Origin of the sequence: Acinetobacter parvus DSM 16617 = CIP 108168, assembly GCF_000368025.1 — a bacterium.
Lineage (GTDB): Bacteria > Pseudomonadota > Gammaproteobacteria > Pseudomonadales > Moraxellaceae > Acinetobacter > Acinetobacter parvus.
The window spans coordinates 246,331-304,001 of the sequence record NZ_KB849212.1 but is presented as its reverse complement, the minus strand read 5'-3'; the positions used below and the strand labels follow the sequence as shown (position 1 = coordinate 304,001).

The window sequence follows — 57,671 nt, the reverse complement described above, 5'->3', positions numbered from 1 at the left end:
CAGCTTCATCCATATAATAGATATCTGATGGATCAACTCGTTTGAGTATTTCTAAAAAATGACAAGTTTGCGATTTATGGTGAGTATCATGATAATGTTTCATGACTTTTTCACGTAAATTTACAGAATATATTTTAGGTATGGGTAAAATCTCAAATAAATCCAAGTGTAGCTTATATTTTGCTAATTGCTATATATTGTACTCAGTTTAAAGATAAGAAAATGCAAAAGTACCCATATGCATCAATTGGATATTGCATGTTTTTGAAAAGAACCAAATGTGGTCACTTTGCATAGCAACACTTTAAGGCGTAAAATAGCCGATTAGTTTATTTTCTAGGAAAGCTGTTCAGTGCAGATTCATTTAAATGTAGATCAATGGGTTATGGCACGTGACCGTCACCGTTTAAATCGACTGCGCAAAGATAAAAAAACACAACCAGCAGAAATCGAAAAACTGTTTGAACAGTCTAACCACAAAGTCAAGCAACGTCTTGCTCGTCTTCCCAAGATCAAGCTCAATCAAGATTTACCTGTTACTCAGTATGCAGATCGTTTGATTGACGCAATACAAAAGCATCAAGTGATTATTGTGGCTGGTGAAACTGGTTCGGGTAAAACCACGCAGCTACCGCAGATTGCCATGCTTGCAGGTCGTGGTCTTACGGGAATGATTGGGCATACTCAGCCGCGACGTTTAGCTGCTCGCAGTGTCTCACAACGTATTGCAGAAGAAGTTGGGCAGAAACTGGGCGAGGCGATTGGCTTTAAAATCCGTTTTAATGAGCAGGGATCGCAGGACTCTATCGTGCGTTTAATGACTGATGGTATCTTGTTGGCTGAGCTGACCAATGACCGATTTCTTTCAAAATACGACACCATCATTATTGATGAGGCACATGAACGCTCCCTCAATATCGACTTTATCATGGGTTATCTCAAGCAACTTTTACCCAAGCGCCCAGATTTAAAAGTTATCGTCACCTCAGCAACGTTAGATGTAAATCGTTTTAGCCAATACTTCAATGATGCACCGATTTTTGAAGTAGAAGGGCGCAGCTTCCCTGTAGAAGTGCGTTATCGTCCGATCTCTGAGCTGAGTATTGTTGGCAGTGATGATGATGAGTTTGATGATTTTGAAGAGAACTTACCACGTGCTGTTGTACAAGCGGTCGAAGAGTGTTTTGCTGACGCTGAGGGTAAAGGGCATCCAGAACATGCTGATATCTTGATTTTTGCCAGCACTGAGCAAGAAATCCGAGAATTACAAGAAACGCTGCAAAAATATGGTCCTCGTCATACTGAAGTGTTGCCTTTGTATGCACGTTTGGCACTCGCCGAGCAGCAAAAGATTTTCAGTCCAAGCGGTAAAGGTCGCCGTATCATTATTGCAACCAACGTTGCTGAAACAGCATTAACCGTTCCTAATATCCGTTATGTGATCGATAGCGGTTTTGCTCGTATTTCACGTTATAACTACCGTTCACGTGTGCAACGCTTACCGATTGAAGCGATTTCACAGGCAGCAGCCAATCAGCGTAAAGGTCGTTGTGGTCGTATTGCTGCGGGTGTGTGTATTCGTCTATACAGTGAAGAAGATTTTTTAAGTCGTCCTGAGTTTACCGAACCAGAGATCAAACGGACGAACTTGGCTTCTGTAATTTTACAAATGCAAAGTCTTGGTTTAGGTGGTTTAGAAGATTTTGACTTTATTGAGCCACCTGATTTCCGTTTGGTGAATGATGGGCGCAAGCTTTTGATTGAGTTGGGTGCATTAAGCGAACGTAAGAATGATTTAACTAAAGTCGGTCAAATGATGGCACGCATGCCGATTGATCCACGATTAGCTCGTATGCTGATTGGTGGCGCTCATTTTGGTGTGCTGAAAGAAACATTGATTATTGTCAGTGCCTTGGCGATTCAAGATCCACGAGAACGACCTGCCGATAAGCAAATGCAGGCTGATCAGAAGCATGCTTTATTCAAAGAAGCAGATTCAGACTTTTTATTCTATTTAAAACTCTGGAATACGCTGCAAACCAGTCCTGATACGCAGTCTGAAAACAAGCGCCGTCAATTTGCGCGTCAACATTTTTTGAGTTGGTTGCGTTTACGGGAATGGAAGCAAACCCATCAGCAATTAGTTGAGTTGGCTGAAGGATTAAAGTTGAGCTTTAATGAAAAGGCAGCCAATTATGAAAATTTACATCGTGCTTTGTTAACGGGTTTACTGTCATTTATCGCCAATAAAACCGATGAACGTAACACCTTTATGGCGGTACGCCAGCAAAAAGCCAAAGTATTTCCTGCCAGTACGCTGCATAAGACCAATACCGCCTGGGTGATGGCTTTTGAGATGGTGGAAACCTCTCAAGTGTATTTGAGAACCTTAGCCAAAATTGATCCAGAATGGATTTTGTTGGCGGCACGTGATTTATTGAAGTATCACTATTTTGAACCGCATTGGTCGAAAAAAGCGGGTATTGTGAATGCCTATGCGCAAATTTCATTGTTTGGTTTAATTATTGAACCAAAACGTATGGTGAATTTTGAGAAAGTTGATCAAGCCGCGGCACATGAAATCTTTTTACGGGATGCCTTAACGACTGGTAATTTGGGTATTACGCCACCGTTTTTAAAGCATAATTTATTGAAGCTTGAAGAAGTTGAACGTGTTGAAGATAAATTGCGTCGTCGTGATTTGGTGGTCGATGAAGAAACTATTTATCAATTTTATGCTGAAAAAGTGCCAGAGGAAATTGCTAGCCGCCGTAGTTTTGAGGATTGGCGAGCAACAGTAGAAACAGAAAATCCGCGTTATCTGTTTGTTGAAGATGATGCGTTGTGGATGAATGATCGGCCAACCACGCAGCAATTCCCAGATTATTTACATAATGGACAATTGCGTTTAGTTGCGAGTTATCGTTTTGATCCAAGCCATGATGAAGATGGTGCAACAGTTAAAATTCCTGTGCAGGCTTTGCCACAGGTCGATGAAAAGCAATGGTCATGGGGGATTCCTGGGTGGCGTCAGGATTTAATAGAGGCTTTGCTCAAGGCGTTGCCTAAAGACAAACGTCGTAATTTAGTCCCGATTCCAGATACTGCGAAAAAACTGATGCAAGGTGTTGATGCAGTACATTTACGTGAGCACTTATTTAGTTATTTAGCTTTTGCTCTGCGTGGTGAGCAGATTACTGAAAAAGATTTTTCTTTTGAACGAATTGATCAATATCTTGTACCTTTTATTAAAGTTGTGGATGAAAAAGGCAAACTCATTGCGCAAGGACGTGATTTAGATGAACTCAAAGCGCGTTGTCGTGTTGAAACGCATCGCCCTGTGAAACAGCAAAAGGGTGAGTTCCAGACTTTTCCTGAAAATTTTGTGTTTGAGGCTTCCCAAAAAGTCACAGGTGTTATTGTCAAGCAATATCAGGCACTTGTTCCTACAAAAGCCTTTGCTGAATTGGATGCCAAAGATGAATCGGGTGTGGTGATTCAAACTTTTAATGATCAAGATGAAGCCATCAAGCAACATCGTGAGGGGATTATTCGTCTTGTGCATATGCAGTTGGGTGATTTAATCCGTCAGTTGAAAAAACAGATTTCCAAACCATTAGCTTTGGCATATTCGCCTTTAGGTGATCGGGCGAAGTTGGAACAAATGCTGGTTTATGCAACCTTACAAGTTTCAATAAAAACTTTGCCTAAAAATACAGCGGAATTTAATCAGCTAATCGTTGATGTGAAAAAGCAATTTTTGGCAGATGGTCAAAAAGTTTTAATTGATATTACTGATATTTTTACTCAATGGCAGCAAATTCGTTGCGAGTTATTGGTTTTAGATCAGGATATCTTTGGTCGAAGTGTGGATGACATTGAAGACCAACTTGATTTAATGTCATTGGCAGACTTTGTTTATAGCCGATCTGCCGAGATTTGGCAGGAATACCCACGTTATTTGAAAGCGTTGCTATTGCGTTTAGACCGATTGCCCAATAATCTACAACGTGACCTCGCTGCAATTGATGATGTCGATCCATGGATGGACAAAGTATTTAAATTTAAAAATGATCCTAAAATCAAAGAATTGTATTTGATGTTGGAAGAACTTAGAATTTCCTTGTTTTCTCAACCGATGAAAACAAAGCTGCCTATTTCACCAACTAGATTGCAAAAACTATGGGATCGATTAGCAATCGGTTAAACTGAGCGATGATGAAAGCTAGAACCATTCTTTACAGGAGTTTTACATGGGCATCCGTATAACAGGTACAGGTTTATTCCACCCGACCGAATCTATTTCCAATGAAGAGTTGGTTGAAAGTTTAAATGCTTATGTAGAACAATATAATCAAGATCATGCCGCTCAGATTGAAGCAGGCGAAATTGAAGCCTTACGTGGCTCAAGCCCTGAATTTATTGAAAAAGCATCGGGTATCAAAAGCCGTTATGTAGTTGAGAAATCAGGGATACTTGATCCAGCACGTTTACGCCCACGTTTACAAGAGCGTAGCAATGATGAACTTTCACTTCAAGCGGAGTGGGGCGTGATTGCTGCTAAACAGGCAATGGAAAATGCAGGCGTGACCGCAGAAGACATTGATGTTGTCATCTTGGCTTGTTCAAATATGCAACGTGCCTACCCAGCTGTGGCAATTGAAATTCAATCAGCTTTGGGTATCCAAGGTTATGCTTATGACATGAATGTAGCTTGTTCCGCTGCAACTTTTGGCTTAAAGCAAGCCTATGATGCCGTGAAATGTGGTGCGCGTCGTGTATTATTATTGAATGTAGAAATCACGTCAGGTCATTTAGACTACCGTACCCGTGATGCACATTTCATTTTCGGTGATGTTGCAACGGCTTCAATTATCGAAGAAACTGAAACTAAATCTGGTTATGAAATCCTGGATATTCATTTGTTTACTCAGTTCTCAAATAATATTCGTAATAACTTTGGTTTCTTAAACCGCAGTGAAGATGCTGTGGTTGATGACAAATTGTTCCGTCAAGATGGACGTAAAGTGTTTAAAGAAGTTTGCCCATTGGTTGCAAAAATCATTACTGCACAGTTAGAAAAACTTGAATTAACACCTGAACAAGTTAAACGCTTTTGGTTACATCAAGCGAATGCCAATATGAATGAGTTAATTTTAAAACTCGTTGTTGGTAAAGATGCTGATTTAGATCGTGCACCAATTATTTTGGATGAGTTTGCTAATACATCTTCGGCAGGTGTGATTATTGCGATGCATCGTACTGGCGAGCAGGTCGATGACGGTGAGTATGCTGTGATCTCATCATTCGGTGCGGGTTATTCTGTAGGTTCAATTATTGTACAAAAACATATTGCTTAAAATTTATAGGCAAAAATAAAAAACCGCATCAATGATGCGGTTTTTTTGATTTTAGCTTATTTAAGTAAGATCGCTAGGTCGATGACTTGTGGAGTTGTGTTAGCACCAATAGTTGAAGCTGCTAAATTTGGTGTTCCATCTACACTGATAGCTAAACGTGCTCTAGGTGTTGTAATTGTTGTATCGCTATTTAAGTCGACTCGATAAAGTACAGATGGTCCAGTTTCACCTGCCACAGTCGCTAAAGCTAAGCCATTGTCACCACCAGCAATATCAAAGCCATTGTCTATACCTAAGTTGATTCCTAAATTACCGATAAGATTTAATGTGCCCGCGTTTGGTGGATTCTGTTTAGTGAGAGTTTTGCCTGTTTGATCAAGATCAAATAGTTCTGTAGCTAACATCGCGATAGGTGTAGCGAAACTATTGGTATATGCTGCTGCAGTGACTTTAGCCTCAGAAATTCCGTTAATATCGCCATCTTTTATAGTATCGCCAGTATCGACGTTAATTCTTAAGTTCTGTCCAGTATTGCTGATTACGCGGAGTCGATCTGCTGTAGGGTTGAAATCAACTGCGAAACTTGTACCATCTAGGTTTGTGAAAGTGCTGCCAGTAGCTGGTTTGAGTGCAGTGATGAGGCTTGCTAAACCAGTGTCTGTATTGATTGTATACAAATTCCCTTTATTGGTTAATCCATATAGCTTGCCAGAATTATCAGTTGAGGTTCTAAAACGATAGTCGATACCGATAAATTTCTCATCTACAAGCAGTCCAGTGAGGCTCTTTTCAGTTACAGCATTTGGATTGGTAATAGCGAAGCTAAGCAATTTATTGTTTGCTGTTAAACCATAGCCTTGAGCTGTGGCATCAGTTGAACGTTTTAATGCAATGCCACGAATCCCCATGCTATTAAAACTATTATTCAAGTCATGTGATTCAAAAACAGCATCGCTTGAGGTGCCGACATTAGCTAGATTAAGTCTAAAAAATTTATAATTGCCTGATGCGAGTTTGAGTGCGGCAAAACCGACATTGTTGACAGGGTCTATATCAAAACCGCCACCGCCGTTTGTATTAATGTCTGCACCCAAAGCCGTAGAATTACCTAATGTACCTGCGTTCGCATTTTGAAGATAAATGCGATCAGAATTTTGGTCAATGCTATATAGTTTGGTTGAACCTGTGCCAGCAAAGGCATTGGTATAAGCACCTGCAACAACTGCTGCACTACCTGTGGCTAAATTAATCGTGCCATCTGTAATGGTTGCACCAGTATCAACATTGATACGCAAGTTTTGTCCTGTGTTAGAAATTACACGTAGGCGATCTGCAGCAGGGTTAAAATTAACAGTGATAAGGTTGGCATCACCCATAATTTGTGTGAAAGATGCATTTCCATCTGTAGTATCGCTCGGGTCGGCGATTAGTTTTCTCAGGAAAGTTGCTTCGCCATTGTTTGGATTTAAAGTGTATATGTTCGCCTGTAGACCAACAGCATAAAGTTTGCCGTCTTTAGGGCGGTAATCAATACCTACCAGTTCATCTCCAGACATTAATCCTTTAATCTTGCGGTTAGACACAACCTTGTCAGGCATTGATCTATCGACTGAACTAATCATTCCATTGGCAGTTAGAATTAAAGTATCGCCAGTATTCACATTTGACGACTCGGTATCGTTGTCTGAATCACTATTACAACCTAACAATGCAAAGCTTGCTAATGCAGTAACAGTCAAAGCTGTAATTTTCTTATTCATGTGTCTATCCTGATCTCAAAGTTATTTATAATAAGAAGTCGTCTTCCAATGAACGGTTTAAATTGACAATGCTTCTTGATATTCATTTTTGTTTGGAGGAAATTCCAAAAAAGAGGGATGTATTAAGTTAAAAAATACAAATCACAATTTTTTGAAATTCACTTCTACTTTAATCAGGTTATGCGGACTAGGGTATAAAGTAAATTAATGTTTTTAAGTGATTTTTTGGTAGTAGCGTGTCGATTGGTAATTATTCACGAGGAATTCACGCTCGTTAAGAAACGTTAATTAGTGCACAGAAATTATTTTTTAAAATTGGATTATCTCATATCAAAAAATAAAAAAGAGAACATGATTGTTCTCTTTTTTACTTCATAGAAACTTGATTAAGCTTCTACAGTTTGTACAGCAATTTTCTTAGCAGGATCTACTTTGCGACGAACCGCAGGAACAGGTTCACCATGATACTGACGATCTGCAAAGTAGCTTGAACGAACCATGGGTGCAGACCAAATATTTCTGAAGCCTAATTTACGACCATGTTCTGCGTAACGTTCAAATTCTTCTGGCGTTACAAAGCGATCTATTGGCGCGTGTTGCTTAGATGGTTGTAAATATTGCCCAATTGTTACGTAGTCCACATCATGAGCACGAAGATCATCAAGTAAAGAAATCACTTCTTCTTCAGTTTCACCAATACCCACCATCAAACCACATTTGGTGGGAACGTCTGGGCAGTATTCTTTAAACATTTTTAAAAGATTCAAAGAATGTTGATAGTCTGAGCCTGGACGCATTGCTTTATATAAGCGAGGTACTGTCTCGATATTGTGGTTAAAAACGTCAGGTGGACATTCAGTCATAATGCGTAAAGCAATATCCATGCGACCACGGAAATCAGGAACTAAGATTTCAAGTAGCGTTTTGGGACTCAAAGCACGAGCTTCTTTAATACAATCCACAAAATGTTGAGCGCCGCCATCTAAAAGATCATCACGATCTACAGAGGTGATAACCGCATATTTCAAACCCAAGTTTGAAATAGTTTCCGCCATATGACGAGGTTCATCAGGATCAAGTGCATTTGGTCGACCATGAGCAACGTCACAGAAAGGACAGCGACGAGTACAAATATCGCCCATAATCATAAAAGTCGCAGTACCACCACCAAAACACTCTGGAAGGTTAGGGCAGGCAGCTTCTTCACAAACAGTATGGAGTTTTTGCGAACGTAGAGTTGTTTTTATACGCTGAACCTCTTCAGGTGCAGTCATTTTGACGCGAATCCAGTCTGGTTTACGAGGTACTTCAACCGTAGGTATAACTTTTACAGGAATTCTAGCGACTTTTTCAGCGCCACGAAGTTTTATGCCCTGTTCAGGTTTACGGTGTTCAGACATCTTATTTTCTACAACCTATTGCTTGAGATATTCGATTATTATAGTCAAATTTATAGGTTTATAGGATGAAATAGGTATTCATTTTGAAAATGTGAATATATAAAAATATATGGTTGAGAAATACATCAACCCATAGCATATTAGTTATCATATATATAGAAGTAAACAGCTAAGAGATAAAGGAGCTTTGAATGCCACGTAAGAAAGAGGTCGTTGGTGGGAATGTTGTAAAATTTGATGCAGTCATTCTCGGTTCTGGCCCAGCTGGTGAAGGCGCGGCAATGAAGCTAGCTAAAGCAGGTAGAAAAGTAGCAATCGTCGATGTACGTGATCAACTCGGTGGGAACTGTGCACATGTAGGTACAATTCCAAGTAAAGCCTTACGTCAAACAGTTTCAAGTATCATCCGTTATCAGCGTGATCCAATGTTTCAAAAAGTAGGTGAATGGAAACAATTCACCATGAAACAAGTGTTACGCAACGCGCATAAAGTGATTCAACAGCAAGTTGATACTCATACACGTTTTTATGATCGCAATAAGATTGATGTTTTTCATGGACGTGCATATATCCAAGATAAAAATACCGTACTCATTTTTGGTCAAGATGGCATAAAAGATACCATTATCTGTAAACAAATTGTGATTGCAACGGGTAGCCGTCCTTATCAGCCACAAGGTTTGGACTTTAACCATCCTCGTGTTTTTGATTCTGACAAAATTCTTGATTTGGATTATTCAATTCAAAAAATCATTATTTACGGTGCTGGTGTTATTGGTTGCGAATACGCATCGATTTTTATTGGTCTAGATCATAAAGTTGATTTGATCAACACTCAGCAAAAGCTTTTAAGCTACCTTGATGATGAAATCGCTGATGCATTGTCATATCACTTGCGTGAGCAAGGAGTATTGATTCGTCACAATGAACAAATCGATCGCCTAGAAACCTTTGATGATCATGTGGTTTTACATTTGCTTAGCGGCAAGAAAATCAAAGCTGATGCCATCTTATGGTGTAATGGTCGCTCAGGTAATACTGACGGTTTAGGACTCGAGAATGTAGGTCTTGTACCAAACAATCGTGGTCAGTTGATGGTAAATGATCAATATCAAACTGAAGTTGATAATATTTATGCTGCGGGTGATGTCATTGGCTGGCCATCGTTGGCATCGGCTGCATACGACCAGGGACGCTGTGCTGGGGCGAATATGGTGGGCGAGAAGAACGTTAAACCGATCAAGGATGTCCCAACAGGAATTTATACCATTCCAGAAATTTCATCGATTGGTAAGACTGAACAACAGCTTACCGATGAGAAAGTCCCTTATGAAGTAGGGCAGGCATCTTTCCGTCACTTGGCCCGTGCACAGATTACGGGTGATACGGTAGGTGAATTAAAGATTCTATTCCACCGCGATACTTTGGAAGTCTTGGGTATTCACTGCTTTGGTAATAATGCAGCAGAGATTATCCACATTGGGCAGGTGGTTATGCATAGTCCAGACAATACCCTGAAGTATTTTGTTGAAACAACATTTAACTATCCAACGATGGCGGAAGCCTATCGTGTGGCTGCGTTAAATGGTATGAATCGTCTATTCTAAGCGACATAGACATTGTATGATCAAAATGCCAATCAATATGATTGGCATTTTGCTATGGTGTGTTTGATAAAAAGGTGGATATGAAAACTCAAAAAAATAATTTAATTGTCATCGTGATGGTTTTTCTTATTGCTGCTTATTTGGGATTGGATTTCAAGCAAAAACAAAATACAACCAATGGCTCAGCTCTGCCACCTTCTACCAATTTAGTCATAGATGATCAACAGAAGATCATGCAGGCATATCAACAGCAACGAAGTAATATTCAGGTTCAAGCCCAGGGAACAATAAAAGCAATTTTGCCAGATGACGATCAAGGTTCAAAACATCAAAAAATGATTTTACAACTTGAGAACGGATTGACTGTGTTGATTGCCCACAACATTGATTTGGCACCAAAAATTGAGGGACTTAAAAAAGGCGATAAAGTTGAGTTTTATGGTGAATATGAGTACAACCAAAAAGGTGGTGTGATTCACTGGACTCACCATGATCCTCAAGGAAAACACATTGATGGATGGCTAAAATATCAAGGAAGAATGTATCAATGACATCTTCCTTGAATCCTGATGAACCTAACATGCGCTAAATCAGCTTGTAAGCGCCAATTTTTGACGAGATTTCCATTTAGGTAGGACTTTAGCCAGATAAGCGTCCATGCACCATACTGGGCCAATCAGAAGGAATTGCAGGTCCTTGAAGAATGATGGCTTTTTGCCCTCTACTTTGTGCCCATAAAACTGTCCAATCCAGGCAACCACAAAAACGCCAATATAAAAACCTACCCCTACAGGCAGAATTACAATCAGCCATGCCATGACTGCCAATAGCGCGGCCATTGCCACTGCCAGTACAATATCCAGACGGGCATAAAAGACCAGGGTCAGTACAAGCAGCAGGGCGGTGAGTAGCGTGCTAAAGTGAGCAAGAATCCCAATGATTGAAAAAAGAATGGCTGGAACGCAGACCCAGTGAATTTTTTTATTGGTTTGGTCTTGATGGCTGTCACTATATTCATCAAACCATTCAGTAATTGATTTCACAGCGCTCTCCTTGCTATGCGACTATGTTTTTTTGAATATACCGAAGAAAAGCGAGAGGGTCAAAATGATTCTTGGGAATGATAAGGAAATGATGTCTCTAATTAAAGAAAATAAAAATTTTGGAAACCTAAAACATAAAAAGCCACACAAGGTGGCTTTTTATCGAATTGATGAACCTGAATTAAGAATTTGGACCATCAACGCGTTCTATACTTACTTTCGCAGTGCCGGCATTGGTAACACCGAGTTGCTTAGCTGCGCCATAAGATAAATCTAATACACGGTTACCATGGAATGGACCACGATCGTTAACCTTAACTACAACGCTTTTACCGTTGTCTTTATTGGTCACACGAATGTAACAGTTCAATGGCAGGCTACGATGAGCAGCAGTTAAACCATTCATGTCGAATGTTTCACCGCTTGCAGTCTTACTACCATGAAATTGACGACCATACCATGATGCTACGCCAGTTTGGCTAAACTTACGTACGGTATTAGACGCAACAGTGTTAAGTTTTTCAATCACTGAAGGCTCTTCTTCAGGGATATCAATTTTAGCAGCAATTGTTTGGCGACGTACTTTGTCACCATAACTCTCAGTGATTGAAAGACTATTGACGTTAGAAAAACGAGAATTAAAATTTTGAGAATCTTTGCTCAAAACGCGGGCTGCTAAATTAGAACCTTCAACATCATTTGTTAATGATGATGATTGTACCATTTCAGCATGTAACGGGCTTAAACTTAAGCCTGCCGTCAGCGCTAGAATATATTTCAGCGAAAACTGCATTGTATAAACTCCTAGAGAACATGCTTTTCTATCTCAACAAAACAGCATTGAAATACAGTGCACATGTCTAATTATTCACTTTTGCAATTACTTTTCTTGGGTGGATAATATTCAGCGCTTACGAAGTGTGTCTAGTCTTTAACGATAAATAGTTACAAAAAGGGTAAAAACTTACAGTTTTAGATTAAAAAATAATCAATATTGTAACAAAATATGAAATTTGATTATTTAACACCCTTTTTGAACCATAAATTTATTGACTTTCAGATTTTGTTTAAAAAATCGGGTTATCTTCCTGCGACTTCAGTGCCTAATAACCACACCGCTGTGGCATACATTCGACTCTTATTATAAGTCGTGATTACTTGGAAATTTGGATAGGTGATGTAATAAATAGGTCCAAATTGGTCTTGTAATTGAATAACATTTACTAAATCAAGATCATCTATTTTTACCAACGGGTCAATAGGCGCAATACCCAGTCTTTTCAGCTCTCCATACGGAGTTGGCAGGGTTAAATCCTTGGCAATAATGCTGTCTGGATTGTTGCCAAGATAGCGGGCGGGGAAGCCAATTGGACGATCCCGTTGCCAGCCATGTTGGGCCAAATAGTTCGCAATTGAACCGATTGCATCAACGGCTGAATTCCTTAGATCAATATGGCCATTTCCATCATAGTCAACGCCTAACTTTTGAATGTTGCTTGGCATGAATTGTGGATAGCCGATTGCACCCGCATACGAACCGACGATGCTATTAGTTGGGTAGCTTTCCTTATATGTCCATGCAATCAGTGCTGCCAATTCATCACCAAAATAGTCTGCCCGACGTGGGTATCCAAAGGCCAGTGTTGCAAGCGCATCCCGTGTGATGAAAGAGCCTTTATTGGCGCCATAACCTGTTTCTACGCCTAAGATTCCCAGAATGACCGACTTAGGCACACCAAACTGCTGTTCTGCGCGATTCAGGGCATCTTCATACTGGCTTTTAAAGCGAGCGCCACGTTGAATAGTGCCCTCAACCAGAAACATTGAGCGATATTCATACCAGGGCTTGCTTTCACCAGGACGGGTCATGATATTCAGGATATTGGGCAGGTTGCGTGCCCCACTCATGGCGGCATCTACCTGCTCACTGCTCAGGCCATAAGTGTTCATGGCCTTTTGTTTAAATGCAAAATAATTGGGATGAGTGAAAAATTCATTTGCCTGCGCCCAGTTACTACTCAAAAATAGGCTGGCACTCAAGGTAACAAGTTTAAAAGTTTTATTTAAAGTTTGATGAAACATAATGTTTATATCGTTCCTCATTATCGATGTGTATGAATAGACATCACCAGTCCAAATGTTGACATAAGGGTAATAATTGCAGTGCCACCATAGCTCATAAACGGCAAAGGCACACCCACTACAGGTAAAATACCACTGACCATGCCAGCGTTTACAAATACATAAACAAAAAAGGACAAACCAAATGCGCCCGCGACCAGACGACCATAGTTATGGAAGCTTTGCAGGCCTATCTGGAACGTTCTGAAAATAATGGCGCAATAGAGCAGAATCAGTAGGCTGACCCCAATCAGGCCAAATTCTTCGGAATAGGCCGCAATAATAAAGTCGGTATGCCCTTCTGGCAGAAAGTGCAGATGGGATTGTGTTCCCTCCAGAAAGCCCTTGCCTGAGAACCCGCCTGATCCAATCGCTGTTTTTGACTGGATGATGTTCCAGCCTGTCCCTAAAGCGTCCGCTTCAGGGTTAAAAAGGGTTAAGACGCGCTGACGCTGATAGTCATGCAGTAAAAACTCCCATGCAATTGGGATGATCACGGCCACAGCACCCGCTGCCGCCGCAATCAATCGCCATGACAGGCCACTTAGAAACAGAACAAAAATTCCGCTGGCAAGAACCAGTAATGAAGTTCCCAAGTCGGGCTGCTCAGCAATCAGCAAAAATGGAATGACAATCAAAACCAGAGACAGAATTACCTGAGAAAAGCTGGGTGGTAGTACCTTGCGCGACAGGAACCATGCAATCATCATCGGCATGCCAATTTTCATAAATTCGCTGGGCTGGACGCTACCGAAACCAGGAATATCAATCCAGCGTTGTGCCCCCATACGCACTTCACCAAAAATCACCACTGCAAGCAGCGACAGCACAGCAAAGATATAAAAGTAGGGTGAGAATGCCTGATAAACCTTGGGAGGAATCTGTGCCAGACTGAACATGACCACAAAGCCAATGCCAAAACTCATGGCCTGCTTGCTAACCAAGCCGACATCCTGAGCAGAAGCACTATATAAAACGGTCAATCCCAGCAGGGCATTCAGCACAAGAAACAGGCAAAGCCAGGGGTCGATATGCAGTTGTTGCCAACGGGATAACTGGGTTGCTGTGCTCAAGCCGTCACGCGGCGCTTGACGTAGAAATTTATACTGGGAACTAGGTGCCATGCGAGTGTAGATCGGGAAATCAATGCTTGGCGAATGCTAACATAAATGCGGATTTAGAGCGTGCAAATTTAGAAAATGTGACATTTATAAGCATTCAATCTATAGAATGAAATGGCAATACATTTGTTCATAGGATTTATACCATAAAATGCTATAAATCAACCTAATAGATGAGTAGGGCTGTAGTGCATACGCCCAATAAAAAGCGATGGTTTCATGACCATCGCTTTTGCATCATTTGCTGAATTACTTTTGAACCAATAACTGATCAAAATGTTTTGCAAATACTTCAAGTTCACCTTGGCTTAAACCTGGGATGAGCTTGTTGATCACAATGTGAACGGCTGTTTCGACACCACTGGTTGCAACGCTCGCAACACCGCGTTTCATCATGCCCAGACCCAGCGTTTTGTTAAATTCGGTCATGAAGTGGTGAGTCAATGCATCAGCAAAAGTTTTAAATTGCTGGGTTAATGCATCACGTTGTGCCTTGCCATTTCCAGCAGCGACTTCTGCAAAGCTTTTTTTCATGTCAGCGACCAGCGTATCAGGTAGAACCGTACCAATACGTTGTTGACCATCATTGTCAGTAAACAGGCTTTTTTCCATAAACGACAACGATTCAAGAACCTGCTCGTTCGATGCCTTGCCTAATAATTGCTTAAGTAAAGTCTCAACAATGCCACGGATTTTGATTGCAAGTTTCTCGGTGGTGTCACGCTTATCACTTGGCGGAAACTTTTGAACCAGCTTAATCAGCATGTTATCTAATAATTCATCAGTCAACTGTAGAGAAATTTTGTCACGCAACGGATATTGTGGTTCTTTACTGTCACGGTTGGCTTGTGCAAGTTTAATATCCTGACTCAAACCTGCTGATGGAAGAATACCGAAATAACTGGTCATTGAAGAACGTCCTCTATATCAAATTTATCCGAATAGCCGTAAAACCTCGGGGTTTAGCCCGAGGATATAAGGCTGCAATCCGCTAGTCCCCCTTGTGGGGATTAGCTAGGATTGCTAAAAACATTTGAATCTAGTAATCCATGTGCTATGATAATTACGTTGTATATTTTTAGTCAGCAGACTGATACAACACGAAAAAAACAGTTTTCCCCATTGTAATCCGTGCACTCTTTGCAATCCGAAAGGTAGGACTACATTGGAATAAGAAGCAGAGAACTATAGTATCTGTTTCGTGGCAGGACATTGCCATCTAGCAGTAGGAATCCCCGTCCTTTAGGTCGGGGAGGATGTCAATCGTTTTATTGTCGTGCCAGACGAATTGGCTCGGGCATCCATGACAAATCCGATACACGGCATGGGTTAATATCCAGCCCCCCGCGGCGTGTATAGGTTGCATAAACCATCAGCTTTTCTGGTTGAAGCAGTTGCCAAATATCCGCAAATATTTGCTCAACACATTGCTCATGGAAACCATTATGCTGACGGTAAGAGATAATATAGGCTAACATACTGCGATAACAAGGTCTTTTGCCTTGCAGACGAATAAAAACCGTGCCCCAGTCAGGTTGGCCTGTCACAGGGCAGTTGCTTCTTAAAAGATGTGAATACAGTTCAATTTCAACATGATCCTGACTGCTTGAGTCGAGTTGCAGCAAGCTTGAGTCTGGGTGTTCAGACAGGCGTTCAGGAATCAGCTCATCAATACAGATGCCTGTCGGTTTGGAAATGGCCAAGTCATCGACCTGAAACAGTTGTAGCTCAATCTTTGCACCAGCAGCCTGAGACAAGTCACGTTCCACTGTTTCAATAAATGTTTCTCTTGACTGAAATTGGGTAAAGTTCAGGCTGTTGAAATATAGCTTGAGCGACTTTGATTCAATCAGGTTGAGGGAACTGGCTGGCAGGGTGATGCGGCCAATCGCCACCTGTGGCAAACCGAGCTGGTTTAACCATGAAATTTCAAAGACATGCCACCAATCCTTACCCTGACTAATGCCGTCAATATGTGCATATTGTTGACGGGAATCAGCGCGGGCAATTGGAAACAAAACCTCTGGCTGATATTGAGTTGGGTATTGGGTGTCTTTGCCCAACAAGGAAAGTTCAACACTCATTCACGCATTCCTGAACCACGAGCTAATAAATGATAGGCAATTGCATAGAGGGCAACGCAGCATAGTGTCACGATGCTCAATGAAAAGGATACATTGACATCACTGTGTCCTAAAATACCGTAACGGAACGCATTGACCATATAGACAATTGGATTGATTAAAGACAGGTTTTGCCAAAATGGGCTTAACGCGCTAATCGCATAAAAGACACCACCCAGATAGGTGAGCGGGGTCAATACAAAAGTCGGGATAATCGAAATATCATCAAATGACTTGGCATAAACGGCATTGATAAAACCACCAAGTGAAAATAACAACGAAGTAATGATGACGGTGTAGACCGTCACAAATAAATTGTAAATTTCCAGATGGGTAAAGAACAGGCTCATTAGGGTTACAATCAAGCCAACCAGCACACCACGGCTTACACCGCCAATCACATAACCCCAAAGAATCAGGTGTAAGGGCACAGGGCTCATGATCAGTTCTTCAATACTTTTTTGAAATTTTGCACTAAAGAAACTTGATGAGACGTTGGCATAGCTGTTGGTAATCACAGCCATCATAATCAGGCCTGGCACAATGAACTGCATATAGCTAAAGCCACCCATTTCACCAATACGTGAGCCGACCAGGTTGCCGAAAATCACAAAGTATAAACTCATGGTGATGGCAGGTGGCAGCAAGGTTTGTGGCCAAATCCGCATAAAACGGCGAATTTCTTTAACAACCAAAGTCCAGAGTGCGGTTTTAAGCTGATTGAAGTTCATTGATTCGCTCCCGCAAGATTCTTCTCGACCATTTTCACGAACAATTCTTCCAGACGATTGGATTTATTCCGCATACTGTTGACCTGAATATTCTGTGATTGCAGGATCAGGAACAGGTCATTCATGTTATGCGCCTTGTCCATGGTCACTTCCAAAGTCACAGGATCGACCAGATTAAACTTGAACCCGATAATATCGAGTTGTAAATGCTCAATCGGTCGTGCTAGATCGAAAATAAAGGATTCTTCGTTCAACTGATTAAGGAAACCTTTCATACTGGTATCTTCCTTAATCACACCACGGTCAATGATGGCAATACGACGGCACAGCATTTCTGCTTCTTCCAGATAGTGTGTCGTCAGGATGATTGAAGTGCCTTTCTCATTCATTTCAGTGAGGAAATCCCACATGGAACGGCGTAGCTCAATATCCACACCCGCAGTTGGTTCGTCCAAAATCAAGAGTTTGGGTTCATGCATCATGGCACGGGCGATCATTAGGCGGCGTTTCATCCCGCCAGACAGCATGCGTGACTGGATATTACGTTTTTCCCATAACCCCAGTTTTTCTAAATAATGTTCGGCACGTTGTTCAGCCAGTTTTTTCGGAATACCGTAATAACCCGCCTGGGTCACCAGAATATCAAAGGTTTTTTCAAACTGACCAAAGTTAAACTCTTGTGGGACGACACCAAGACATTGTTTGGCATGTGAGGGGTGGGTATCAAGGTTATGCCCAAAGATTTCAACCGAACCCGATGTCTTTTTGGTTAAGGAACTGATGATACTGATTGTGGTTGATTTACCTGCACCATTTGGACCCAGTAGTGCATAAAATTCACCCTCAGGCACAGTTAAATCAATACCTTTTAATGCCTGAAAACCATTACGATAAGTTTTGGACAAATCGCTCAACACCAAAGCATCAGTCATGAACGTCTCACGTTATTTAATAGAATGCGTATTTTGAGCGATATAAAAGAATAAACCAAGTGGAAAAACAGGTTTATGGCGTGTTAAAAACAGAACGATCACAGAAAGGGAAGTATCTTAAGAAGATGGTGCGCTCAGCGGGACTCGAACCCACGCCACAGGCTTCGGAGACCTGTACTCTATCCAGTTGAGCTATGAGCGCGTGCGAGCCACATCATAGGCAAAAAAAGCACATAGGTAAAGTATATAACTTCGCTTAAGGCTGTTATTGTTTATTAAAACAACGATTTCTGCTTTTATTCAGCCATTTTTACAAAATCAGCATGATAAATGCTGAACTGAATAATTAATCAGTTTTAGCGTTTGATTCAGTTGGGTTGGTGGAATACGGGATTCCTGTAATGAGGTAATCCATTGCATTTGACACGCTTTCAATTGTTGTAGCGTTTTAATGGACTGAACTTTTTGTACCAGTGGACGAGCCATCAAGCCGCAATAGGTGGTTAAGGTCTGAATCATCACTTGCTGAATTTCAACAAAAGCGAGTTTTTCCAGTGAAATATTTTCTGGTTGAATCTGCTGGACAGGAACAGTATTGATTTCAGATACTTCTTTTATAGCGGATGTTTCTGAACTGTTCACTTCGTTGACTTGAACACTTAAATCTTCTTTTATTTCATTTTTTACTGGGGGTTGCGTAGCTTGCTGCGCCAATAAACCCATATCAATCAGTTGTTGCACCAGTTCTGTCGGGGCAATTTTTTGTTTATAGTCATGGTTTAGGTCCTGAAAGTCTTCGTGATCAATCAGTAACAATAAACGGCGTTGACGTGCGGTCAGCTCAATATTGCGTTGCTGCAACGCATTTTGCCCAAGTTCCGTTTTAAAAAAATGTGACATTTCTGGATCTCCCCCAGCCAAGAACTAGATGGAGATTAAGATACGGTGAATAGATGACAATAATGTTAACAATTTATTAAATATCATTGTCTTGTTTGGAGTAAGTGGAAAATAATCTAACAGTGCGACACGTTATGGAGTATTTGGCTCACTGAGTTTCCAGTGCCTTGCGTAAATAAGGGTCAAGATCATCCTGACGTAGTAACCATTGAATATAGTCGGTAGGCAGGTCCTGAATGGCAGTACCCTTATGTTTGCCGAAAGTGATGCTCTTTGGAATACGAGCTTCTTCTGAAGCAATATAAAGTTGTTCAATATCCTGAATATTGAGGCGGTGAATGATGTGCATCAGGATATTGGCTGTCAGGATAATATCGGCATCGGCTCGGTGCGCACCCTTAAGCATTTCCCGCGCCTTGTCACTGCCTTTTGAAATTAAATAAATCAGGGCTGAAATATTGTGTGCTTCCGCATCTTCCCAAACATGGCGGGCCAGGGCAAGGGTGCAGATTGGTTTCAGTTTGGATGTATCAACCCCGCAGCGTGCGATTGCGGCAATATCATAATCCACATTATGTCCAATAATATAGCTCGTCTGTTCTGGTAGCTGGAATTCACGGTAATTGGGCTGATCGACCAAATCTGATTCCAGAATATGGTGTACGGCCATTGCCGCATAGGAAATGGGTTGATTGACCTGATAAAGCTGATCAAAGATTTGGCTCTTATCCAGACTTAATTTTCCACTTTCAATTTTAATCGGCGCATAGGCGATTTCGATTGGCAAACCATTCAGTGTATGTGTCTCAGTATCCAGAATAATGGCTTGCATGAAGTGGTCCTATATGAAGTCTAGAATTTTATTATCTTACAAGAAATTTATTTATTGTGCCGTCAAATAATCGCTGTTTGAGCCCAGCCTAAAATGCTGGTTCAGTATTCGTAAAACTTTGAATGGTGGTTTGAGATTTACCCAAAGACTTTGACTCATACATGAGCTGGTCTGCAATCTTGGTTGCATCCTCAAGATTTTCAGGTAGTTCAGTCAAGATTGCTAAACCCATACTAAAGTCCACGCGGTATTGTTGTTTTAAACCACTTTCCTGAAATAATGCTCTAATACGCTGGTCACAGTGATTTGCCTGAGTGTCATTGACTGCCTTGACGCCATCAAGGTCAATGATGCCCAACACGACGAGTATGAGTAAAATCAATAAACGTCGTAGGTTGGTATTTCATGCGAATAATCGTTCTAAGGTCTTTTCCATTACATTGTTATAAATGATTACACATTAAAACGGAAGTGCAATACGTCGCCATCCTGAACAATATAGGTTTTGCCTTCCAAACGCCATTTACCCGCTTCTTTCGCACCGTTTTCACCGTTGTATTGAATGAAGTCATCATATGCAATACATTCAGCACGGATAAAGCCTTTTTCAAAGTCCGTGTGAATCACACCTGCCGCCTGTGGCGCTGTGGCACCCACTTTAACGGTCCAGGCACGGACTTCCTGTACACCTGCAGTAAAGTAGGTTTGTAGGCCAAGTAATTTATAACCTGCACGGATCACCACGTTTAAGCCTGGCTCTTCCATTCCCATCGCTTCCAGAAATTCAGCACGGTCTTCATCTTCCAGTAATGAAATTTCAGCTTCGATCTGGTTGCAAAGTGGAACAACAATCGCATTTTCCTCAGCAGCCAATTTTTTTACGGCGTCAAGATGTGGATTGTTTTCAAAACCATCTTCCGCCACATTGGCAATGTACATGGTTGGTTTGAGTGTCATTAAACCAAAACCACGGACTGCCTTACGCTCATCATCAGAAAGGTCTGCTGCACGTGCTGGCTTACCTTCATCCAGTAAAGGCTGGATTTTTTCCAAAGCTGCCTTGGTTGCAATGGCATCTTTGTCACCACCTTTTGCTGCTTTGGTTAAGCGTAACAATGCTTTAGCAACAGTATCAAGGTCAGCCAGTGCAAGTTCAGTGTTGATGGTGGCAATGTCATCCAACGGGTCAATTTTACCATTCACGTGAATGACGTTTTCATCTTCAAAGCAACGCACCACATGGGCAATCGCATCCGTCTCACGGATGTTGGCAAGGAACTGGTTACCGAGGCCTTCACCTTTGGATGCGCCCGCAACCAGTCCTGCAATGTCAACAAATTCCATGGTGGTTGGCAGAATACGCTGAGGTTTTACAATCGCCGCAAGTTTGTCCAGACGTGCATCTGGTACAGGTACAATCCCTGTATTGGGTTCAATGGTACAGAACGGAAAGTTTTCAGCAGCAATGGCTGCCTTTGTTAATGCATTAAATAATGTAGATTTACCTACGTTTGGCAGACCAACAATACCGCAATTAAAACCCATGAAACCACTCACAAATGTGTTATTTAAAAAATTGCTGCTGATTTTACATGAAAGCCATGACAAAGTCAGGTCATGGCTGGAATGAAAAGTCGATCTCGCCCAAATTACAGGAGATAGGAAAAAAATGACATTGTAATCATTCATTTTTACTTCTAAAGTATGGCAAACCTTAGGTTTGAACGAATAGAAAAATAAATTTGGAGAATTTATGCGGGTTTTATACCAATTTCCTTTGTCTCATTATTGTGAAAAAGCTCGCTGGTTGTTGGATCATAAGGAATTGGACTATGTGGCACATAATTTAATTCCTGGTTTTCATCGTGCGTTTACCTATTTCAAGTCAGGGCAATACCTATTGCCAATGCTGAAAGATGGTAAACGCTGGATTGCTGATTCGACCCAAATCGCCTTATATCTGGATGCAACCTATCCTGAACATACACTGTTAAGACGGGATGAGCAATTGCGTGATCAGGCGCTGCAAATTGATAAACTGGCAAATGAGCTGGGTATCCATGTACGCCGCTGGTCACTGGCACAGGCACTTTTAGTGGGTGATCATCCGCTTGAAATCATGATGGGTGAACAAGGCTATTTACGCCAGTTTGAGAAGATTTCTAAACCAATTCTGAAAAGTCTGGTCTCAACCAACTATAAGCTTAATCCCGAAAAAGTCGCTAAATCCAAAATTCGCATGACAGAGATAATCGCCGATTTAAATCAGCGTCTGGTTGATAATCAGGGGCGTTACTTGGTGGGGGATCGTCTGGGTTTGGCTGATATTTCGGTCTGTTCAGTCCTTGCACCCTTGCTGGTGATCAAGGGAACACCGTGGGAACTGGAAAATGATGATATTGAACAGTTCTCAGACGAATTAAAGCAGTATCACGACTATTTACTGGATTTACCACTTGGACAATATGCACAGCGTATTTATGCCACTGAGCGTAATGCCCGTGTTGATTGGCGAGGGATGTAAATTTTCCGCTATACATCAGCCCTAAAATGTTTAGGGCTTTTTTATGAGAAAAAAATAGACATCTTTCACAAGATATAAGAAAAAATGATTAATGAGTTTAATATCTAAAAGAAAATTCCTTTTTTTAATTAAAAATTGGAATTTATTTCCAAAATTGCTTTAAAAAAAATGAAAAGAGGGAAATAATTATGAAAGAGCTTTGCTATCTTATGTTTCAGGGTGAGGAACGATAAGTTCCGCAAGGGAATCGAAACCAGTTGTTCAACTTTTGGGAGACAGTTGAACCGTGATTTAAAAAGTTTGGTTTCGAGCTTGAGACAAAGATAAGCCAAAAGTTTATCGGAATAGTGTCTACATTATCTATGTAGTATGGTCAAAAGTTAAACGTATGTTTTTCCCTTGATCCCCCCAAAAATTACACATAAGAGAACAGTTCCGATGCCACCTAATTTTAGACTGAGGACTGTACAATGGAATTAGATCGTTTTGATAAACAGATTCTGGAAATTTTGACCCATGAGGATGTCAACCTGAATGAACTGTCAGAGCGTATTAACCTATCTGTCAGTTCAGTACACCGTCGGATCAAGAACCTGATTGAGTCTCAGGTGATGGGACAGCTCAAACGGGAAATTAATTTTAATAAGCTCGGCTTTAGCTTACATATTCTTTTACAAGTTTCATTGAGCAAGCATGATAGTGAAACCTTTGATAAATTCCTGCAAGAAATTGAAGATATTCCAGAAGTCACCAATGCCTTTTTAGTGACAGGGCAGAGTGCAGATTTTATTCTGGAACTGGTGGCTCGCAATATGGATGACTACAGTGAAATCCTGTTACGCCGTATTGGCAAGATTGACAGCGTGGTTGCACTACATTCAAGCTTTGTGATTAAGGAATATAACGTATTTAACTGCTATAAGCTTTTGAACAAGCTATAAAAAAATGCATCTAAAAAGATGCATTTTTTATTCATCTGAGTGGTTTAGACATCAAGCTGCGCTAAAACATCTTCAGAGAACTCAACGTTGGTATAGACGTTTTGAACATCATCCAGATCTTCAAACATATCAATCATTTTCATGATTTGCTTGGCTTGATCAATATCTGTGATTTCAGCTTTGGTTGATGGGCTCATGACCACTTCTGCATTGTCGGACTTTAGACCCGCAGCATTCAAGGCATCTTGTACATCACCAAAACTTTCTGGCGTGGTAATAACCAGGATGCCATCTTCAGAAACTTCGATGTCTTCTGCACCAGCTTCCAGCGCCACATCCATGATTTTGTCTTCTAAAGACACATCTTCAAAGCTAATTTCACCGCGTTTGGTAAACAAATAAGCCACTGAACCCGATGTGCCTAGGTTACCATTATTTTTTGAGAAGCAATGACGGACGTCTGGCACAGTACGGTTTAAGTTGTCTGTCATGGTTTCAACCAGAACGGCAACACCACCCACACCATAACCTTCATAAGTGACTTCGTTTAAATCTTCATTATCCTCGCCACCTGCACCGCGCTGAACAGCTCGGTTGATTGCATCACGCGTCATATTCACTGAAAGTGCTTTTTCAATCACTGCACGCAGACGGGGATTGCTGGCTGGATCGCCACCGCCTAGTTTCGCTGCTGTAACGATTTCACGAATATATTTAGTAAAGACTTTAGCACGGCTGGCATCTTGTTTTGCTTTACGATGCTTTGTGTTGGCCCATTTAGAATGACCTGCCATGGAAATAACTCCAAAAATTAAAACTTAAAAAAGTGCAGGAATATTAGCATAGCGATGGTTTTGTTGAAAACAACCGTATTTGATATTCCAAATTTAAAATTGGCCTGATGATCTTAACGTGAACAGAACAAACGCTATTGAATTTTCACATCGATGCCATATTCGGCATACAAGGTTTTGATTTTTTCTAAATCCTGCTGCAAGTCGGTTGGATAAATTTTACCTAAAATACCGCCTTGCCTGGTTTTGGCATTGGCGTACATCAGGATGATGGGTACATTGGCTGCCTTGGCAATATGCCAGAAACCAGTCCGAATTGGCTTGCGTTCTTCGCCATCTTTGGCACGTGTTGCCTCAGGTGCAATCACAAGGTTGAAATGATCATTTTGATTAAACAACTCAACCATTTGTGTGACAATATCTTTGCTGGCCTTGCGGTCAACAGGGATGCCACCAAGCTTTTCCAGAATCGTTTTAAGAGGGCCTTTAAACAGTTCTTTTTTGATAAGCGTATGGATTTTAAGCTCTAAAATTTCAAATAGTGCAAGTGACAGGATGGTGTCCAGATTTGAGGTGTGTTCAAAGCCAATAATAACTTGTTTGTTTTCTAAAATGGCTGGATTGACATTATATGTCCAACCCGTTGCTTTAAAAATAGATTTTCCTAAGAATTTTTTCATGGCAGAAATACATGACAAATGAATGATGAATGGCAGCAGTGTAATGCGAGTTTTTTAGAAAATACATATCCTAAAATTCCACACTAAAAAGAAATTTGGATGTTTCTTAATTAATCAAAATATGCAGATATTATCTTTACTCAAGATGCAGAGATCAGATAGAATCAGCGCAGTTTTTGGTTTTACTTCGTTTTTTAGCGACTTGATAAAATCATCTGCTTGTAATTTAAGTTAAATTTAATTAAGATCTAGTCGCATTTTTCATATCAAGTATATGATCAAAGTTTAGGGCCTATAGCTCAGTTGGTTAGAGCAGCGGACTCATAATCCGTTGGTCGACAGTTCAAGTCTGTCTGGGCCCACCATATAAAACAACCACTTAGGTGTACCAATCCTAAGTGTTTTTTTGATTTTAAAAAATTAGTAAGCGTATGGTAAGCAAAATAAATCAACTATAAATCATTGGTTATTTTTATCGATTAACAATAGGCTTACTCTAAATAGTGCAGCTCTATAAATCTTTTCTTAAATTCATCCATTGATTGTTGCATTCGGACGAAACGTTTCATTTTTCTTACTTTAATAATCGATTCTTTTATTTCACTATGAGATATTAACTCTATCCAATTTGTTATAGTTGATTGATTCGGTTGTCGTATATGCAAGAATAGTAAATCCAACAGATAGACAGAACACCATCGAAGATTATCCAAAATAAACTGAATATTCTGTGTTAAAAACTTGTGTACATTGTTGGCTTGCTCAAATTTTAATTCGTATATACATTTGTAATAGCTATATACGATATATCCAACAAAATCCAAAAAATTTACAAGCATGAAGAATTGAGGCTTTCCCTTCCACTGTCTCCAAATATCACCTGCATTAGATTGAGTTAAATCCATAGGAAGTTTTTTAAGTAAATAATCTAAATTTTTTTTAGGTAGGGTTGCATAGAATATTTTTAGATCTTCATGTGTTGGAAATCTTTCAAGTAATTTCCAAATAGGATGTTGAAAGTAGAGAGATGATTCAGGAATTTTTACCTCGCAAATCTCAAGCGTACTTTTATTTGGTGCAGTTGTGCCTAAACTATATTTATACCAAATGGCTGACTCTTGTTGGTCAAAAAATTCTGAGACTCTATTCGCATTCGCTATAAAAAGTAAATTTTCTGTTTCGGTTGGATCAGGCCCTAATCGAAAGGCCTTATTAATTTCAACAGCGATTCGACGTTTTATACTCACGTTAATACTTATATTTTCATACCAAATAATGGTTCTTAGGTAGTTAATGGCATTTTTTCGTATACGAGACGTTTTGATTTCATTCATGATCATGATTTAAGGTCAATTGTCAACTTAAGCAAATAAACTTGAAGATAAACAATACAGCATAAATCAACTAAAAAGTACGTAATGTTATTTAAAGGAGCTTCGATATGAAGTCAGAATCATTACTTTGTACTACGGCAGAAGCAGCAAAACTTCTAGGACTTCAGCCTCAGACTTTACGAAAATGGGCTATCTACGAGACCGGTCCAATTCTTCCAAAGCGTCATGGTCGCTTGTTACGTTGGAATCGGAATGAAATTTTGAAATTTATAGGTGAAATCAAATAGTTATTTGATTTTATAAAATTAAATCTCTCTCCCTTCCAAAACTTTAATTCAAGTTTGCTGCTGATAAATTTTAAGCAGTAAGGGAGATTTTTCTTAAAAAAGTTGATGATCTTGTAATGTTTGATAACGGAAAAATACTAGCCATAATGGATAATGATTCTGATAAACAAATTAAAATTGGAGAATTTAGTTTAAATAGCTCTTCTGATCAAAATGGCCTTAATTCTACAGTCAAAACAACAGAGGCTTGGGGCTGTATTATTCAACCAGGATCTTTTACTGTGGCAGATAGACTAGATTATCCAATTGATGGATTTCCTCAAATTATTAAAGAAGCTATTGAAGCAATTTCGGAATATGTTCAAGCGCCCATTGCGATGGCTGCACAATGTGTGCTGGGTACAATTTCGCATATTGCACAGGGCAAGGTAAATGCACCTAATTTTTATAGTATTTATGGTGAACCATGTGCTTTATTTTTGCTTACGGAAGGGCAAAGTGGAAGTAGAAAAAGTACAAGTAAAAGACTTGCAGATTATGCTCTTAAAGAACATGAACGGCGAAAGTATGATGCATATCAGAAAAACTTTCAGGAATGGACTCATGCTTTAGCAAGTTGTGTAAAAAAAGAACAAAAGACTTTTTTAGTTGAAAATAATCAGCCCAAAGACCCATCAAGCATATTTAGTGATATTACTCTTGAGTCATTACTTGGTCTATATATTGACGGCTCAATTATTGACGCTTCGATTTCAAGTGATGAGGCAGGGCAATTTTTTGGTGGACATACGATGAAGTCTGATACACGTAACTTAGCCGTAGCAAGTTTCACAAAGTTATTTGACGACGGATCAGTTGAACGTACTAGATCTAAATCTAATTTGAATGGTAGTGGTAGGGCACATGATGTAAGACTAACTTTCAATTTGCAAGGACAAAGGGAAATCTTAATAGAGGCTCTAAAAGATCCAGTTCTTCGAGGCCAAGGTTTTTTAGCAAGATTTATTCTTACTGTTCCTGAAAATTTAGCGGGTAGACGTTTTCAGAATAAAGAAAGCCAAGATAAAGATGCCAGTTCAGATTGCAGGTTAATTGCGTATTGGGAGCGTTGTAAATTTTTATTAAATGAGTCTACTAATCAACGTTACGTTATTCTGTTAGATGACGAGGCAAAAAAAGTTGACCTCGCATTTTATAATGAAATTGAACTTTTGCAAGGACGAGGAAAATGTTATGAATATTTACAAGCTTTTGCTAGTCGTGCAAGTCAGCTTGCACGACGGTTAGCTACAGTTCTTACATACTTTGAAGGTAAAGCATTTATCAGTAAAGAAATATTATCAGTTGCGTGTGAAGTAATTCGATTTTCACTCAATGAATGGCTCAGATATACAGAAGTTGAAGTAGATAAAGAAAGTGATGCTGAAAAATTAATTAAAAATCTGACTGCAAAGTGTAACAAACAGAATACTAATCGAATCTTAAAAACTTTGGCATTAAAAGGGGCTCCTTCACATTTGAGGAAAGTGAAATATTTTGATGAAATCTTGATGGAGCTAATTCAATCCAATCATTTAAGATTAGAAACCATTAATAAATCTGTATACATAGAATTAAATCCTTTATTGTTGTTATAAGTGCGATATTGCGATTCTGTCTAAGGAAATAGGTAGTGAACAGCTTTGCAAGTCGCAAATAAATTGCGATATCTTGGGTGAATGTGATTTAGTACGAGAAATCGCACTTAATCACAAGGGTATTTTTAAAACCATGCGATATGATTGAACTTAATTATTATGTGTTACCCGATATAATCGCAGAATCTCAACTTTTTGTAGAAAATTAGATTTATTATATTTGGGTTGGTTCCTACACTAAACTCAGAGACTAAATTATCAAATGTGGAATTAACAATTGATATCTTAATCAGAGGAGCTCAATCGATTTCGTAATATTTCTTTAATCAGGTTAGATAGCATCATAAGTGGTTTGAGCAAAATTTCCTTCTTCGTTGTTTTTATTAATAATAATAAAATTTTTACAGAAAACCGGCGGCCGCAACGCCATACGCTTTTGCAAGCGTCGGCGAAGCAATTAAAGGATAGTCTCCCGAAATCAGAAGATTGTTATTCTTCTTAGCCTTGGACATGACCAGCTCCAAATAGCACACGTTGTGCACGTTCAATCATCTTGTGACGTTGATGTGTACGAAATGCCCAGAGCGACGATAAATTGTTATTTTGATTGAGCTTTGCGACTTTAAGAATTTGCTCATCATTCATTTCATGCATGCATTGACGAATAATTTGATCGGCTTGTTCAAGCTCGTTGAGTAAGGAATTTGCGGTGTCAACAGCAATATAAAGATTGGCGAGTGTTTGACGTTGAGGATTTGAAATAGTTTTGCCAAGTTCAACAATCAGTTGCGAGGCTTGTTTTTTAGGTGTGCAAGAGTTTGCACCATGAAGAATTGCGTTCATAGCAGTAGTCCTAGATAAGTTTAATTACTTACCGCCATCATTTTCCTACGATGATGGTGGCAGCTTAACAGGAGTAGGAAATACTGAATCTAGGCTCAGCCAACCTTACGGTTGTCCTGTCAAACTGCCATAACGACTGCTAAACAGTAGACAAAAAATTAGCCGCAAGTGCGACATTTATTTGCACCTAGATAATATCAGGTTTCCTACGCCTGAACACAGATTTTGCTGTGTAGAGTTAGCTTAACTGGATATCGCTTGAGCTGTCAACGCTGTGATTGGATCTTTTTACATATCTTAACATTAATTAATTGATTGATTCTGCTGGAGATGTTTTAAATTTCTGACGGCTGAAAAACTGTTTATTAAAAATATCTGCTGACGGATATGTCAGCCTAATAATTATTCTTATAAACATTTTAGACTTATCCATAAAATCAAAATAAGCAAAATCGATGGGTTCAATTTGAGCCTATGGGAAAAATCAACCACTTAACTCGATTCTTTCCAAAGGATAATGTGAATTTTATCGCATGGTGAAATTGACTAAATTCTTGGATAAAACTAATATGAGCACGCTGGCCTACATTGCCAGTCGGTTTTAGCAGACCGTTGATCCAGCACGGAAAATAGCTTGTCTATTTTTTGTGGACCTTCTCGTCCCCCTTTTATCTTTATGGTAGGACGGAAGGGGGACACCTTCGGGTGTGCTGGTTCCTTGGATCCCAGTCTGCTAACCCTCTTTTGTTCTGCCACCATTATTTAGCAGTGATATGGCAGAACTTCTTAAAATTCAAGGAGCTTCTCATGCTGTACCAATTTTTTCTAATTTGTGCCTCACCCCATGTTCAACCTTGTTGTGCTTTGCAACGAGGGCGATACGGCTAATTTATTATTATTCGTCTGTATTCAAACAATATTTTTACAAGAACAATCCAACGGTGGATGGCTAAGTCACGCCTATAAAAAAATAAACCTTTTTATATCTGCTGGTGATTGTGCATTGCATTGAACATGCGGGAAACAACCATGACTGAATTAAGCAAACCCAAAATCATACCCATTGAACACCGTCCACAAAAATCTAAGCTCTTTATAAAATGTGTGGTCTTACCCATCGTGATCTTTCTCATCGTTGCCAAAATCTTCTCTTTTGGTGCTTTCGGTTACATCTTCTTTGGCTTTGACCTGTTCTGGTTTGTGATCCTTTACTACCTTTATGAATATGGAAATACCTACTTTGACGGGATGACTGAACAACTCAAGCGTCAAGGAGAAACTTTTAACTACCAAAACCGTGGTGTTTGGATTAATAGCCAAGATAAAACCATTATCCTGTTTGATCAGCCTGATCAACGTCTCGTGAAATATCCCTTTGATTACATCACCTCCGTCGGACACTACAACTTAGTCGAAGATCACTTTAGAACCACGACCACTGTGATCAGCAATCCAATGATGGGAACGCATGTCAATCAACAGGTTCATCGCACACCGATGAAACTAGAGTTTCAAGTCAATATCGGCACACGAGATCCATTCAAACCGAATTACAGCCTAAAAGTCCTATTTCCTTGGCGTAGTCCACAAATGGCCAGTGAAATCCGTCAGCTACTATCAGCGGATCATTATCAATAACAACAATATAAAAATTTAAGGCAGTCAATCATGATGATTTCAAGATCGTTTATGCCATCTGTTCTGATGATGGCAATCAGTACTGTAATGCTCGGATGTGGTGGCGGTAGTTCGGGTGGAGATTCAAGTTCATCCAATGGCGGTGGAACGGAAAATTCTAATAGTGACAATACCAATCCTAAGCCCGTGACCTGTGCTGAAAGCCAATATCTGGAAGAGGGGGTATGTAAAAACAAGGCAGTGCAGAATATTCAGGCATTCCCATTGAGTAACTTGATCCAAGGTCAAAGCTATCCATTATCGCTTCAGACAGATCAAGGGCTGGCAGTGACTTTTAGCAGTAACACTCCCAACATCTGTAGTGTAAATGGCAGTGAACTCAAAGCTCTAAAGGTTGGACAATGTACTCTGGGATTGACACAGGCAGGCACGGCAAAAGTTCTAGCATTGAATAGCAGCATGACCGTCAATGTGACTTGTGCTGCCGATCAATATCTAGAAAATAATGCGTGCGTGAATAAGCTTAAGCAAACCATTACCCCGCTAAAAATAAAATACGTTCTGACGGAGAGTGTGTATTCACTGGATGCTGAATCAAGTGCCAAACTTCCTGTCACGATCAGTAGCCTTTCTTCATCAACCTGTACGTATAGTCTGGGAGAACTCAAGGGGATTGGTGCGGGGGCATGTACCCTTAAACTCACCCAGGAGGGTGATACCAAAACACTGGCAGCAGAGAGCCTGACCATCAGTTTTGATGTATTTAAAGCTTCATCCATGAGCGAGGCACCCGATATCAACAACTGTTATGCAGGCAAGCTCAGTGCAAATTTTAGAAATGAATTTTTAAATGAAATCAATACGGTTCGTGCCTTGCATGGGCTGCCAAGTATTACATACGACTATGCCCATGAAGATGAGATGATGCAGACGGCGCTGATTCTTGCTGCAAACAACATCTTGACCCATTACCCAGAATCAAACACAAACTGCTATTCAGATATTGGTGCGGTAGGTGCAAGGACCAGTAGTTTGGAAATGGGGGTAAGACAGAATAAATATGACTATTCACCTGCCGAAAGCATTACCAATATGGTGCATGACAAATTAAATCTGTTTGCAGGAGATGTGGGGCATCGCCTCTGGATGCTGAATCCTTTCTTACAAAAATCGGCGTATGGTTCAGTTAATGCGCCATCATTTAAAGATACCCGATTCCCTTATGTGGTCGGTACGTCCTACAAAGTGGTTTATCCCTTCGACAATCCAACCACTGCACCACTCGGTGTGATTGCCTATCCCTACCACAACTATCCAGCCAAATATTATATGGCGGGTTCAATTCTCTCGATTTCAGTTTTAACCGATCAAAAGAATTTCTTTGCCAATCGAAATGTGGATTATGCCAAAGCTACTGTTGTCGTCACTGAACGAAGTAGTGGAGTTAAACAGAAAATCAGTAATATCCGCTATGAAAATATCGGAGTTCCTAACCATATCCAGTTTAGCTTTGACGATTTGAAATTGAACGTGATCTACGATGTCAAACTTAGTAATGTTCTGGTGAATGGTCAGCCTAAAGAATATTCCTACTGGTTTAATGTGAATAATCGGTAATAGAAAATAAGGACAACAATAAAATGACATTGATGATTAAAAAACTTCTCGTCACGAGTAAACCTTATACCTCTGATCTGAATAACATGATTGCTTTTATCAGCCTTTATGACAGTTCAGTTAATTCCCCACAGTACATCTTACAGTGTGGTTTTATTGACAATGTGTTTTAACCTCCAAATAAATAAAGGGTCATATCAAATGAAAAAAATAATATTTGCAGGATTATGTTTAAGTCTTTCTACGCTGGCTTGTGCAGGCGCAAAAGAAAGCTTAGTTGGAAAACGACTAGTCTTAGATTTACCTGATGTAGAATGTGCAGGCTTGTCATTTTCCAAGAATGGTAAAGATGCTGCAATGTATGCTGAAATGGGGCAATGCCAAGACCCATTATCGTTGAGAGTAAGATGGTTAGATGACAAGACCTTCATTCTGATTGAGAAAGTACGGATAAATAACATTTCTCCACCACGTAGCTATTTATATAAAGTCCAAAGCGTTAATCAGCATTACGTAAAACTGAATCAGATATGGACGGGGTGGGGTGATTCAAAGGACGATACACTCGGCTATTATTTTAAATAGTTTGAATGACTAGACTTCTTGCGAAAGTAGGTTTTTTAATTATTTGAACTTTATGCAATACTTTATAAATCCAATGTCGTGCCTGCTCAAATTTTGACTAACGCAAGAGGTCTACTATAAGCTGAAGGAAAATGATCTTGATTCAAGATTAATGATTAGCTTTTTTGAAAAGGGATATACGATTTTATTTTTCATATATCTCTAATTATTTTGATTTCATAACGGTTAGGTTTGTCTTAGTACAAATCAGTGATAATTATTAATAAAATTTTCTTTAAAAGATATCTTTTTGTCGAATTCGACAATAAAATACTGTCAATGTATACAAGCTAACTTATCCATATGGTCAATTTTTTATTGGGGATTTATGGTGCCTTATGTTGATTGAAATGGACTCTAAGCTCTTTTGTGAAAGACTTAAAGAAATAAGAGCCCAAAGAAAAATGACTCAGCAAGAACTTGCTGATAAATCTGGAATCCCATCTACATCGATTTCACATATCGAAGCTGGTTCTAGAAAACCATCATTGGAAAACTTATATAAGTTGTTGATAGCACTAAATATCTCGAGTGATTACTTGCTTGGACGTACTGATCAATACTCAAATTCAGGCACAGATCCCATTTTAAAATCTATTCAAGAGTTATCTGAGTTAGAAAGAGAAATGATTCAGAAATTTATCTTGTCTTTACAAAAGTAATTTATCCATATTTATATAAATTGAATGTAGTAAATTTATGACTCTCCTTGATTTAAAAGACTTAGAAACCCATTTGTGGGAAGCAGCACATATCATCACAGTGAATAGCCACCAAAATTCTAGACACACATAACCATCTTTTGATGGGCCTTTTCATAATCTAATGGAGAACGCTGACCATTGGAACCATGTCTGCGTTTTGAATTATAGAACATCTCAATATATTCAAAGATATCTGATCTTGCTTCAGTTCTAGTTGCGTAGATTTTCTTTTTAATTCGTTCCCGCTTTAATAGCTGGAAGAAGCTTTCTGCAACAGCGTTATCATGGCAATTGCCTCTACGACTCATACTACTTTCAAAATTATGATGCTTGAGAAATGTCTGCCATTCATGGCTAGTATATTGGCTGCCTGAGAAGCATTGCTTCGCAAGAGAATGGATTAGGACTTTGTTCTTTGGATTTCTTCGCCACAAAGCCATCAATAACGCATCTAAAACCAAATCTGTCGTGATTCTGGATTTCATAGACCAGCCAACAACAAGACGTGAAAACAGGTCAATCACCACCGCAAGATATAGCCACCCTTCATGTGTACGGATATAGGTAATGTCCGTCACCCATAATTGGTTCGGCTGAGTTGGATTAAACTGTCGATTTAAGCTATTTGCGGCAATGACAGCCGGAGTACCAGCGTAAGCTCTAGGCTTACGATAACCACGCTGTGATTTAAGACCATCTGCTTTCATCAGTCGATGTACTCGATTGATCCCACAACTTTCGCCAACATCTTTCAAATCACAGTGAATCTTACGATAGCCATAGACTCCGCCAGATTCCAGCCAGAATTGTTTAATCAGGCCTGAAAGCTGTTGCCGTTTCCTTGCAGTTTTACTGGTGGGTTGCTTTAACCATGCGTAATAACCACTGTGGTGAACATCTAACGTTGAACATAAACGACGAACAGGCCATATGTGCTGATTGTCCTGAATAAAGGCGTACCTCATTTGGACTGGCTTGCGAAGTACACCGCGGCCTTTTTTAATATGTCCCTTTCTTCAGTGACCCTTTGCAGCTCTTTTTTTAATTTCGCTAATTCTGCACTTGGATCATTAGATTCTATCGTCTTGGGCTGCTGTGGATCATAACGTTTAATCCAGGCATACAAACTATGTGTAGTCGTACCTAAACGCGCTGCGACATCAGCAACACTATGACCTTTCTCTGTGACCTGTTTTACTGCTTCAATTTTAAATTCTGGAGTATATCGTTTACTGCTCATAAGCACCTCGTTAATTAGCCATTTTATCTAACTAAAAGGTGTCTACAAAATCGGTGGCTATTCACTATGCTCAATTGTTGCATGACTTTTATGAGTTTTCAGGTTATCAGCCAGATCAGCTATGATCTAGGTTGCGACGGCGTACACAGGATCAGTAAAACCAACATGCAATAGCGTAAGACGGTTAGTGCCTTTCCATTGTTTTGGGATACTAGCTCAAACTTAAAAGAATTATTTAGACTGCTGTTCATGCTGCAAGATAGAAATTTAAACTGCAGTCGTTCCATGAGCTTTTCCTCAGAGATTTCAGAAGATATAGCAATCTGCCAATATTTTTCTGGAAATAAAGAATAAATTCCTGTCAAAAATCGATTTGCTAGCCTTATATCAGCACTATTAAAGATTAATCCAGCATGTGAAATGTTGGCTTTCATTTCAAAAATATGTAGTGCATTTAAGATGTTTGCATCATCACTTTTCAATTTATTAAGCTGTTTAAAAAAATACTCTAAGACTATTTTTTCTTCCTTGGTTTCAATATGTGGAAGTATGCGTTGTGATTTATCAGCATCAATAATGAAGCGAGGTCGGTTCTTGCGATTTTTGAGTTGTTTGAGCTTAAGTATATTTTGTTGCCACAGCATGAGTGTCTTAATTGGAAAGTCATACTTTTGAGACAGAAGCTCAGGTGTATAAGATTGATCTAATGCATTGAGTATTTTTATGATCAGTGCAGACGGATATTCTGATCGAGCAGTACCATAGATGCAATCATCAGTAGGTTTTTGCTGAATTTCTTTTTTATTGATTGGCATACTTGATTGTTTATCTATGCCTAATGGTATTACATGAGTCGCTTGAAGCATTTGAGTGTCAAAACTGCTGAGGTGGATCTCTTGAGCATGTTTCAACGGCGTTATTAAAGTTGGACAGATTTTTTGAATAATTTGGGTGGAAAGCATCAGATCAAATTGACGTAATTGAAAACCTGCCATCACATAGCTGAGATGGATATAGCTTCGGAAGGTCTCGTTTGGTTCAATATGACCGAGCAGGTGCGCAATTAAATACCAGCTGTCTTGTGGTGCTTTAGAGCGTAATAGATGACTTCTGATGAGGTTGTAATGATCGTTTGAATAGTCCGTGAATGCAACTACAAACTCGTAGTCCATAGTCAAAATTATAGCGAGGTTATTCGCTGCAGTATGCCGTAAAGAATGAAAAGAATAACGATGACCAGGCAATATTGCATCTAGGATGCGTTGAAAAGGAAGTGTCACCATATTAGGTTTAAGGCGTTCAGTACTGTTCCACATCGTGAACAAGTATTGACTGGGCCTATAAGCACGGCGCCGTACTTGACAGTAATGTTGAAATTTAAGATGCTCCTCTTGAGTTAGTAGAATTTGAACGTTGAGATTGCGTTCAGCACTATCTGTTTTAAGTAAATGTTGTTGATGCTTTGCACGATATGGACGTATCCAAATTGAACTGGCTTGAATACCTTCAACATCCTTGATTCGCATGCCGAGTATTTCATTAATCCGCATGCCCGTACGAAACGCTATCGTATATACGATACTGAGCATTTCTAAATCATGGGCTGTATAGCTTGGGCTTTTATAGTATTCAAGTCGCGCAAGCATCTGTTGGAATATTTTTGCAGAGATGATTTCGGCTTTCGGTGAGCTTAAATGAAACCTTTCATTCTGCATTGGGAACACATCAGCATCAAATATGACACGCTGAAAGTGATGAAAACGTTTTAAGAGATCAAATTTTTGTGATTTAGATTTACCGACGCCGTTTAACATACGCTTGTAGATCACTTCTAGGTGATCATTGAGATTGCATTCTTCTATAAAATCGGTGCTATGTAATAACCATGACTCGGCAAGTTTGGTGTAATAACTATAGATTGAAGAATGACGAATCTTCTGCTGATGATTGATATAGAGTAAGTACTTGTTTTGATCGAGCTGATAAAGCTCTGTGATTTGCTTAATATCTTCTGTAGTCGGACGAAATAAGCTAAATAGCCAAAGCCCAAGCCGTTTCGCATTTTCTGGAAGATAGGCATGTTGGCTGTGCAGCAGGTTACATAGATCCGAGGTAGTCTTATGCCTATTTTTAAAGAACGTCAAAATTTGTTTATGCAAAGCAGTAAGTGCCTCAAGAGGATCTTCAGTGTGTAATTTTTCCTCTTTTACTCTGTTGTTGATATTTTGGGGCTGTGGTGCTTCAGTTTGATCGGAGTGGTCAAGTATTAGCTGAGGTGAGAGATAGCGTTTAAAAGCACTTGGACTTAAGCCACAGCTTTCTATTTCTTCAGTTAAACACTGTGCAAGCGCAGGGCTTAATTTGACCTTGTCTAGTTGCATAAATGAATGACTGGAGGTTTGTAAAAGCTGATTAAATTTCTTCTGGTTAAAAGAAAGCTCTAAGGCATTAAAAACGTAACGGATATAAGTGTAACAATCGTGTTGGATATCTATTAATTGTGTCTTAAATCGAGTAATCCAGAGCTGTGTTAGCCGATCTGGTACAAAATTTCGAGATTTCCTTAAGGTTTGTTTAGGATCATATAAATCACCATATTGCGGCGATTGAGGTTCTAAGAATAGAAGCGGAAGTTGTAAGGTCTGAAGATGGTAGATTGCTTCATCAGATTTGAGATGTTCAAGTAAAGCATTCAAGCTTGAATGATGTGAAAGTCCGCCGTACAGGATTGCACTTATAAGAAGATTGCCAACAATTTCATCATCCGAAAAATATTCTACAGTATGCCAATAACGCCAGAGTCGCTCTTTTAAATATGTGAGATATTTCGAATTCTCTAACCAAGATTCATTAAAGAGTAAAGAGGCTCGTTGAATAGAGGCGAGGTGCTGCGTAGGCAGTGGTAAGTCTGCATCATTGGTGCGATTGTATTGAATGATGTGTTTGCGGAAGTGCTGATAAAAGCTCTTTTTTAAAGAAAAGCTTACTTTTTGTTGCTCTAAGTGCTGAATCACTTGGTTATAGAGATCTGGGAAATTTTGTGATTGTTGTGCCTGTTGTAATTTTTCTTGGGAGAGAAACTCCTCAATAATCAATTGAATATGTAAGCGCTCTTTCATTTGTTTTTTATTTCTATCTTTAGCACGGCGCTCATGTGCATAATGTTTTTGTTTAAGCATGTTCATACATCCCATCAATTTGGTAAGCGTGCTGCATATCGTTGAGGCAGTTGGCGAGTTCTTTATATTGTTGAAGCGAAAGACTTGAGAATTTTTGCCCCATTTCTTGTTGGTTTTGCTCATGCCCAAACAAAGCCAGAATGAAGTTTTCATCTGCTTTTTCGGTGAGATATGCACGAGCTGTGTGCCTAAGCCAATTGGCATGATCAAGTTGCATAATACGAGTGAAACTGTTGACTAAATGAGGGCTGAGGGCTTGCCATTGACCATGTTGATAGACACTGAGAAGGGGTCTTTTACTGCTTAAAATTTCTTGAATATACGGTTGATGCTCTGGGTGTAGTTGTTTAAATTCATTTAAGTAGGTAATGAATAAGCGGATTTCCTTCACAACAAAATCACATAATGGGATTAAACGCCCATCATCCGTTCTTGAGTGAATTTCTTTATCAGAAATCCAAAGCCACTGTTGTTTTAAATCGAAATTTTTTAAGAAACCCGGGAACTCGCTGACAGGTCGAGCAGCACTGAACAATAATAAAATATGCCACAGCCAGACATTGTAATGATTGAACATCTCAAGCATTTGCCCATGGTGTTTAGCTTGAATAATCTGATGTTGTAAATATGCAAATATCGCCGTCACTGTTGCAGGTTTCGGCGCTTTACAGCTACCAAATCTTTCTCGATCATCATCAATGACATGGATTTCTTTTGCTAAATCATTTGATAGTTGTTGTACTGTACCCTGATAGCTTTGCTGCAAACGGTAGATTGGATACGAACAATATGAAATAGAAACTGATCGATTTGCATCGATGCCTGTAAGAATGTCGGCTAGTTGTTCATTTTGAGTGTAATGGTAAATACAGTGATGTAATAAAACACTTATTTTTTTAGTTGATAACGACGGAATGAAGAGTTCTTCACGGCATTTTTTTAATGCATGTGCGACCTGTTCTTGCTTCACTGTTGGCGGTTGTCTTAAACCCTCTACCAGCTCTTTTACTAAAGGCAAATCGAAATGGGTCACCTGATTAAGCAATTGGTCTTTGTATTCAAAAGCAGAGTCCTCAAACAGTGTGAATTTGGAACGTAGAAAATATTGATCGTTTTCAAAAATGACCTTCTGTCGTTTATTGAGTGCATAGCGTTGTCTGGATTGTAGATATAGCCATTGCTCAATAGGAACACCACTCAAGAAACTGAGTAAGATAAAAAGATATGCTTTGTTTTTTTCTGGATGATTTAAATAGAGTTGATGACAATGTTGTACAAGTAAGCTCAGGCTATTGAAGTCTGGATAATGCTTGCTACACATAAAATCATGCTGCTGTCTAATAATGTGTTGTTGTGTGAGCTGGCTAATTTTATGTTGTAAAAAACTAGATTGGCTTGTTAATGGCGATACCTGTGCTGTATTGATTGAGTATTGCTGATTTGGCTGTTCATCCTGTAATTTCTCGTAATATAGAGCAGGATCTTCCTTTTGTAGTATGTCTTGTGGGCAGCATAAAATTGCGCCGTACTCATCTAGATAATGTGGTTCATCTATGTGTTTGGGCGGTGCTGAATAATTTTTTTTAGGTTTCAGTGCCAACACATAATCATAAAAACGCCGTAGATCAAGAATCAATAAATATTGAAAACGGTTCAGATTAGAATTGGTTTCTAAGCTGCGTAAGCTCTTTACAAACTCAGCTAATGGTGTTTTATCGCTAGGAAGTTGTTGCCATAGCCATAAATATTTTTGTTGAGACTTACTGAGCTGTGTTGCTTGCTGCGATGCAGCATAAGCTTCATTTGCTAACCTAAATCGATCAAGTACTTTAATAATCGTTGTTTGATGGTCTTTTTTACCTGAATTTGGAATAGATTTAAGAATGCAGGCAGCATGTAAATTGTGGACTGACCATCGCTGTATAACAGAATGCTGGGAGTGCTGTTGTACTGAATAAATATAAGCACAAATAGGATTTGCTGAAACAGAAGGTGGAGCAGGTAGAAACAGTGATTGGTGATTCTGCCCTATCTCATTATCGAGCTTTAATAACTGCTTCAGTTCAGGGATATCAACTGTGCGATTTAGGTATTGCTCAAGTACTTCAGCATAATGGTCGTGTATGAACTCTTGCTCTAAAAGGCGCTGAATTAATGGCTTACTCTGCATGTTGCGCTCTCCAAAAAAGGTTTGGGCTCGGTTCAGGATGTTTGAGTGCTTCGCATTTTTCAGTGAGTTGCTGGATTTTTTCGGTGTAACTAGAGTGGATTTGTTTTTGTTGATACAAGAGCTGATTACGACTACAGCCGATGAGTTTTGCGAGCAAATCAAGCGATAACTCACAGCGTGGTTTTTCAGAGTGAAGTGCATTTAGGTCATAAATCGCATGCTTAGAAAGTGAAGCATTGAATGTATGTAGTACGCTATTTGGATTAATACATTTAATATCAATTTTAAGCTCAGTGATTAATTTGAATAAGCGTGTACTGAGTTGATATTTGAGCAGAGGTAGGTCGATGTCGGTTTGCACAATATAGCGTGCATTGATGGATAAACTTTGTGTTTTGGAAGTATATAGAAGCAGGAAGTTATCCAAGACGAAGAACTCATTCTCTGAAATTTTTGAGGGATAAAGTAACTTGATATCGGGCTGATAAATTGAAGGCAATTTTGCTGCCTTTAAGATTTGTGCATAGCAATTGTAAATTTTACTTAAAGGTGGGTATGGGGTAAGGGTGACCTGATGTGAGTCAAACTTAGCTTTAGCGTATTTCTTCTGATTTGAGTGTTTAGATGCCATGTTTATGCTCCTTATTTTAGTAATGTAAACTCTGTACACGACAAATTTCACAGAACCCTTATCCTATCAGGATTCTGCTTTCTTAAAATTGCCAAAATTTCCTTAAACTCTTCTTTTTTCCCAAAACCAATTAAATGCTGAATCGCCATTTGAACATAGTCTAAACCATAGCGAAATAAACTCATTGAGAGTCGTCCATGCTTCTTTATTTTTATCGCTTTTTTTTGATTATGTTGCCATTCACCCGTTAAGTAACACCAACAGAAGCTTATAGCTAACACCGCAATCAATTTTTTCACTCGTCTAGGGTCTGTCAAGCGCGTATTTTCAAGATTAAACCCGCGTCCTTTGAGACAACTGAATAAGGTTTCAATTTCCCAGCGTAATGCATAATCCTGAATAGCATTGGCATTAAACTGAGGAGAAACGACGAGTAAAAGCTCTCCATTTTCTAACTGTAGTGCACTTATATATAGTTTCACCCGACCAACCAAAATCCGTCGTTTACGACATTCAATTTGACCAACTTTAAGATGGCGAAATAAATCACTAATTTTATGATTCTTTCCTAAATGATTGGTGACAATGAAGTTTTTTTTACACGAATGCAGAAGTTGATGTCTTGTTCAATTAACCATGTAAACCACTGCTCACCGATAAACTCTCTGTCTGCGAACACATTCACAATACGGTCTTTACCAAAAATGGCTATAAAGCGTTGAATCAAAGCAATACGCTCTTTCGTATCTGAATTTCCACGTTTATTAAGCAATGTCCAAAGGATAGGTATCGCTATTCCACGATAAACGATTGCGAGCATCAGGATATTAATATTTCGTTTTCCCCATTTCCAATTGGTTCTATCTAAAGTCAGTTGCACTTGGTCGAATGAAAACATATTGAAAATCAACTGAGAAATTTGACGATAATCAAAATACTGACCTGCAAAGAAGCGCTGCATACGCCGATAAAATGATTGTGGTAAGCACTTGATGGGCAAGGCTTTAGATGCAGAAGAAAGATTGCACGTTTGCTTTAAAATGATCGCAAGCATGATGAGCGAAAAGCACTTTAAATGTGACTTGTTCCATTTTAGAGATTTGTTTAAGATAAGATATAACTCATTGAGATGTGTCATAGTATTCGTCGTTAGAAAACAATTATTGTGACATTATTTCAATGAGTTATCTATTTTTGTCGTGTACAGAGTAATGTAAATAAAGACATGGCTAAAAAATCAATTTCAAAAAAAAGATCAAGAAAATGGTTATAAATGTGGATGGTTTTTGATGAATTTCAGATTTTGAAAATAATATGCTTAGTGCAGAGCTAGATATATTTTTGTGTAAGTTGTTGATTATTAATTATTGAATGTGGCTGGTTTTACTAAGTTTTGTATTATCTTTAAAGTCACTCGTTCTGAATCTGTAATTGAACACATCATCAATGCAGAACGTTACTTCTGGGAATGTGTGGAAAAGGATACACCACCTTCTGTGGATGCGAGTGAATCGGCAGCCAAAGCCATTCAGCAGTTGTATCCAATCCATGTGCCACTAACAGTTGAAGATCTATCACAGAATGAAACAGCTAATCTCATGTTCGATAAGCTGATCAAACTGAAAGAAGAAATTCAGCATAAGCAGGAACGCTTTGACCAGCTTAAACATGAAATCCAGATGATGATGCAAGACAAGGAAAGGGCAGTCTTTGCAAATGGCTCGGTAGTTTGGAAGAAAGCCAAGGATTCTATCAGCCTCAATACCAAAGCATTGCTTCAGCACCAGCCTGAACTCATCGAGCTTTATCCACTTGAAAAGCAGGGCAGTCGTCGATTTAACATCTATACCGACTAAGCCCTATTTACAGCACCCAATCAAAAATTCACAAAAATCGCTCCCCGCTCTCTACCCTTCGGTAGAGAGCAAATCGGTCGCGATTTCTGTAGCACTTTATCTGGCTCTACATTCTTTGGGTAACTTATTTGGTCCTTGTTCCGACCTACATACATAGACCCAAATTTGTAAGGTAATACATTAAGGAATATCAACATGATTAAAGGTTTAGCAATTACTCCTCCAATACTCGGACGGATCAGTATCGGTCGGATGATCGAGAAGAATGGCAAACGCCTGCCGGAAAAGGATGACCAGTTCACCATTACTTCCCAGATTCAAAGCAAAGAAGGCTGGGTGAAGCATCCACTGGATGATCAGCTGAGAGCTAATGCTCCGAATCAAAAGCTACGTTCAATCCCTGTCAGAATGATCTTTAATGATCCTGATTTAAACCTGCGTGCAGAATACAGCCTGTTTGACCGACAGACTGGAAGACCTGTCTGTGTCGGTAATGGAGAAACCTGCCAACGTTTAACCAACCAAGGCGTGGAGCAACATCCTTGCCCATCCCCCGACTTATGCCCACTTGGACAAGGCGGGCACTGTAAGCCTTATGGACGCCTGCATGTCAATTTAGATGAGTCGGATGAATTTGGTACATTCATTTTTAGAACAACAGGCTTTAACAGCATACGTACGTTGGCTGCACGATTGAGCTACTACCATGCAGCATCAAATGGGTTGCTTTCATGCTTGCCACTGCAGCTGACCTTGCGAGGAAAGAGTACAACGCAAAGTTATCGTCAACCTGTGTACTACGTGGATTTAACGCTCAGGGATGGCATTCATTTACAAGAGGCGATTCAAACAGCGAAGGAAATTGACCAGAAAAGTAAGTTGTGTGGTTTTAATCAGGCTGCTTTAGATCAAATGGCACGGCAGGGTTATGGTAATGCACGATTTGAGGTGAATGCTGAGGAGGGACTAGATTTGGTTGAAGAGTTTTATAATGATAAGGGTTTTGAGTCTGAATCGGTACAAACTGAAATCAAAAATAAATCTAAATCAGAGCTTAAGTCCCATCAGGGAGAGGGTGTTGTACAAGAGATTCAGAAAAGCTTGAGGCAGAATGTAAGGATTGTAAATTAAAAAATTTAAAGAGAACAGCGAGTTCTCTTTAATTTATTTTTTTTGAATTAAAAAACAAATAAGATGATTGAATCTAATACCAAGCGATACCAAGCAAAAACTTTTAAAGTATGTTTTTCTACAAATTTAACCATGGCTTTTACCACAAGCAAAGCTGCGATGAATGCGGTTACAAAGCCTACGGAAATATTCAATAAATTTTCTGAAGTTAAAACATCAACGTTGCGAAATATGTCTAAGTAACGGCACCAATAATGGTTGCACCAGACCGTGAAGTCCCCGGAATCATCGCAAGACATTGAACCAAACCAATAACAATGGCCTGTTTGAATCCAATATTGGTTGCCTCAATGGTTTGGACTTTAAAATTTTTAGCTTCTACAGCAAAAATTAACAGTGCACCAATAATCAGTGCAGATGCCACAACCGAAGGACTGAATAAAACTTGTTTAATAAAATCAACAGCTATAACTCCGATCACTACTGCAGGAATAAATGAAATGAAGACATTTATCGCAAAACGTCTCGCATGGTAATCACCTGATATAAAACCATGTAGTAGATTAATAATTTTTTACGGTAGAGCCAACAAACGGCTAAGATTGTGCCCAGTTGAATGACAACTTCAAAGACACAGCCTGAGCCTGAATGAAAATCAATTAAATGGCCAAATAAAATTAAATGACCAGTACTGGAAATGGGTAAAAAACTCCGTTAAACTTTCTATAAAACCTAAAAATAAGGCTTTAAGTACTGAAATTATATCCATAAATAAAGTGAGTCACAGAATAATAATAGCCATCACTTTTAAGATATTTTTCTGCATTTATAAGTGCATTGAGCTAAATTTTTACGCTTTCTTTACGCGGCATCCAAAGTTATGAATAGAGACTTTACGGTCTTATTTTTCATACTGGATTTTGGAATATCCCAATGCTTAGGATGAAAAACATGAGTGCGGTCATTCACGCGCATCAGCAGGTACAGCATCAAAAAAATTGCGTTGTACTAAATAATCAAAATAAACGTTATTTCAATATCTGCATGCAGTTTTCAGCTCTGAAACATAGGAGTGAAATGCCATGTTAGAGTTTGCTTTGCTTTTAGCCATCGTCTTTGTTCTGGCTTATCCCTTGGGTAAATACCTCGCAGCAATTATGCACAACCGCGAGATGAAAATTGATCCTCTATTCAATTGGATTGAAAAGCCCATTTACGCTGTTTTTGGAACCAATCCCAAACGGGGGATGAATGTCAAAACTTATTCATTAAATTTTGTCATGAGCTGTGCGGTGATTGGTTTAGTGACTTGGGTTTTATTCATGGCTCAAGCCAGCCTGCCGCTGAATCCAAATCATGCGCCGAATATGTCATGGGATTTGGCGCTGCATACCATGATTTCGTTTCTGACCAATACCAATCAGCAGCACTATTCAGGACAGGCACAACTGTCTTATTTATCGCAAATGGTTGGCATTGTCGGCTTGCAGATCATCACGCCGATGATGGGCCTGGCGATGGTGGTGGCTACAGTTCGAGCACTGTTCTACAAACAATCCAATGCACTTTCTGAAACCGATCAACAGACCAGCTTTAAGCATAAAGTGCAACAAATTAATGTCGGCAACTATTGGGCCGATGTGATTCGTCCGACGTTCCGCTTTCTGATTCCTTTATGCATGGTTTGGTCATTATTGCTCACTAGCCAAGGCGTACCATCGACTTTTCAAGGCGGCCCAGAAGTTCAAGTGATTGACCAAAGCAGCGAATTAACAACGCAAAAAATACCTTTAGGCCCTGTTGCGCCCATGGTAGCAATTAAGCAATTGGGCAGTAATGGTGGTGGCTGGTATGGTCCGAACAGCAGTGTACCTTTGGAAAATCCGACACCATTGTCAAACTTTCTGGAAATGCTTGCGATTTTACTGATCCCTGTTTCGGTGATTTTTATGCTGGGCTTTTTCACCAAACGCGCCAAATTCGCAGGCTTGGTCTTTGCTTCAATGCTGCTGATGTCGATCATTTCTGCGACTAGCGCTATCTGGTCAGAAAGCCTTTCATCGACTTCGACATTGCTTTCCGCCATGGAAGGTAAAGAAGTGCGTTTTGGCGAGGCATCATCTGCTTTGTGGTCAGCGGTCACCACCCAAGTCAATAACGGCTCAGTGGATATGATGCATGATTCATCTGCACCGCTCACAGGTATGGTGCAATTGTCCAATATGCTGATCAATGCCATTTGGGGCGGGATTGGCTGTGGTTTACAGCAATTCATTATTTATCTGTTTTTAGCAGTCTTTATTGCAGGCTTAATGACCGGCCGCACCCCAGAATTGTTTGGCCGCAAAATTGAAGCCGGTGAAATCAAGCTGCTCGCTGTTGTGATTTTGATCCAACCCATCGTCATTCTTGGTTTAACCGCAATAACTGTATTTTTCCCTGAATTGACGGGCAACAGTAATCCGCAATACCACGGCATTTCTCAAGTTCTGTACGAATATGTGTCTGCATTTGCCAACAATGGCTCAGGCTTTGAAGGGCTATCAGACAATACCGTGTGGTGGAATGTCACATGCGGTATTGCTTTATTGCTCGGCCGTTTCCCGACATTAATTATTCCTTTAATCATCGCTACACGTTTAGCTGCAAAACGCCAAGCACCTGAAAGCAGCGGCAGTTTAAAAGTCGAAACGCCAACATTCGCACTGACTTTAATCGCCATTGTGGTGATGTTGACCTTATTGCAATTTATGCCAGTCCTGGTCTTGGGGCCAATTGCTGATCATCTGTTATTGGTTCAAGGTTAAGGGTGAGTACAATGAATCATTCAAAACAAACTGTTCAAACACAGCAAAACACTATCGCTTCAACTTTATTTCAAGCTGAAGCATGGAAAAATGCCTTTATTAAACTGCTACCGCAGCATGTGATTAAAAATCCAGTGATGGCCATCGTTTGGCTTGGGACGCTGATTACACTGGTTAGTACAATTTTGGGGCAAGCCAGTCTGGTTTTTGGCTTATTGGTGACATTGATTTTATTTGTAACTGTTCTCTTTGCCAATTATGCTGAAGCTCTTGCCGAAGCTAAAGGCCGCGGACAGGCGTCATCCCTGCGTCAAGCGCGTCAAAATTTGACGGCGCGCCGGATCCATTCTAAAGATGATATGGATGGGGTGCAGATTTCAGCGGCTGAATTGAAAATGCATGACTTGATTGAAGTGCGTGCAGGGGAATTCATTCCCGTAGATGGTGAGATCATTCAAGGCTTTGCTACGATCAATGAAGCTGCTGTAACAGGTGAATCTGCGCCAGTACTGCGTGAAGCGGGTACGGATAAATCAGGGGTGATTGGGGGAACCAAAGTCTTAACCGACCGGATCATCGTGCAAGTGACCGCAGAGGCGGGAAATAGCTTTCTCGACCGAATGATTGCTTTAGTCGAAGGCTCAAACCGTCAAAAAACACCGAATGAAATTGCCTTAGGTATTTTACTGACCGTGATGACTGTGACTTTTATCATCGTCGTGGTCAGCCTGCCGTTGATTGGACATTTCCTGCATATTGAAATCAGCCCGATTTTATTGGTGGCGCTATTGGTCTGCTTGATTCCAACCACCATCGGCGGCTTATTGCCAGCTATTGGAATTGCAGGGATGAACAGAGCGCTCAAAGCCAATGTGATTGCCAAATCAGGCAAGGCGGTTGAAGTTGCAGGCGATATAGATGTTTTACTACTCGATAAAACCGGAACTATTACTTACGGTGACCGTCAGGCGACTGCTTTTTATCCCTTAACAGGAGTGACGGAGTCTGAACTTCGCCAAGCGGCGGTACTGACTTCTTTGGCCGATCCAACGCCAGAAGGTAAATCGGTGGTTGCTTTGGCCAAAGAGCAAGGTGAAAGAGTGGCCGAGCCTGAACAGGCTGAGTTTATCGCTTTTAATGCGTCCACACGCATTTCAGGCCTTAACTTGGCGGATGGTCATCAAGTGCGTAAAGGCGCTATGGATGCCATTCTTAAATTCGCTTCGCAAAACCTTGAAAATCATGCCGAACTGAAAGCGCGCGTAGAACAAATAGCTTCAAAAGGGGCAACGCCGCTGGTCGTGGCTAAAGATCAGAATTTGTTGGGTGTCATTGAACTATCAGACGTGATTAAGCAAGGCATTAAAGAAAAATTTGCGCGCTTACGTGAAATGGGCATTAAAACTGTGATGGTGACCGGAGATAATCCGCTCACAGCAGCGGCCATCGCAGCAGAGGCTGGTGTGGATGATTATATCGCTGAAGCGAAACCAGAAGATAAACTCACATGCATTCGAACCGAGCAAAACAAAGGACATTTGGTAGCGATGGTCGGTGACGGTACTAATGATGCACCGGCGTTAGCCCAAGCAGATATTGGCTTAGCCATGAACTCGGGAACGCAAGCAGCCAAAGAAGCAGGCAATATGGTGGATTTAGATTCTGATCCAACAAAATTGCTATCTGTGGTTGAAATAGGCAAACAGCAACTGATTACTCGCGGTGCATTAACCACCTTTTCCTTGGCGAATGATGTATCAAAGTATTTTGCAATTTTGCCGGCATTATTCGTCGCGGCAATTCCGCAAATGCATGTGTTAAATGTCATGCAACTAGGCAGTTCTGAAAGTGCCATCCTGTCTGCGCTGATCTTTAATGCGATCATTATTCCTCTGCTGATTCCAATTGCACTGCGCGGTGTGAAATTCAAACCTTCGACATCTACCCAATTATTGCGCCGCAACATGCTGATTTATGGTGTGGGCGGGGTGCTGCTACCGTTTATTGCCATTAAAGCGATTGATCTGCTGATCAGTCCAATCTTGGCCCTATAAATTTTTTGAGGATGACAAAGTGAATATGCAAAATCATCAATTGGCAGACTCATCATGGGGTGAGAAACTGCGCGCTTCGTTTGGAATGACCATCATTGCTCTAGGCTTATGCGGCTTTGTATATAGTGCTGCTGCAACCAGCTTAGGACAAATGCTCTTTCCAAAACAAGCCAACGGCAGCTTGATTGTCGAAAATAATCAAGTGATCGGTTCACGCTTAGTGGCACAGCCTTTTGCCCAAGTTCAATATTTCCATCCGCGTCCATCTGCCGCAAATTATGATCCTATGGCGATGGCCGGAAGCAACATGGCGAGAACCAATCCTGAACTGCAGAAAGCCATAGAGGAACGGCTGAATCGAATCGCAGCGAAGGAACAGATTGAAAAATCTAAAATTCCTGCGGATCTGGTCACCGCTTCAGGCAGCGGCATCGACCCTGAAATTAGCGTGCAATCAGCCATGATTCAAGTGAAGCGGATTGCCCATGCACGGCATATGCCTGAACAGAATATCGAAAAACTGATTCAGTCGCATACGGTTCAGCCGATTTTTGGGATTTTAGGGCAGGCACGTGTCAATGTGCTTGAATTGAATTTGGCTTTGGATCGGGGCGGGAAGTGATATGAATGGCTTGATGATTAAAATATAGTGATTGAAAGCTATTGAATAATCTGAATTAAGTTATATACGATTGTTGGGCGAGGGGATGTTCTATACCTCCGCCCAACGGTGGCATCCATATTGCCCAGCAATAGCCAAGCTGACTTTAGACGCATTTAAATGAATTTAAAAACATCTTTTAAAGCAATAAATAAAGATTACTTCTATGACTGATCCACGAACCAATAAAGCCGATGTTTTGCTGCAACATACACAGCGTTATCAGTCTGGGCGGCTGACGATTTTTTTAGGCGCAGCTCCGGGCGTGGGAAAGACCTTTGCCATGCTGGTTCGTGCGCATGAACTGGCGCTGCAGGGTATTAATATCGTCATTGGCTATGTAGAAACGCATGGCCGTAGAGAAACTGAAAATTTAATTTCTGGTTTAGATATAATTCCGCGCAAGGCTATTGAATATCAAGGGCAGCATCTGGAGGAAATGAATCTAGATGCCGTTTTGGATAAAAAGCCCAGTATTGTTTTGGTGGATGAATTTGCCCACACTAATATGCCCGGCAGCCGTCATGAAAAACGCTGGCAAGACATCAATGAATTATTAGATGCTGGTATTGATGTTTTTACCACCATGAACATTCAGCATTTGGAAAGTTTGAATGATGTGGTATATCAAATCACTGGGATTCGTGTCACTGAAACCGTGCCAGACCGGGTGTTCGAACGGATTAGAGATATCCGCTTAATTGATTTGCCTGTGAATGAGCTGTTGGAGCGCTTAAACCAAGGGAAGGTTTATGTGCCTGAGCAGGCGGAACAGGCCTTACAGCGATTTTTCAACAGCTCCAACTTAACGGCACTGCGTGAACTGGCAATGCAAACCGTTGCCAATTATGTTGATAATGATGTACGCGAAAATTTCGCCATTCAAGGGCTTGCTCAAATCCCCTTAAAAAATCATGTCTTAATTATGATTGATGGCAAAGGGCATTCTGAAGCTTTAGTTCGGACTGGATGCCGTATTGCCGAGCATCGTGCGGCAAAATGGACGGTTGTTGCTTTTTCTCATGATACGCAAATCATGAATAAACAGGAAAACTCGCAAAGCCGTGAAATTGAACGGGCTTTAAACTTAACGCGTCAAATGGGTGGAATGACAGAAGTCCTTCACGGCCAGCAACATGCTAAAACTTTATTTGATTATGTGATGGACCGCGGCATTTCAACCTTGGTTTTAGCACAAGCGGCTCCGCAAAAGTTTTCGCTGAATTTAAGGCTCAATTTGATTGATCAATTACTGCAATACCGGCCCAGTTTTGAACTCAGTATTGTGCCGATTATTGCAGAGAATAAGCATCTGTCCTTTTTCACTCAAAGGGCATTCTTGTCGCTGAGAGAAATACAGTACGTACTAGCCACCACGGTCATCAGCATTGTGATTGCAAGCTTAGGGGAAAAGTATTTAGGGATTGAAGATCTTTCGGTGATTTTTATCACCGCTGTGGTTTTTGTGGCATCAAAAACACGGATGCTGGCTGCAGCTTTTTCAGCCATCCTATTCTTTCTAGCTTATAATTTTTTCTTTATTTCCCCGCAATTTACATTTCAGATTTCTGCACATCAGGGGATTGTCACCGTGATTGCATTTTTGGGCGCGGCTTTAATTTCGAGCCGATTAGCGTCACGTTTGAAAGAGCAGGTGACTGCACTCAAAACGGCGAACAGTTATAACAGCATTATGCAGGATTTAGGGCAGAAGCTGTCCACAGCATTAGATTTGGCACAAATCAAGGAGATTGCTGAACATAGCCTGAGTAAAAATCTCAATGCAGATGTCTGGCTGTATTTCCCAGATACTGCAGCAACTCAAGCATCATCCACTATCATGAGTAATAAAGAAAAAATTTCAGCCGATTGGACATTCAAAAACCATCAACCGTCCGGTCGCTTTACCCAAACCTTGACGGAAAATGAGTGGTGGTTTTTGCCCTTATTGGCTTCCAAGCAATGCTTAGGCGTGGTGGGGTTGAAACTTAAAGATGTGCAAGCAGTAATCAATACGGAGCAAAAACAGCTCGCTGAACTCATGGTAGAGTATCTTGCGCAGGCGATTTTCCGCACCCAGCTGACCAAGGCTTTGGAAATAGCCAATGTGAATTCTGAAACGGAAAAATTGCGCTCGGCATTATTATCATCCGTATCGCACGATTTACGCTCGCCTTTGGCGTCGATGATTGGAGCAGCGGATACTTTGAGCACTTACCGCCATTCCATGAATGAAAATGATCAGGACAGCTTGCTGGAAGCGATTCATTTAGAGGGGGAACGTTTAGACCGCTATATTCAAAACCTACTGGATATGACCCGTTTAGGCCATGAAGGCTTAAGCTTGAAGCGGGACTGGATTGGAGTTGATGAACTGATCGGTTCAGCAGTGCGCCGTTTAAACCGTTATATGCCAGATGCATTGGTTGAAGTGCATGCGCCTCAAGAATCTTTGAGTTTATTTGTACATGCCGCCTTGATTGAACAGGCCATTTTTAATGTACTGGAAAATGCCGCAAAATTTTCACCAGAGAATAAAGCTGTGATGATTGAGGTGCAGCAGGTGAATGAAAATGAGATCGAAATTGCCATAACTGATAAGGGGCAGGGTATTCCAGAAGATGAGCGTGAACGCATTTTTGACATGTTTTATACCATGCAGCGCGGTGACCGCGGGCAATATGGTACAGGCTTGGGCTTGACGATTGTGAAAGCGATTGTGGGTGCGCATATGGGGAAAATCATGGCATCATCAGGCAAGAACAATCAAGGAACATGTATCCGCATAAAGCTTCCTATTCAGCAAATTACTTAAAGCATCTAGCAGCTTTTAGGTGGGAAAATGCCAGAACAGAATGAATCAGCCAGCTCCATGACCAATGTCTTGATTATTGATGATGAAAATCAGATTCGAAAATTCTTGGATATAGCACTCAGAGCGCAAGGCTATAAAACGCTTTTGGCTGAAAATGGCCAAAAGGGTTTGGAACTCCTAGCTTTGCAAGGCGCGGATTTAGTGATCCTCGATTTGGGTTTGCCAGATTTGGATGGTTATGAGGTTTTGTCTGAGCTTCGCACATGGTCGCACGTTCCAGTGATAGTGCTGTCTGTGCGGGCAAATGAAGAAGAAAAAGTGAAGCTTCTGGATGCTGGCGCAAATGATTATGTTACCAAGCCGTTTAGTGTTCAGGAGCTGATGGCGCGCATTCGTGTACTGCTTAGGCAGCACCAACATAGTACTGTTTATACGGCAATTTTTGATGATGGCGTATTAAAAATCGATTTTTCCAAACGGCAGGTTTTTTTAAATCAACAATTGCTCTCCTTAACACGCAAAGAATATCAGCTGCTGAATTTATTGGCGAAAAATAAAGGCCAATTGATTACCCAGCCGCAAATACTGAAAGAGCTGTGGGGGGCAACGCACCAAGAAGATACGCATTATTTAAGGATTCTGGTAGCTAAATTAAGAGTGAAGTTAAATGATAATGCTGTGCAGCCTAAATATATTATTACTGAACCGGGAGTGGGTTTGCGATTTTTGAAGATTTATTAATATTAAATATGCCATTTATTTTACATGAGTCTATTGTTATTTTTATGTTTTAACTTATTTTAAATTAGCTTTTTCGTGGTTTTAATAGTTTAAAAAATAATCATATTAGTTGGGTGCTTTTTTACGGTTTATTTACGTTACATTCGGTAGAACTTGTTTTATTTTGATCATTGTTAATATTTAACAGGACAAAATAATGAGTAATTTACTCATGGCTAGACATAATATAGCTGACGAAGAAGCGGTCCCTGAATCCATGCCATCTGCGCGTCAATGCTGCGATATTGAAGATATTCTATTTTCAGAAGAAATCGAAAACTATCTGCAGCGCTATCCCAATACCCGTCATGTTGAGATTTGCCTGCACGATCTGAATGGTCATGTCCGCGGCAAGCGCATAGATATTGTAGGTCTAAAAAATATTGCACAAGGCTGTTATTTCCCAATGTCTATTTATGCCATGAGTCTTGATGGAGAAGTGATTGAAGAATCGGGTTTAGGAAAATCGATCGGTGAGCCGGATTATTTATGTAAACCTATATTGGGAAGCCTGCAGCCATGCGCTTTAAATCCAGAGTCCAAGGCACAGTTATTCCTAACCATGAAAGATGACAATCATCAAGATTGCGAAGTTGAACCGCGCAATATTTTAAAAAAAAGTTTAAGAGCGCTGCATGATCAAAACTTTTATCCTTGCATGGCCGTAGAATTGGAGTTTTATTTATTTGACAGCAATGAAAAATCTGGCTCCAATCAGATTTATTTAAATCAATGTTTTGATGTGAATGCGCAAGATAAATATCAAGACGTTCTGGATGAAATTGAACGGATTGCCCTTTTGCAGGGGATTCAGATTACAGGCTTAGTCTCGGAATCATCTTCCGGGCAATACGAAATTAATATTCAGCATAGCGGTGATATTTTGAAGCTATGCGATCAGATCATGATGCTAAAGCGCACCATTAAGCAAGTCGCTGTAGAACATGGGTTACATGCAAGCTTTTTGGCTAAGCCTGATCTGAATAAAGCGGGCAGCGGCATGCACTTTCACATGAGTTTGTTAAATCAAGACCAGCAGAATATTTTCAGCATGAAGCAGAATCCTTTACCGTCACGGCAATTATTAAAGGCGATCAGCGGGCTGATAGTCTTGCTGCCGCCGTCCATGGCCGTGCTTGCCCCGAATGTAAACTCATTCCGCCGGTTTAAAGCTGGAAACCATGTGCCCTTAGAAGCTAATTGGGGCGTGAATAACCGCAATGTGGCCATTCGCATACCATGTTCGGACAATGAAAATCAACGCTTGGAATATCGTGTTGCAGGTGCGGATTGCAATCCTTATTTAACTGCAGCCCTGATTTTGATCGGCACACTGCATGGGTTGACACAGAATCTGGAAATTCCACAGCAAGCCACTCAGATAAAAAATAAACATCAGCCGCACTTTTTAAGTACGAATCAGCTGGATGCTTTAACATTTTTTCACCGGAATACTGTTTTGCAAAAATATCTCGGCAAAAGATTTATGGAATTATGGTGTGCAGTTAAACGTGCTGAGCATCAGTATATGTACAGCCAAATTACTTTGATCGAACAACATTGGGATATTTAACTTCTTAAAAATGTATAACACGATAAATAATGAACATGATGCTAGAAATCAGAAGCTCAATGAAGAATTGTATTTGAAGTATAGTTTACAGGAAATTGATTCTGACATTTTAGTAAAGAAATACCAGTATGCGTCAAAAAGTATGAAAAAAATAATTCATACTATTTTTAAAGAAAGAGGTTTTAATCGAAGTGAGATAGATCATATATTGAAATTACTCAAGTAAAATAATTATGCCAATAGTATTGCTGATACTATTGGCATTTAACTTTTAAAAAGATTTAGTCAGGGTGAATACTGCTTCAGTTTTTACCCCTTTTTTATTTTGACTTGTAAAGTCTTTGGTTTTTAAATTACTACCAAACGCTGCTAATTCTGCATTTATTCCCATTGGGTTATAGCGGTAAGTTGCACCAATTTTCCAATCAAAAAAATGGTCTTTTGCTTCAGAACCATAAATGTCCTGATTTGCTTTGGAATAACCTAAGCTAACATTTGTGCCAAAATTAGTTTGAGCAATCGGTGTAGCATATAAGACATTAAAATACCAATTTGAGATATCTTTACCTATACTGTCACTGGCAGCTTTGCCGCCATAGTTATAGGTATAGCTTATGCTTGGTGTAAAGCTATCGTTCTGATGCAGCAACGCATTAAAGATCATTTTGAAATAGTATTCATTATAATTTAAATCGCTGTTGCCGATGTAATTGTAGCGCAGCATGCCAAGATCAACTGCAGGATGGATTGAACCTAGCGCGATTGGCGCTGTATAGCCGATCTGGGGATCCAGTTCTAAATTTACTTCGTCATCAAAATCAACATTCGATGCAAATGCAGCAAGATAAAATCCTGAAGCATGGCTTAAAACAAAGTTTCCCTGCAAGGCCGGATCATTCTGGGTTTGCGTTTGGCCGCGCCAGCGGTAGTCGCTGGCCAATGATACATTACCTGAAAAGCTTAAAGCGGGAGAGCTTTCATCTCCAGTAGCAAAAGCATAACTTGAATAGAGCGGTATAAGGCTAAAAAGTAGATGGTATAATTTTTTCATAACACTTTAAATTAGTAGTCATTGAAGTAATGTATGTTAAGGTTTAATTTATTGATATATAATAAAATTATCGTAAATTTTGCGTAAAATAAGTATAAAATTTAAGATGAATATTTTTTAAAGGGCGGATTCAAGCGGCAAGTGCAACAGTATAAAAACCAGCCATAACTTCACTCGGTGTATACCAACCTAGGGTTTTTCTAGGACGATGGTTGAGTGCAAATTCTATCTGCTCTATTTGTTCCTTTGACACGTCATCAAACGATGATGATTTTGGCAGATATTGACGGATTAAACCATTCGTATTTTCATTTCTAGCTCGCTGAATAGACTTGTAAGGATCAGCAAAATACGTCTCTATGCCAGCATCAGTAATTCTTTTGTGTTCGGAAAATTCTTTGCCATTATCAAATGTCACACTATAAGCATGGCTCATTTGTAAACGATCTAGTGCACAAGTAATCGTTTGAGAGGATGCTCTCGTTGGCCCTAAATGAACAATATGTACATACAGGCTCTTTCGATCAACGAGAGTCAATAAAGCACCTTTATGATGTTTACCAATCACCGTGTCACCTTCGAAATCTCCTAAACGTTGTCGTTGATCAATGACCTGGTCTCGGCAGTGAATACTTGTTTTATCAATGATTTGACCCCTACGATCCGTGTTTTTGTAACCGCGTTTTCGATATTTCTTCTGATGCCTTAAGTGTAGATGAAGTTTACCACCTTTTGATTTATCTTGATAAATGTACTGGTAAATCCACTCATGTGAAGGTACATCCAGCCAACCGCGTTGTGTTAAAGCACCTGAAATTTGTTCGGGTGACCAGTCCAAACCAATCAAATAATCAATATAAGCGAAGGCAAATGCTGTCATTGATGATGAAGGACGGTACCGTCTTTGACTTGCAAATTTAGCTGCCTGTTGAGCTCTATATCCACGTTGCCCAGTATTTCTTTTTAATTCACGGTAGATGGTTGATCGTGAACGTCCTAACTCCCGAGCAAGGGTAGCGATTGAACTTTTACTTTTCAAAGTAGCATAAATTTCGTATCTTTCATCTTGAGAAAGTTGGGTGTATTTCTTCATTGTGTGCTTTCCAATTGCGAGTTGAAAAAGTCTAATGATTCTATGAATACACCTAACTTTTTCAACTAATTACAAATGTGTTGCACTTGGGATTTGAATCTGCGAAGTAATAAAAATCAGTATTCATATTGTCTAAAAGACGTTTGCATATGAACTTTAATAAGCTAGATGAATTTGACCCCTTTGTTTTTAGAACTACAGGCTTTAACAGTATTCGGACTTTGGCTGCACGGCTGAGTTATTACCATATGGCATTAAATAGTTTGTTGTCTTGCCTCCCATTGCAGCTGATATTGCGGAGTAAGAGTACGACACAGAGTTATCGTCAGCTAGTCTATTACGTGGATCTGACTTTAAGGGAAGGAATTAGCTTGAATGAGGCCATTATTCAGGCAAAGCAAATTGATGAGCAGAGTAAGCAGGTAGGGTTTTATCAGGAAGCTTTGGACTTTACGGCAAGGAAGGGTTTTGCTAATGCAAGGTTTGAAACGTATATAGAGTAAGGTTTGGATGTATTAGAACAGTTTTATGAAGCTGATGTGATGTGGTTCTAGGATTTTAGACCACGTCTATAAGTGATAATCTACTCCCCAATAAGCATGGGAAATGCTTGTTTTAGGAGTCAACCATGACACGAAGAAAACGTCGTAATCATTCAGCAGAGTTTAAAGTTAAAGTTGCTCTCGCAGCAATTAAAGGCGACCACACACTCGCTGAACTTTCTACTCAATTCGATTTACATCAAAACCAAATCATCGATTGGAAAAATCAACTGCTTGAGCAATCAGTCAATATTTTTTCACGACCAACAGCACAACAAGAACCAGAGATTGACATCAAAGCTCTACATGCCAAGATAGGACATCAGGCATTGCAAATTGATTTTTTAGAAGGTGCGCTCAGAAAAATAGGGCAGCTGAGCGGCAAAAAATGATCGATAAGACCCATCAACTTTCGGTACGACAACAATCGCAATTGATTCAAATCAATCGCAGTACGTTGTATTACAAGCCCAAAGAGATTTCATCAACTGATTTGAGTTTGATGCGTCTGATCGATGAAATTCATCTCGACTAC

General features: G+C 40.0%; 46 protein-coding genes, 2 tRNA genes and 4 pseudogenes (1 of these 52 running past the window's edge). 24 read left to right on the top strand and 28 right to left on the bottom strand.

Features of this window, described 5'->3' with window-relative positions:
- Positions 1-103, bottom strand: partial view of a hypothetical protein gene (locus tag F988_RS14605; RefSeq protein ID WP_171062324.1) — the 5' portion only. 191 nt of this gene lie to the left of the window's left edge; only the first 103 of its 294 coding nucleotides appear in the window; the start codon lies at positions 101-103; the stop codon falls past the left edge of the window.
- A gap of 249 nt (positions 104-352) precedes the next feature.
- On the opposite strand from F988_RS14605, the gene hrpA reads away from it, so the two are divergent.
- Positions 353-4,207 (top strand): ATP-dependent RNA helicase HrpA, encoded by a 3,855-nt coding sequence (gene hrpA / locus F988_RS07910; protein ID WP_004682333.1) that lies wholly within the window; start codon positions 353-355, stop codon positions 4,205-4,207.
- A gap of 46 nt (positions 4,208-4,253) precedes the next feature.
- Complete coding sequence (locus F988_RS07905) at positions 4,254-5,360, top strand: beta-ketoacyl-ACP synthase III (RefSeq protein ID WP_004682331.1); 1,107 nt, start codon at positions 4,254-4,256, stop codon at positions 5,358-5,360.
- Positions 5,361-5,416: 56 nt separating this feature from the next.
- Here the strand turns inward: F988_RS07905 and F988_RS07900 are convergent, their stop codons facing one another.
- Both F988_RS07900 and lipA read right to left on the bottom strand, forming a co-directional pair.
- Positions 5,417-7,120, bottom strand: a complete 1,704-nt coding sequence (locus tag F988_RS07900) for a DUF4394 domain-containing protein (protein ID WP_004682329.1) — start codon at positions 7,118-7,120, stop codon at positions 5,417-5,419.
- A gap of 386 nt (positions 7,121-7,506) precedes the next feature.
- Positions 7,507-8,520 (bottom strand): lipoyl synthase, encoded by a 1,014-nt coding sequence (gene lipA / locus F988_RS07895; protein ID WP_004682327.1) that lies wholly within the window; start codon positions 8,518-8,520, stop codon positions 7,507-7,509.
- A gap of 191 nt (positions 8,521-8,711) precedes the next feature.
- Between lipA and sthA the strand changes: the two genes are divergently transcribed.
- The gene (gene sthA / locus F988_RS07890) at positions 8,712-10,127 is read left to right on the top strand and encodes a Si-specific NAD(P)(+) transhydrogenase (RefSeq protein ID WP_004682326.1); all 1,416 of its coding nucleotides are present in this window, start codon (positions 8,712-8,714) and stop codon (positions 10,125-10,127) included.
- An 80-nt stretch (positions 10,128-10,207) separates the two neighbouring features.
- Complete coding sequence (locus tag F988_RS07885) at positions 10,208-10,678, top strand: DUF3465 domain-containing protein (protein WP_004682325.1); 471 nt, start codon at positions 10,208-10,210, stop codon at positions 10,676-10,678.
- Between the two features lie 39 nt (positions 10,679-10,717).
- Here F988_RS07885 and F988_RS07880 read toward each other — a convergent pair whose 3' ends face one another.
- The 13 genes from F988_RS07880 to ychF form a co-directional block, all read right to left on the bottom strand.
- Positions 10,718-11,170, bottom strand: a complete 453-nt coding sequence (locus tag F988_RS07880; RefSeq protein ID WP_004682320.1) for an Mpo1 family 2-hydroxy fatty acid dioxygenase — start codon at positions 11,168-11,170, stop codon at positions 10,718-10,720.
- Between the two features lie 181 nt (positions 11,171-11,351).
- On the bottom strand, positions 11,352-11,963 hold the full coding sequence (locus F988_RS07875; RefSeq protein WP_004682318.1) for a septal ring lytic transglycosylase RlpA family protein: 612 nt from the start codon (positions 11,961-11,963) through the stop codon (positions 11,352-11,354).
- A gap of 287 nt (positions 11,964-12,250) precedes the next feature.
- Positions 12,251-13,252 carry a lytic murein transglycosylase B gene (mltB, locus tag F988_RS07870; RefSeq protein ID WP_004682314.1) on the bottom strand — a complete coding sequence of 334 codons (1,002 nt, stop codon included), beginning with the start codon at positions 13,250-13,252 and terminating at the stop codon, positions 12,251-12,253.
- A 20-nt stretch (positions 13,253-13,272) separates the two neighbouring features.
- Positions 13,273-14,415 carry a rod shape-determining protein RodA gene (rodA, locus tag F988_RS07865; protein ID WP_004682312.1) on the bottom strand — a complete coding sequence of 381 codons (1,143 nt, stop codon included), beginning with the start codon at positions 14,413-14,415 and terminating at the stop codon, positions 13,273-13,275.
- 246 nt (positions 14,416-14,661) lie between these two features.
- Complete coding sequence (locus tag F988_RS07860) at positions 14,662-15,321, bottom strand: hypothetical protein (RefSeq protein WP_004679678.1); 660 nt, start codon at positions 15,319-15,321, stop codon at positions 14,662-14,664.
- Positions 15,322-15,680: 359 nt separating this feature from the next.
- Positions 15,681-16,496, bottom strand: a complete 816-nt coding sequence (queF, locus tag F988_RS07855) for an NADPH-dependent 7-cyano-7-deazaguanine reductase QueF (protein WP_004682311.1) — start codon at positions 16,494-16,496, stop codon at positions 15,681-15,683.
- Positions 16,493-17,266 (bottom strand): ABC transporter permease, encoded by a 774-nt coding sequence (locus F988_RS07850; RefSeq protein ID WP_004679673.1) that lies wholly within the window; start codon positions 17,264-17,266, stop codon positions 16,493-16,495. Before F988_RS07850 ends, queF begins: the two co-directional genes overlap by 4 nt.
- On the bottom strand, positions 17,263-18,198 hold the full coding sequence (locus tag F988_RS07845) for an ABC transporter ATP-binding protein (protein WP_004682310.1): 936 nt from the start codon (positions 18,196-18,198) through the stop codon (positions 17,263-17,265). The genes F988_RS07850 and F988_RS07845 overlap by 4 nt, the downstream gene beginning before the upstream one ends.
- A gap of 126 nt (positions 18,199-18,324) precedes the next feature.
- Positions 18,325-18,400: transfer RNA gene (locus tag F988_RS07840), tRNA-Arg, on the bottom strand.
- Between the two features lie 116 nt (positions 18,401-18,516).
- Entirely contained in the window at positions 18,517-19,098 is a 582-nt protein-coding gene (locus F988_RS07835) for a hypothetical protein (RefSeq protein WP_004679669.1), read from the bottom strand.
- Between the two features lie 148 nt (positions 19,099-19,246).
- Entirely contained in the window at positions 19,247-19,930 is a 684-nt protein-coding gene (locus F988_RS07830) for a 3'-5' exonuclease (protein ID WP_004682309.1), read from the bottom strand.
- A gap of 88 nt (positions 19,931-20,018) precedes the next feature.
- Positions 20,019-20,312 carry a nucleotidyl cyclase domain-containing protein gene (locus F988_RS07825; protein ID WP_228127228.1) on the bottom strand — a complete coding sequence of 98 codons (294 nt, stop codon included), beginning with the start codon at positions 20,310-20,312 and terminating at the stop codon, positions 20,019-20,021.
- Positions 20,313-20,383: 71 nt separating this feature from the next.
- A complete protein-coding gene (gene ychF / locus F988_RS07820) occupies positions 20,384-21,475 on the bottom strand; it encodes a redox-regulated ATPase YchF (RefSeq protein ID WP_004679664.1) in 1,092 nt (363 codons plus the stop codon).
- Positions 21,476-21,683: 208 nt separating this feature from the next.
- On the opposite strand from ychF, the gene F988_RS07815 reads away from it, so the two are divergent.
- Both F988_RS07815 and F988_RS07810 read left to right on the top strand, forming a co-directional pair.
- Positions 21,684-22,454 carry a glutathione S-transferase family protein gene (locus F988_RS07815; RefSeq protein WP_004682306.1) on the top strand — a complete coding sequence of 257 codons (771 nt, stop codon included), beginning with the start codon at positions 21,684-21,686 and terminating at the stop codon, positions 22,452-22,454.
- Between the two features lie 470 nt (positions 22,455-22,924).
- Positions 22,925-23,395, top strand: coding sequence for an Lrp/AsnC family transcriptional regulator (locus F988_RS07810; RefSeq protein WP_004661600.1), 471 nt, complete (start codon positions 22,925-22,927; stop codon positions 23,393-23,395).
- A gap of 44 nt (positions 23,396-23,439) precedes the next feature.
- On the opposite strand, the gene F988_RS07805 is transcribed toward F988_RS07810, so the two are convergent.
- Positions 23,440-24,189 carry a YebC/PmpR family DNA-binding transcriptional regulator gene (locus tag F988_RS07805; RefSeq protein WP_004682305.1) on the bottom strand — a complete coding sequence of 250 codons (750 nt, stop codon included), beginning with the start codon at positions 24,187-24,189 and terminating at the stop codon, positions 23,440-23,442.
- Between the two features lie 134 nt (positions 24,190-24,323).
- Positions 24,324-24,869, bottom strand: a complete 546-nt coding sequence (locus tag F988_RS07800) for a 1-acyl-sn-glycerol-3-phosphate acyltransferase (protein WP_004682304.1) — start codon at positions 24,867-24,869, stop codon at positions 24,324-24,326.
- A 288-nt stretch (positions 24,870-25,157) separates the two neighbouring features.
- On the opposite strand from F988_RS07800, the gene F988_RS07795 reads away from it, so the two are divergent.
- A tRNA-Ile gene (locus F988_RS07795) sits at positions 25,158-25,234 on the top strand.
- A gap of 126 nt (positions 25,235-25,360) precedes the next feature.
- Here the strand turns inward: F988_RS07795 and F988_RS07790 are convergent.
- On the bottom strand, positions 25,361-26,209 hold the full coding sequence (locus tag F988_RS07790) for a hypothetical protein (protein ID WP_004679660.1): 849 nt from the start codon (positions 26,207-26,209) through the stop codon (positions 25,361-25,363).
- 101 nt (positions 26,210-26,310) lie between these two features.
- Between F988_RS07790 and F988_RS07785 the strand changes: the two genes are divergently transcribed.
- Both F988_RS07785 and F988_RS07780 read left to right on the top strand, forming a co-directional pair.
- Positions 26,311-26,490, top strand: coding sequence for a helix-turn-helix domain-containing protein (locus F988_RS07785; RefSeq protein ID WP_004679659.1), 180 nt, complete (start codon positions 26,311-26,313; stop codon positions 26,488-26,490).
- A 116-nt stretch (positions 26,491-26,606) separates the two neighbouring features.
- Positions 26,607-28,127, top strand: a complete 1,521-nt coding sequence (locus F988_RS07780; RefSeq protein WP_228127136.1) for a DUF3987 domain-containing protein — start codon at positions 26,607-26,609, stop codon at positions 28,125-28,127.
- A gap of 498 nt (positions 28,128-28,625) precedes the next feature.
- On the opposite strand, the gene F988_RS07770 is transcribed toward F988_RS07780, so the two are convergent.
- On the bottom strand, positions 28,626-28,970 hold the full coding sequence (locus F988_RS07770) for a hypothetical protein (RefSeq protein ID WP_004682302.1): 345 nt from the start codon (positions 28,968-28,970) through the stop codon (positions 28,626-28,628).
- 1,029 nt (positions 28,971-29,999) lie between these two features.
- On the opposite strand from F988_RS07770, the gene F988_RS07765 reads away from it, so the two are divergent.
- The 4 genes from F988_RS07765 (at position 30,000) to F988_RS07750 (ending at position 33,511) form a co-directional block, all read left to right on the top strand.
- Complete coding sequence (locus tag F988_RS07765; RefSeq protein WP_004682300.1) at positions 30,000-30,608, top strand: sortase family protein; 609 nt, start codon at positions 30,000-30,002, stop codon at positions 30,606-30,608.
- A gap of 30 nt (positions 30,609-30,638) precedes the next feature.
- Entirely contained in the window at positions 30,639-32,225 is a 1,587-nt protein-coding gene (locus F988_RS07760; RefSeq protein WP_004682298.1) for a CAP domain-containing protein, read from the top strand.
- 201 nt (positions 32,226-32,426) lie between these two features.
- Positions 32,427-32,810, top strand: coding sequence for a hypothetical protein (locus F988_RS07755; protein ID WP_004679647.1), 384 nt, complete (start codon positions 32,427-32,429; stop codon positions 32,808-32,810).
- A 377-nt stretch (positions 32,811-33,187) separates the two neighbouring features.
- Positions 33,188-33,511 (top strand): helix-turn-helix domain-containing protein, encoded by a 324-nt coding sequence (locus F988_RS07750; RefSeq protein ID WP_010589536.1) that lies wholly within the window; start codon positions 33,188-33,190, stop codon positions 33,509-33,511.
- A 119-nt stretch (positions 33,512-33,630) separates the two neighbouring features.
- Here the strand turns inward: F988_RS07750 and F988_RS07745 are convergent.
- From F988_RS07745 to F988_RS14590, 5 genes are all read right to left on the bottom strand, one after another.
- A protein-coding gene (locus F988_RS07745) for an IS3 family transposase (RefSeq protein WP_141629348.1) occupies positions 33,631-34,793 on the bottom strand; the annotation gives its coding sequence in 2 pieces (ribosomal slippage) (positions 33,631-34,547 and positions 34,547-34,793; 1,164 coding nt in all).
- Between the two features lie 119 nt (positions 34,794-34,912).
- Entirely contained in the window at positions 34,913-37,972 is a 3,060-nt protein-coding gene (locus tag F988_RS07735; protein ID WP_004679638.1) for a tyrosine-type recombinase/integrase, read from the bottom strand.
- Positions 37,965-40,142, bottom strand: a complete 2,178-nt coding sequence (locus F988_RS07730; RefSeq protein WP_004679636.1) for a hypothetical protein — start codon at positions 40,140-40,142, stop codon at positions 37,965-37,967. The genes F988_RS07735 and F988_RS07730 overlap by 8 nt, the downstream gene beginning before the upstream one ends.
- Positions 40,132-40,773, bottom strand: coding sequence for a hypothetical protein (locus tag F988_RS07725; RefSeq protein ID WP_004679635.1), 642 nt, complete (start codon positions 40,771-40,773; stop codon positions 40,132-40,134). The genes F988_RS07730 and F988_RS07725 overlap by 11 nt, the downstream gene beginning before the upstream one ends.
- A 47-nt stretch (positions 40,774-40,820) precedes the next feature.
- Positions 40,821-41,911 (bottom strand): IS4-like element ISAba1 family transposase gene (locus tag F988_RS14590; RefSeq protein ID WP_141629355.1). Its coding sequence is split into 2 segments (ribosomal slippage): positions 40,821-41,374 and positions 41,374-41,911, totalling 1,092 coding nucleotides; the frame shifts between segments, so codons are not numbered across the junction.
- A gap of 262 nt (positions 41,912-42,173) precedes the next feature.
- On the opposite strand from F988_RS14590, the pseudogene F988_RS07710 reads away from it, so the two are divergent.
- Both F988_RS07710 and F988_RS07705 read left to right on the top strand, forming a co-directional pair.
- Positions 42,174-42,629 (top strand): annotated as a pseudogene (locus F988_RS07710) (hypothetical protein); the annotation flags it as partial.
- Between the two features lie 195 nt (positions 42,630-42,824).
- Entirely contained in the window at positions 42,825-43,760 is a 936-nt protein-coding gene (locus F988_RS07705) for a recombination directionality factor (RefSeq protein WP_004679631.1), read from the top strand.
- 47 nt (positions 43,761-43,807) lie between these two features.
- Here F988_RS07705 and F988_RS07700 read toward each other — a convergent pair.
- Positions 43,808-44,529, bottom strand: a pseudogene (locus F988_RS07700) (undecaprenyl-diphosphate phosphatase).
- 313 nt (positions 44,530-44,842) lie between these two features.
- Between F988_RS07700 and kdpA the strand changes: the two are divergent.
- The 7 genes from kdpA to F988_RS15605 all read left to right on the top strand — a co-directional run bounded on the left by kdpA (position 44,843) and on the right by F988_RS15605 (position 54,676).
- On the top strand, positions 44,843-46,567 hold the full coding sequence (gene kdpA / locus F988_RS07695) for a potassium-transporting ATPase subunit KdpA (RefSeq protein ID WP_004679628.1): 1,725 nt from the start codon (positions 44,843-44,845) through the stop codon (positions 46,565-46,567).
- A gap of 11 nt (positions 46,568-46,578) precedes the next feature.
- Positions 46,579-48,621 carry a potassium-transporting ATPase subunit KdpB gene (gene kdpB, locus F988_RS07690; protein ID WP_004679626.1) on the top strand — a complete coding sequence of 681 codons (2,043 nt, stop codon included), beginning with the start codon at positions 46,579-46,581 and terminating at the stop codon, positions 48,619-48,621.
- Between the two features lie 19 nt (positions 48,622-48,640).
- Positions 48,641-49,243 (top strand): potassium-transporting ATPase subunit KdpC, encoded by a 603-nt coding sequence (gene kdpC, locus F988_RS07685; RefSeq protein WP_004682291.1) that lies wholly within the window; start codon positions 48,641-48,643, stop codon positions 49,241-49,243.
- 205 nt (positions 49,244-49,448) lie between these two features.
- On the top strand, positions 49,449-52,097 hold the full coding sequence (locus tag F988_RS07680) for a sensor histidine kinase (RefSeq protein WP_004682289.1): 2,649 nt from the start codon (positions 49,449-49,451) through the stop codon (positions 52,095-52,097).
- 27 nt (positions 52,098-52,124) lie between these two features.
- Positions 52,125-52,838, top strand: a complete 714-nt coding sequence (locus tag F988_RS07675) for a response regulator (protein ID WP_004679618.1) — start codon at positions 52,125-52,127, stop codon at positions 52,836-52,838.
- Positions 52,839-53,034: 196 nt separating this feature from the next.
- Positions 53,035-54,450, top strand: a complete 1,416-nt coding sequence (locus F988_RS07670) for a glutamine synthetase family protein (protein ID WP_004679616.1) — start codon at positions 53,035-53,037, stop codon at positions 54,448-54,450.
- Between the two features lie 10 nt (positions 54,451-54,460).
- Positions 54,461-54,676 carry a hypothetical protein gene (locus F988_RS15605; protein ID WP_004679615.1) on the top strand — a complete coding sequence of 72 codons (216 nt, stop codon included), beginning with the start codon at positions 54,461-54,463 and terminating at the stop codon, positions 54,674-54,676.
- Positions 54,677-54,721: 45 nt separating this feature from the next.
- On the opposite strand, the gene F988_RS07660 is transcribed toward F988_RS15605, so the two are convergent.
- Both F988_RS07660 and F988_RS07655 read right to left on the bottom strand, forming a co-directional pair.
- Complete coding sequence (locus F988_RS07660; protein ID WP_004679614.1) at positions 54,722-55,501, bottom strand: TorF family putative porin; 780 nt, start codon at positions 55,499-55,501, stop codon at positions 54,722-54,724.
- Between the two features lie 130 nt (positions 55,502-55,631).
- Positions 55,632-56,594 (bottom strand): IS30 family transposase, encoded by a 963-nt coding sequence (locus F988_RS07655; RefSeq protein ID WP_004682288.1) that lies wholly within the window; start codon positions 56,592-56,594, stop codon positions 55,632-55,634.
- Between the two features lie 140 nt (positions 56,595-56,734).
- On the opposite strand from F988_RS07655, the pseudogene F988_RS07650 reads away from it, so the two are divergent.
- Both F988_RS07650 and F988_RS07645 read left to right on the top strand, forming a co-directional pair.
- Positions 56,735-57,094: pseudogene (locus F988_RS07650) on the top strand (recombination directionality factor); the annotation flags it as partial.
- 128 nt (positions 57,095-57,222) lie between these two features.
- Positions 57,223-57,671: pseudogene (locus tag F988_RS07645) on the top strand (IS3-like element ISAcsp5 family transposase); the annotation flags it as partial.

Excerpts from the sequence above, each read along its gene's own strand:
- F988_RS07800 (WP_004682304.1), bottom strand. The coding sequence starts at position 24,869 with ATGAAAAAATTCTTAGGAAAATCTATTTTTAAAGCAACGGGTTGGACA.
- F988_RS07730 (WP_004679636.1), bottom strand. The coding sequence starts at position 40,142 with ATGCAGAGTAAGCCATTAATTCAGCGCCTTTTAGAGCAAGAGTTCATA.
- F988_RS07705 (WP_004679631.1), top strand. The coding sequence starts at position 42,825 with ATGATTAAAGGTTTAGCAATTACTCCTCCAATACTCGGACGGATCAGT.
- F988_RS07900 (WP_004682329.1), bottom strand. The coding sequence starts at position 7,120 with ATGAATAAGAAAATTACAGCTTTGACTGTTACTGCATTAGCAAGCTTT.
- kdpA (WP_004679628.1), top strand. The coding sequence starts at position 44,843 with ATGTTAGAGTTTGCTTTGCTTTTAGCCATCGTCTTTGTTCTGGCTTAT.
- queF (WP_004682311.1), bottom strand. The coding sequence starts at position 16,496 with ATGAGTGTTGAACTTTCCTTGTTGGGCAAAGACACCCAATACCCAACT.
- F988_RS07875 (WP_004682318.1), bottom strand. The coding sequence starts at position 11,963 with ATGCAGTTTTCGCTGAAATATATTCTAGCGCTGACGGCAGGCTTAAGT.
- lipA (WP_004682327.1), bottom strand. The coding sequence starts at position 8,520 with ATGTCTGAACACCGTAAACCTGAACAGGGCATAAAACTTCGTGGCGCT.
- F988_RS07655 (WP_004682288.1), bottom strand. The coding sequence starts at position 56,594 with ATGAAGAAATACACCCAACTTTCTCAAGATGAAAGATACGAAATTTAT.
- mltB (WP_004682314.1), bottom strand. The coding sequence starts at position 13,252 with ATGTTTCATCAAACTTTAAATAAAACTTTTAAACTTGTTACCTTGAGT.
- F988_RS07675 (WP_004679618.1), top strand. The coding sequence starts at position 52,125 with ATGCCAGAACAGAATGAATCAGCCAGCTCCATGACCAATGTCTTGATT.
- F988_RS07760 (WP_004682298.1), top strand. The coding sequence starts at position 30,639 with ATGATGATTTCAAGATCGTTTATGCCATCTGTTCTGATGATGGCAATC.
- F988_RS07735 (WP_004679638.1), bottom strand. The coding sequence starts at position 37,972 with ATGCTTAAACAAAAACATTATGCACATGAGCGCCGTGCTAAAGATAGA.
- F988_RS07755 (WP_004679647.1), top strand. The coding sequence starts at position 32,427 with ATGAAAAAAATAATATTTGCAGGATTATGTTTAAGTCTTTCTACGCTG.
- F988_RS07810 (WP_004661600.1), top strand. The coding sequence starts at position 22,925 with ATGGAATTAGATCGTTTTGATAAACAGATTCTGGAAATTTTGACCCAT.
- ychF (WP_004679664.1), bottom strand. The coding sequence starts at position 21,475 with ATGGGTTTTAATTGCGGTATTGTTGGTCTGCCAAACGTAGGTAAATCT.
- kdpB (WP_004679626.1), top strand. The coding sequence starts at position 46,579 with ATGAATCATTCAAAACAAACTGTTCAAACACAGCAAAACACTATCGCT.
- F988_RS07885 (WP_004682325.1), top strand. The coding sequence starts at position 10,208 with ATGAAAACTCAAAAAAATAATTTAATTGTCATCGTGATGGTTTTTCTT.
- sthA (WP_004682326.1), top strand. The coding sequence starts at position 8,712 with ATGCCACGTAAGAAAGAGGTCGTTGGTGGGAATGTTGTAAAATTTGAT.
- F988_RS15605 (WP_004679615.1), top strand. The coding sequence starts at position 54,461 with ATGTATAACACGATAAATAATGAACATGATGCTAGAAATCAGAAGCTC.
- F988_RS07790 (WP_004679660.1), bottom strand. The coding sequence starts at position 26,209 with ATGATCATGAATGAAATCAAAACGTCTCGTATACGAAAAAATGCCATT.
- F988_RS07905 (WP_004682331.1), top strand. The coding sequence starts at position 4,254 with ATGGGCATCCGTATAACAGGTACAGGTTTATTCCACCCGACCGAATCT.
- F988_RS07780 (WP_228127136.1), top strand. The coding sequence starts at position 26,607 with ATGTTTGATAACGGAAAAATACTAGCCATAATGGATAATGATTCTGAT.
- F988_RS07850 (WP_004679673.1), bottom strand. The coding sequence starts at position 17,266 with ATGAACTTCAATCAGCTTAAAACCGCACTCTGGACTTTGGTTGTTAAA.
- F988_RS07660 (WP_004679614.1), bottom strand. The coding sequence starts at position 55,501 with ATGAAAAAATTATACCATCTACTTTTTAGCCTTATACCGCTCTATTCA.
- rodA (WP_004682312.1), bottom strand. The coding sequence starts at position 14,415 with ATGGCACCTAGTTCCCAGTATAAATTTCTACGTCAAGCGCCGCGTGAC.
- F988_RS07815 (WP_004682306.1), top strand. The coding sequence starts at position 21,684 with ATGCGGGTTTTATACCAATTTCCTTTGTCTCATTATTGTGAAAAAGCT.
- F988_RS07680 (WP_004682289.1), top strand. The coding sequence starts at position 49,449 with ATGACTGATCCACGAACCAATAAAGCCGATGTTTTGCTGCAACATACA.
- F988_RS07805 (WP_004682305.1), bottom strand. The coding sequence starts at position 24,189 with ATGGCAGGTCATTCTAAATGGGCCAACACAAAGCATCGTAAAGCAAAA.
- F988_RS07670 (WP_004679616.1), top strand. The coding sequence starts at position 53,035 with ATGAGTAATTTACTCATGGCTAGACATAATATAGCTGACGAAGAAGCG.
- F988_RS07860 (WP_004679678.1), bottom strand. The coding sequence starts at position 15,321 with ATGACCAGTTATTTCGGTATTCTTCCATCAGCAGGTTTGAGTCAGGAT.
- F988_RS07835 (WP_004679669.1), bottom strand. The coding sequence starts at position 19,098 with ATGTCACATTTTTTTAAAACGGAACTTGGGCAAAATGCGTTGCAGCAA.
- F988_RS07785 (WP_004679659.1), top strand. The coding sequence starts at position 26,311 with ATGAAGTCAGAATCATTACTTTGTACTACGGCAGAAGCAGCAAAACTT.
- F988_RS07845 (WP_004682310.1), bottom strand. The coding sequence starts at position 18,198 with ATGACTGATGCTTTGGTGTTGAGCGATTTGTCCAAAACTTATCGTAAT.
- F988_RS07725 (WP_004679635.1), bottom strand. The coding sequence starts at position 40,773 with ATGGCATCTAAACACTCAAATCAGAAGAAATACGCTAAAGCTAAGTTT.
- F988_RS07765 (WP_004682300.1), top strand. The coding sequence starts at position 30,000 with ATGACTGAATTAAGCAAACCCAAAATCATACCCATTGAACACCGTCCA.
- F988_RS07830 (WP_004682309.1), bottom strand. The coding sequence starts at position 19,930 with ATGCAAGCCATTATTCTGGATACTGAGACACATACACTGAATGGTTTG.
- F988_RS07770 (WP_004682302.1), bottom strand. The coding sequence starts at position 28,970 with ATGAACGCAATTCTTCATGGTGCAAACTCTTGCACACCTAAAAAACAA.
- F988_RS07750 (WP_010589536.1), top strand. The coding sequence starts at position 33,188 with ATGTTGATTGAAATGGACTCTAAGCTCTTTTGTGAAAGACTTAAAGAA.